Origin of the sequence: Reyranella sp., from assembly GCF_044224635.1 — a bacterium.
Classification (GTDB): Bacteria; Pseudomonadota; Alphaproteobacteria; order Reyranellales; family Reyranellaceae; genus Reyranella.
The window spans coordinates 1-51,715 of sequence record NZ_JBGAKA010000060.1; the positions used below are offsets into that span (position 1 = coordinate 1).

Here is a 51,715-nt window from a genome sequence, read left to right on the forward strand (position 1 = left end):
GGCATTTTGGCCGCAGAGCGGCCAAAAGCCCTTAGACGGCGACACCTCCTATGAAAATCGGGGCGGGCCCCGCCCCGATTTTCTCAGCATCGTGGTGCGCGCCGGCGTGCTGGGGGTCTCCCCAGCGAAGCTGGAGAGGAACATGAGATCAATCACGCCGACTGGCGCAGCGCGTCGGCCGCGGGGCTTCGCTCCTTGTCGATCAGGTCGGCCATCAATTGCCTGAACTGGGTCAGCGGGCCGTCGGCCGACGTCGCCAGCATGCGCAGTTGCGGCGTGAGATCGATGACGCGCTGTTGCGCCTCGATCATGGCGTTGTCCTCGTCGAAGGCGCGGCGGAACAGGTCGATCTGGGCGTCGGCCTGCTGATCGTTGGCGCGCGCCCGGTCGAGGCAGCTGGAGAAGTAGTAGATCGACTGCTTTTCCGCGACGGGCGTGATCGCCTGGCTGGTCAACGAGGTCCAGAACGGCGTGTGCGACTGGTCCGGTGCCTCGTTGTTGCAGGCGGCGGCCGTGCCCGGCCGATAGAACTGGCTGGTGAGCAGGAAGACCCCGGGCACCATGTAGTCGTAGGACTGCCAGCTGTCGGTGCGGGTGCCGGGCGGCTCGCCGATATAGGGCGCCACCGGATTGTCGACGACCCAGCGTGCGATCCTGAGGCCGCGCTCGAGACGCGTCGTGCCCGGCCGGCTGTTGCCCCACGACATGCTGCCGCGGCCCAGCGTCTTGGCATGCACGTAGCTGAGATGGGTGAGATCGAGGAGATTGTCGTTGATGAGCTCGTAGTTCGCGTCGTAGGCGAGTTCGCCGGTGCGCATGATCCAGGCGTCGTCGTGCCCCAGGGCAGACGGGATCAGTGCCGGATCGGCCAATGCCGGATCGCCCATCCACAGCCAGACCCAGCAATCGCGCTCCACCACCGGATAGGTGCGCACGCCGGCGCGGCCGGGGATGAAGGGCTGGCCCGGAATCTCGATGCACTTGCCGGACGGCGCGAACTTCAGGCCGTGGTACAGGCAGCGCAGATCATCGCCTTCCAGCCGGCCGCGCGACAGCGGCGCCAGCCGGTGGCAGCAGCGATCCTCGAGGGCGACGACCACGCCGTCCGCCTTCCGATAGAGCACGATCGGCTCGGCCAGCATGGTGCGGGCGACCAGCGCGTCCCTGGCAAATTGATGGCTCCAGCCGGCCACGTACCAGCAATTGCGCAGGAACATCGCGATCCTCCCTTCGGTCGTCTGCGCGACCGGTCGGGAAAATGCTGACGCCATCTGATTGACTTGTCAACGAATTCGCCACCCATGCATCTGCCGGAACAGCGACGGCGCCATGCCGAAGCGGCGCTCGAATGCCTGGCCGAAGCGGGCGGGCGACGACAGCCCCACCTTGCCGGCGATGGCCTTGAGCGGCAGGTCGCCGGCGAGCAGCGTGCGGGCGGCGTCGAGGCGCAGGCCCTCGACGAAGTGCGCCGGCGTCTTGCCGGTCGCCTCGGTGAACTTGCGATAGAAGCTTCGCTCCGACAGGCCGGCGCGCGCCGCCAGTTCCGGCACGTCGAGCCTGTGGTCGAGATGCGCCTGCATCCAGTCGATCAGGTCAGCGAACGGCGCTTCCGCTTCCGTCTGCGCCTGCAGGAGCGGACTGAACTGCGACTGATAGCCGGGTCGTCGGGCATAGAGAACGAAATGGCGCGCGATCAGGTTGGCGAGCGCGGGTCCGAGATCCGCCTCGACCAGCGCCAGCGCCATGTCGATGCCGGTCGTCACGCCGGCCGAGGTCCAGATCTTGCCGTCGACGACGTAGAGCGACTCCGCGTCGACTTCGAGGGCGGGAAACCCTCGCGCGAGCCGCTCGCAGCTCGCCCAGTGCGTCGCCACCCGCCGGCCGTCGAGCAGGCCCGCCGCCGCCAGCACGAAGGCGCCGGTGCACACCGAGCCGAATCGCTCGGCCTTCGGCGCCATCCGGCGCAGCCAGCGTCGCAGGTCGGGGCGTGTCATCGCCGTCTTCAGGCCGCGCGAGCCGCCGGCGACCAGCAGCGTATCGGGCTGACCGCCGATCTTCCGGCTGTCGAGCGCCACGCCGCAGTTCGATCTCACCAGCCCGCCATCGGCCGACACGATGCGCAAATCGTACGCCGGGCGGTCGGTGGCCTCGTTGGCGGCGCCGAACACGGCGGCCGGACCAGTAACGTCGAGCAGCTGGCAGCCCTCGTAGGCGAGGAGGTACAGGCGGTGCGGTCTGGTCATTGGCAGAAAATAGCCATTATTTGTCATTTCTGCCAGCAGGCGACGCCGCTACATCGTCCCCGACAGCGCCTTTTCATTCTCCTCCCCAGCTTCGCTGGGGAGGAGAATGAGAGAGCGCCCATATGCGAATGCCCCGCGCAACCACCGGAGACGACACAATGGCCACGCCAATCGACATCGGCATCCTGCTCTATCCCAACGTCACCCAGCTCGATGCGACCGGGCCCGCCCAGGTCCTGTCGCGGGTTCCGGGCGCCACCCTGCACATGATCTGGAAGACGCGCGATCCCGTGCCGACCGACGCCGGCTTCTCCATCGTCCCGACCACGACCTTTGCCGATTGCCCCGACCTCGACGTGATCTGCGTGCCGGGCGGCGGCGGCCAGGTCGAGCTGATGACCGATCCCGAGACGCTCGACTTCCTGCGCAAGCAGGCCGCCGGCGCGCGCTACGTCACCTCGGTGTGCACCGGTTCGCTGGTGCTGGGCGCGGCGGGCCTGCTCAAAGGCTACCGCTCGGCCTGTCACTGGGCGTGGCGCGACATGCTCAAGGATTTCGGCGCCATCCCGGTCGCCGAGCGTGTCGTGCGCGATCGCAACCGCATCTCGGGCGGCGGCGTCACGGCGGGCATCGATTTCGGTCTCACCGTCGCGGCCGAGCTGGCCGGCGAGGAGATCGCCAAGTCGATCCAGCTCGTGCTCGAGTACGACCCGCAGCCGCCCTTCGATTCGGGCAGCCCGGAGAAGGCCGGCGCTGAGCGCGTGGCGCGCCTGCGCGAACGCCTCGCGCCGCTGCTGGCGAGCCGCGGCAAAGCGAACAAGGAAGCCGCGGCGCGGATGCAATGATGCTGGAGCTGCGTCCCGGCTGCGAGCACTGCGCCAGGCCGCTGCCGCCTCAGGCGGTGGAGGCGCGGAGCTGCAGCTACGAGTGCACGTTCTGCGCCGAGTGCGTCGACACGGTGCTCGGCAACGTCTGCCCCAACTGCGGCGGCGGGTTTGTCCCGCGGCCGATCCTGCCGCAGGAGCGTTAGATCTCCTCCCCAGCTTCGCTGGGGAGGTGTCGCCGTCCTGCGGCGACGGAGGGGTCATGAGTCACGTGAGGGGGCCTATGACCCCTCCGTCCGCGAAGACGCGGACACCTCCCCCACGCAAGGCGTGGGGGAGGAACGTGAGTCTCACCCGGCGTTCGTCGTCGCGCTTTCGATCGTGATGGCCTTGCCGGCGGCGGTGTCGAACTTCAGCCGCTGCACATGGTCGAGGTCGCGCCCCGTCACGCGCACGAAGCGGCTGCCTTCGGGATAGTCGATGGCATGGATGGCGCCGACGTCGTAGACACCGGCACGGCCGGGCTCAAGGCGGTAGGCCTTGACCTGCTCGAGCCTGGCATCGCCGGCGCCGTTGCCGCCATCGACCCGCCGGAACTCGCTCATGTCGGTGTACTTGATGGCTTGGCCGTACACCGCCCACGAGCTGCCGTGGTCGTGCGGCGGGCTCTTGTGCGGCTTTGGATTGCAGTGCGCGAGCACCACGAAGCCGAGCTCCTTGTCCTCGTAGAGCTTGCGCGTGCCGGTCGGCGCCGCCGGCCCGACCGCGTCGTCGACGAAGGCCGGGTTGGCCAGGAGATTCTCCAGGAGGACGCGCACCTTCTCGCGTCCGGCTGGACCGCTGGTCTCGTGCAGCGCGGCCTGCGCATCCTTGATGAAGACGTCGAGCGTGTAAGTCATGCGATCCCTCGTCTGGTAACGCCGAACCTGGCCACGGAGAGATGATCCGCCCCGCTCCGCCTGCCTGTCAACGACCGCCCAGCACGCGCCGCGCGATCACCATGCGATGGACCTCGGAGGGGCCTTCGTAGACGCGCATGGTGCGCACCTTCTGCGCCAGCCAGCTGAGCGGCAGCTCCTGGGTGACGCCCATGGCGCCGAACGCCTGCTGGGCATGATCGATCACCTCGGTCGCCATCTCGGTGGCGAAGACCTTGATCATCGAGGCTTCCATGCGCACGTCGCGGCCGTCATCCTGCTTGACGGCGGCATCCATCACCATCAGGCGACAGGCGTGCAGCTTGGTCGCGGCGTCGGCGATCCACCACTGGATGGCCTGGCGGTCGGCGAGCTTCTGGCCGAACGTGACGCGCTGGTTGGCGTGCTCGACCAGCATGTCGAGCGCGCGCTGCGCCATGCCGACGCACCACGAGCCCATCTGCAGGCGGCGCACCGTGAGGCGGAGCTGCATGGGCGCGAAGCCGGCGCCGATGCGGCCCAGCACCTGCGTGTCGGGGACGCGGCAATCCTCGAACACCACCTCGTAGGTGCGCTGGCCGGCCAGCATGGGAATGGCCCGCGCCACGATCAGGCCCGGCGTGCCCTTGTCGACCAGGAAAGCCGTGATGCCGCCGCGCGATCCCTTCTCCGGATCGGTCACCGCCATGGCAATGGTGAAGTCGGCCTTGGCGATGCGGCTGATCCAGATCTTGCGACCGTTGATCACCCAGTCGTTGCCGTCCTTGACCGCGCGCGTCTTCATGCCGGCCGGGTCGCCCCCCGCGCCAGGTTCGGAGATGGCGATGGCCGAGGTCGTCTCCCCGGCGGCGTAGGGCTCCAGGTACTTTTTGCGCTGCTCGGGATTGGCTGTCGCCAGCAGCATGTGCAGGTTGGGCGAGTCGGGCGGGAAGGTGAACGGTACGGCCGTGTAGCCCAGCTCCTCGTTGACGCCGACCAGGGCGACCGCCGGCAGGTTGGCGCCGCCTGCCTCCTCGGGAACGTCGAGCGCCCATAGCCCGAGCTCCTTGCACTGCTTGAACAGCCGCGCATTCTCCTCGTCGGAGAGAGCCGCCGGCTGGCCTGACGCGAATCGATCGAGAATATTCTTCTCGAGCGGCATCAACTCGTTGCGCACGAACTTCTTGACGAGATCGCGCAGCATCTCATGTTCTTCGCTTACCTTGTGCATATCGCTCTCCTATGGCTTTCCGATTCCCTTGTTCACGAATTCCAGCGAGTAGGCGCGCGCGACGTCCAGCCCCCTGGGCAGCACATCGACCTCGGTCATCGACTCGTAGAAGCTCTTCCATCGCTCGGCGCTCATCGCCCCGATGCCGCCCTGCAGGGCATCGCCAGACAGCACGATGCCGCGCTCGTTCAGCACCCTGATGGCGTAGTCGATGCGGTCGTCCGTCTGCTCGGGATTGGCCTGCTTGATCAGGGCATTCGCCGCCGCGACTCCCGGACCACCCTTGAGATACTGCGCCCAGCCTTCGAGCGAGGCATCGACGAAGCGCTTAACCAGATCCTTCTTCTCGCTCGCCATGCGCCGGGAGACAGCGATGGTGGTCTGGTAGGCGCTGAAGCCGGCGTCGGCGATCAGCAGCACGACCGGCGGCCGGCCGAGCGCCTGGGCGATCGAGTAGGGCTCGGACGACAGGAAGCCTTGCTGCACCACGTTCCTGTCGGCCAGGAACGGCGCCATGTTGAAGTTGTAGGGCCTGACCTGGCTGTCGGAGAGACCGTACTTGTGTCGCAGGAAGGGCCAGTAGGTCACCCTGCCGCCGGCGCCGATGAGCAAGGGGCGCCCCTTGAGCTTGTCGAAGCCGTCGAGGCCGGTGTCGGGATGACCGATCAGCACCTGCGGATCCTTCTGGAAGATCGCGGCGATGGTGAAGAACGGCGCCTCCTCGCGGATGTAGGTGAACGCCTCGAAGCTGCTCGACATGATCATGTCGACGCGGCCGGCCAGCAGCAACTGGCTGGTATTGAGGCTCGGGCCGCCCTGGCGCAGGTCGCAGTCGATGCCGGCCTGCCGGTAGAGGCCGGCAGCAATCGCCTGGTAGTAGCCGCCATGCTCGGCCTGGGCGCGCCAGTCGGTCTGGAAGATCACCTTGTCCAGGGTTTGGGCGCGCGGCCGTCCTGCCATCGGCACAAGCAATTGACCGGCGCCAGCAAGGCCCGCGGCGCCGCGGAGTGCAGCGCGCCGCCCGAGGCGCCAGGACCGACCTGTCATGCCGTCATTCCCTTCCACGTCGATCGAACAGTAGCGCCATATACTCGCGCAAGGCGACCACCGACCAGCTGAGCGCGGCGACGTTGGGCGCCCAGTTCTCCCACCAGGGCCGCGCCTGTTCCGGCGCGTGGAAGTCGGTGGGAAAGGGCGCGGCGTCGAGGCCGACGCGTCGCGCCAGCGCCATCGAGCGGCGCATGTGGTAGGCCGACGTCACCAGCGCGACGCGGCGGCCCTTCACCATGTCGCGCACGTTCTCGATGTTCTGGATGGTATTGAGCGACCTGTCCTCCGGAACGATCGCGCTGTCGGGCACGCCGAGATCTTTCAGGAAGCGGCGCATGGCCTCGGCTTCGGTCGTTGCCGGCCCGCCATTGTTTGCGGCCATGAAGCCGCCGCCGCTGACGATGATGCGCGGCGCGACGCCCCGATGGAACAATTGCGCGGCGTACCAGATGCGATCGGCGCCATCGCCGAGATCGGGCTCCAGGGTATGGGGCGGCGCCGCCGGATTGATCCCGCCGCCCAAAGCCACGATCGCGTCGTAGCAGCAGCCCGGCGCGCTGGCATTGGCGCGCGCTTCGCGCTCAAGCGGCCGGATGAGGGCGTCCGAGACCGGCGGCCAGGCGAGCACGAGCGTCTTGAGAACGGCGACCGAAGCGGCCACCCAGGCCAGCCTGCGCCAGCGCAACAAGGCCAGAATACCCGCGATGACCAGACCGACCGCCATCGATGCCGGCGGCAACGCCCATTGGGCGAGAACCTTCAGGACGAGGAATGTTTCCATGCGCCCGACAAAAGAAGAGCGGGCCCGACTTGCGTCGCGACCCGCCCCGTTTTCTCACTTGGAAACGACTATTCGATCAGATCGCTTCCTTGAGATCCTTGGCGACCCGGAAGGCGACCTTCTTCGACGCCTTGATCTTGATCGCCTCGCCAGTCGCAGGATTGCGGCCCATGCGCGCCGGACGGTGACGGACCTGAAGGATGCCGAGGCCCGTGATGCGGACCTTCGCGCCCTTCTTGAGGTGCTTCACGACCAGACCGACGAAATCGTCGAGAGCGCCAGTGGCATCTTTCTTGGTCATGCCGGTCTTGTCAGCCAGTTCGGCCGCGACCTTGGAAAGAGGAATGGTCGGAACGGTGGTGGTCTTGGTTGCCATAGTGAGGGGTCCTTGCACTTTTTAGTTTCGCCAGTGTCTTCCTGACGCCCCAGGGCAGCGCTGGCGGAAAATAGGTTTATCCACGAATCCGCGGGCCGCAAGTCCCCAATGGACGAAAAATGTCGATTTTTGGGGCTTTTTGGGCCATTTGGATCAACCATCCACAGATTGCAGAGAGCGTTTGGCGTGTCGAGTCCCGGCCTGATCCCGACTTTCAGCACCGCCGTCAACACTTGGCAGTGCGACGAGAACGACCATTTGAATGTCCAATACTACACCGAATTCGGCCACGAGGCTTCGGCCCATCTGATGGCCGGCCTGGGGCTTGGGCCGCGCGCGCAGCGCCATGCCGGTCTGGTGGTCGGTGTTGCGGAGGATCACGTCCGCTACCTGCGCGAGTTCCGCATCATCGATACGGTCGAGGTCCGTTCGGCACCAGTCGAGATCGGCGAGCGCGATCTGCTTGCCTACCACGAGATCCGCAATCCGGCCGACCACAGGATCGCAGCGACGCTCAGTCGACGCATCGTCTGCAACAAGCCGTGGCCGGCCTCCTTCAGGGCGCGCAGCCAAGCGGCCTGCCTGCCCCTGCCCGACATTGCGCGCCCGCGCAGCGTCGGCAAGCGTGCCCTTCCCGACATCGCGCTCGCCGACGCACGGCGCGTCGGGCTGATCGAGATCGGCCGCGCTGCGATCGCGCCAGCTGAATGCGACGAGCGCGGCGAGCTGCTTCCGCATCACCAGTTCGGCCGCTACTCCGATGGCGCGGCATTCCTGTGGAACCATCTCGGTTTCGATCGCTCCGCCATGCAGGATCGCCAGGAAGGCACCGTCGTGGTCGAGATGCTGAATCGCTACCGGCATGCCCTGCGGGCCGGAGACCTGATCGTCGTGATGAGCGGGCTTGCCGCGTTCACCGACAAGGTGCTGACCTTCATGCACTTCCTGTTCGAGGTGGAGACCGGGACGCTCGCCGCATGCGCCGAAGCGGTCGGCATGAAGTTCGATCAGAAGGCTCGCAAGATCATGACATTCAATGAGGAGGACCAGGCGCGGCTCGGCAATCGCCAGCTGCGCCTCGCCGCCTAGGGTCTGTGATGAATCAAGCGCTTCAATCAACGAGTTGAAATTTTCGGCACTGGTGTCATCCCGAGCGCAGCGAGGGACCTTTGAGACAGCCGGAAAGGTCCCTCGCTGCGCTTGGGATGACAGGATCTTTGTTGCGCGCACTACGTGTCGGCATCGGAATCTGAAGTATTAATTTTGTCACAGGCCCTAAGGAGGAAGTTCGATGGACGAGAAGACCCGCCTTGCCGCCGGGATCGCCCGGCATCTGCAAGGTCTTGGCTACGACGAAAAACGGCTGGCCGAAATCGCCGCCGAGGTCGAGATTCTGAACAACGCGGTGCGCAAGGCCGCGGCCGGGCGCCTCACGTTCGACGACGAGCCCGCCGCCTTCGCCAGCCTGATGTCGCGGGAAGCCAAATGATCAACGAAGATCTCGCGCTCAGCGATCTCAGCGAGATCGGCGACGCCATCGGCGACCGCAAGGTCACATCCGTCCAGGCGACCGAAGCCTGTCTGCGCCGCATCGAGGCGTGGCAGCCGCGCACCAACGCCTTCCTCCGCCTTGAGGCTGACAAGGCGTTGGCGCAGGCGCACGCCATGGACAAGGAGCTCGCCGCGGGCAAGCGGCGCGGCCGCCTGCACGGCGTGCCGATGGCGCACAAGGACATGTACTACCGCGGGGGCGAGCTCTCGACCGGCGGCAGCGAGATCCGGCGCCACTGGACCGCACCGGTGACAGCGACCGTGCTCGAGCGGCTCGATGCCGCGGGCGTGGTCGAGCTGGGCTTTCTGAACATGGCGGAGTTCGCCGCCGGGCCGACCGGCCACAACGTCCATCACGGGCATTGCCGCAACCCCTGGGACGGCACGCGCGTCACCGGCGGCAGCTCGAGCGGCTCGGGCGCCTCGGTCGCCGCCCGCATGGTCTACGGCGCGCTCGGCTCCGATACCGGCGGATCGATCCGCCTGCCCGCCTCCGCCTGCGGTGTGGTCGGCATGAAGGCGACCTACGGCCGCGTCAGCCGCGCCGGCGCGGTGGCCCGCTCGTGGAGCCTCGACCATGTCGGCCCGCTCACCCGCACCGTGCGCGACAACGCGCGCATCCTCGGCGTCATCGCCGGCCACGATCCGAACGATTCGACGACCAGCGAGAAGCCGGTGCCGGATTACGAGGCCACACTCGAGGGCGGCGTCGCCGGGCTGAAGATCGGCCTGGCGCTCCCCGAGGCACTGACCCCGGTCGATCCCCAGATCGGCGCCGCGATGCAGGCCGCAGCCGACGCGCTGGGCCAGCTCGGGGCGGCAATCCTGCCGGCCCGGATGCCGGACTTCACCGACCTCTACCGCTCCGCCGAGGTGATGGTGAAATGCGAGGCCGCCGCCATGCATCGGCCGTGGATGGAAACCGACGCGCCCTACGCCAACCAGGTGCGGACCCGCATGGAAGCGGGCTTCTTCATTCCGGCCACCCAATATATCGATGCGCTGCGCCTGCGCGCCCATTTCGTGCGCGAGTTCCTCGACACGGCGATGGCGGGCGTCGACGCCGTCGTCCTGCCGGCGATCCCCTTCCCCGTCCCGACGCTCGAGGAGACCGACGTCGAGGCCTCGGGCGGGCCGGCGACGCTCGACATGGTGGCCCGATTCACCGGACTGACGCGGCCCTTCAACACCCTCGGCGTGCCGGCGCTGTCGTTGCCCTGCGGCTTCGATTCCAACGGCATGCCGATCGGCCTGCAGCTGGTCGGCCGGCCGTTCGAGGAAGCACTGCTGTATCGCATCGGGCATGCCTACCAGGGCGCGACCGATCACCATCGCCGGGTGCCGGCGTAGAAGAAACGGCGTACATCCCCATAGGCTTGCTATCGATCCACTCTTCGATCCGTCTATCGCAGACGAGAACAAGCCTTATCGTCGTCCTGAGCGAAGCGAAGGACCTCATCGCCGGTCGGTGCAATGTACTCTGCAGCTGGCGTCGATGAGATCCTTGCTCCGCTCAGGATGACAGGGGAGAAAAGGCACCGCTCCACTTGACCGGAAGTTCTTCCGCTGGGAGCGCGCCACTCCCGTGACGCTCTTCTCCTTGATCACACATCCCAGGAGCGCCACGGGAGTGGCGCGCTCCCAGCGGATGACTCTGCCGGCAAGGCCGGCGCCCATTATGAAGAGTGCCACGGGAGTGGCGCTCTTCATCGCAAACTACGTGCGCCGTACTTCCAGGTTCACGGTCACGCTCTTGCGCTGGGTGAAGCTGTCCAGCATGCCCTCGAGCGAGAACTCGCGGCCGATGCCGCTCTGCTTGAAGCCGCCGTAGGACATGCCCGGCACCTGGCCGAGGCCCTGGTTGACCTGCACCCAGCCCGATTCGATGGCGTGCGCGGTCTTGAGGCCGGCGCCGATGTCGTGCGTCCAGACGTAGGCGGCGAGACCGTAGTGACTGTCATTGGCCATGCGGATCGCCTCGGCCTCGTCGCTCCAGCGGATCGCCACCAGCACCGGACCGAAAATCTCCTCGCGCGCCAGACGCCAGTCGTTCGAGCGGTCGGCGAACACCGTCGGGATGGCGAAGTAGCCTTCGCTCAGCGGGCCGGTCTTGGGCGGCAGGCCGCCGAACACCAGCTTGGCGTCCGAACGCTTCAGGCCTTCGTCGACATACTTGCAGACCTTGGTGAACTGCTTGTTGTTGATGATCGTGCCGATGTCGGTCGCCTCGTCGAGCGGGTCGCCGAGCTTCAGCGCCGTCGTCTTCTTCTCGAGCTTGCTCAGGAAGGAATCGAAGATGTCCTCGTGCAGGAACAGGCGCGAGCCCGCCGTGCAGCTCTGGCTCTGCCGGGTGAATCGCATGGCGGCGATGATGCCATCGACTGCCCAGTCCTCGTCGGCGTCGGGATAGACGATCGACGGGCTCTTGCCGCCGAGCTCGAGCGAGACAGGCACGATACGCTCGGCCGCCGCCCGCATGATCACCTTGCCGACCTCGGTCGAGCCGGTGAAGGAGAGCTTGGCGACACCGGGATGGTTGGCGAGCGGTCCACCGCATTCCTCGCCGTAGCCGGTCAGCACGTTGAGCACGCCGGGCGGCAGGAACTCCTGGCAGATCTCGGCCATCAGCAGCACGCCGAGCGGCGCATCCTCGGCCGCCTTCATGACCATGACGTTGCCGGCGCACAGCGCGGGCGCGATCTTGAGCGCCGCCAGCATGACCGGCGCGTTCCACGGGATGATGGCGCCGACCACGCCCAGCGGCTCGCGCCGCGTGTACGACAGCACATGCTCGCCGAGCGGCAGGGTCTCGCCCTTGAGCTCGCTCGCCAGGCCGCCGAAATAGCGGAAAATGTCGGCCGTCATGTTGGCCTCGCCGCGCGCCTGGGTGCGCAGCGCGTTGCCGGTCTCGAGTGCGATGGTCCGCGCAATATCCTCGGTGCGGGCCTGCAGGGCCTCGGCGATCTTGAGCAGCGCCTTGCCGCGCTCGCGCGGCACCACCCTGCGCCATTGCGCATAGGCCTTGCTCGCGGCGGCCACGGCACGATCGACGTCGGCGGCGTTGGCGCGCGGCACCTCGCCGATCGGCTTGCGCTTGGCTGGATTCTCGACGGTGATGCGCCCCCCGGAGGCGCTGTCGACCCACTTGCCGTCGATCAGCATGCCCTTGGAAGGAAGCGACGCCGTGTTCGGCTTGGTCTCGGCTGCGGTCAACATGGGGCTTCTCCTCGGATTACGAGAAATCGGCGCGGAGTGTGGTCCCCATGTCGTGCAGCGACAAGGTCTACGCCGCCGCAGCCAGCGGCACGGCCAGCGCCTCTTCCGCACTGAGCGTGCGGGCAACGGCATGGACCGTCGCGGCGATGCGCACGGCCGCCTGGATCTGCTCGGCCGAGAGGCCATGGTCACGGCAGACCTTCTCGTGCGCCTCCAGGCACATGCCGCAGCCGTTGATGGCCGAGACCACCAGCGACCACAGCTCGAAATCGACCTTGTCGACCCCGGGCCTGGCCATCGCCGTCATGCGCAGCTTGGCCGGCAGGGTCTTGTAATCGGCCGCGTGCACGAGGTGCACGAAGCGATAGTAGATGTTGTTCATCGCCATCAGCGACGCCGCGATCTTTGCGGCGTTCAGCGCCTCGGGCGACAGCTCGGCGGCGAAGGCGTCGACCACCGCCTGCGTGGTCGGCGCATGATTGGCCGCGAGAGCGGCGGCGACGAAGCTGCCGGCCCTCTGCTGCGGGTTCAGCAGCTGCTCGGCGGCCAGGCTCGACAGGTTGAGCTTGAGGTCGCGCGCGTAGTCCGGCAGCCGGTCCTTCAGGGCGTCGATCGACATGGCTTGCTCCTTACGCGGCCTTGAGGACCTCGTCGCCCTTCTGCCAGTTGCAGGGGCACAGTTCGTCGGTCTGCAGGGCGTCGAGGACACGAAGCACTTCCTGCGGATTGCGGCCGACCGACAGATCGTTCACCGAGACGAACCGGATGATGCCTTCCGGATCGACGATGAAGGTGGCGCGCAGGCAGACGCCCTCGCCCTTGTCGAGGATGCCGAGCGACTGCGACAGCTCGCGCTTGAGGTCGGCCAGCATCGGGAACGGCAGGGCCTTGAGGTCGGCATGGTTCTGGCGCCACGCCAGGTGCACGAACTCCGAATCGGTCGAGATGCCGTAGAGCACGGCGTCGCGCTCGGCGAACTCCTTGTTGAGCTTGCCGAAGGCCGCGATCTCGGTCGGGCAGACGAAGGTGAAATCCTTGGGCCAGAAGAACACGACCTTCCACTTGCCGTCGTCGCTCTTGTCGGAGAGCTGCTTGAACGCACTCTTGGGGTCGGTGCTCACCACCGCCTTGAGATCGAAGGCCGGAAACTTGTCGCCGATAGTCAGCATGATACGCTCCGCTATTACATTAGAACGTTTCTAATATGCTGCACTTGCGCACAATTGCAAGTCATTCGCAGAATTAATTCAAGATTTAAAATTTACCCTGTATCTTCAGGCACTTGGGTCGAAGGCCGACAGAAATCCGTTCATTGATGGCCGAACGCAGGATCCGGAATGGTCGCGGAGTTTATCCCGAGGAACTCGAGGGGCGGCCTCCTCAGGATGAGGACTTTGTTGGGCTTTCGACCAAATATAAAGCCTATGGGATTGCGTCCCCTGTGGTTCGTGATCGGTCTTGTCGCAACGGCGTGCGGCATTGCCGGCGCCATTCTGCCGTTGGTGCCGACGACACCCTTTCTCCTGCTTGCCGCTTTCGCCTTCGCGCGCTCCTCGCCGCGCCTGCACGACTGGCTGGTGAGCCATCCGATGCTCGGCCCACCGATCGAGAATTGGCGCTCTCACGGAGCCATCGCCACCCGCGTCAAGGTCTTGGCCGTCATCGTCATGGCGGCGACGCTCGCGGCGAGCGTGATTGCCGGGCTCGCCGGCTGGATCATCCTGCTGCAGGCAGGCGTCATGGCGCTTGCGGCAATCTTCATCCTGACGCGCCCGAGCGGACCGGTGTGATGGCCGACCGGTACCCCACCGGGCGTTAGCTGCTCCTCCTCGCCCGCTTGCGTTTGCGCTTGGCCGTCAGCTCTCCGTATTTCATGCCCTCGAGCTTGATGCCGTCGGGATCGAGGAAAAACACCGCGTAGTAGTCTTCATAGTACTCGCCGGCCGGATCGACGATGCGCACGCCCTGTCCCTCGAGGAAGGCCTGCAAGGCATCGACGTCGCGGCGGTTGCGCAGCTGAAAGGCATAATGGTGCAGGCCGACATCGCCGATCCTGCAGGACTTGCGGCCCTCGGCCGGAGCGATCCAGTAGCGCGTCTTGCCGTTGGTCCAGCCGATGGTCTGCGGATACTCGTCGGAGATCTCGAAGCCCAGGAACTCGAAGAGCCTGCCGTAGAAGGCCTTCGATCTCTCGTAGTCGGACACTCGGATCGAGATGTGATCGATGCCGACGACACGGGACGGCCGACGCGTCCGCGGGGCTGACTTGGGACGAGCCATCGATGCCTCCTCACCAGCGATTCCTGTGGTCCAAACGACCGGGATATCGGATTGTTTCCCGGTCACAGGGGATCGACAAGCCGGGGGATGCTGCCATGGGTTCGATGTCGAGCATGCTCGGGGCGCTGGCGCTGGCCACCGGCTCCTGCTTCGCGATCGACGCGCTGTCGGGTGAAGCTTTCGCCGGGACGATCGAGGAGCTGCGCGCCAGCAAGACGCTGCGGCTCGCCTACGACGCCGACGCGCCGCCGTTCTCCTACATCGTTCCCGGGAGCCCGCCGAACGCCGAGCCGCAGGGTTATTCGATGGAGCTCTGCCGCGCCATCGCCGCGAAGCTGAAGGAGCAGCTCAATATTCCCGACCTCAAGGTCGCCTACGTGCCGGTCAACACGACCAACCGCTTCGAGGCGATCAAGGACAACAAGGCCGATCTCCTCTGTGAGGCCTCGACCGCGACCCTGTCGCGACGCAAGCTCGTCGACTTCTCCCTGCCCGTCTTCATCGACGGCGCGAGCTTCGTGATCCGACCCGACGGTCCGCGCGACCTCAAATTCCTGGCCGGCAAGAAGGTTGGCGTGCTGCCCGGCACCACGACCGAGGAGGCCTTGCGGCGCGGCCTCGCGGCTGCGCAGCTCAAGGCCGAGATCGTGCTGGTCAAGACCAACCACGACGGCCTGGAGGCGGTCGAGAAGGGCGAGGTCGCGGCCTACTTCGCCGACCGCGCCACGCTGCAGTTCCTGCTCCGAAAGGAGAAGTCGGCGGCCAACCTGCTGCTGGCCGAGACCTATCTCAGCGTCGAGCCGATCGCGCTGGCGCTGCGCCGCGGCGACAGCGACTTCCGCCTCGCCGTCGACACGGCGTTGAGCCACATCTATCGCTTCGGCGAGATCACCGGCATCTTCAAGTTCGCCTTCGGGCCGCTCACCACGCCGAGCCCGCTCCTGGTAAATCTGTACCAGACGACCGGCCTGCCGGACTGAGGGGCGGATTTCATCGCTGGCAGCGCGCCATTCACAGGCGCCAGCCTTGCCGGAAGAGAGCGTCATGCGCTGGGAGCGCGCCACTGCCGTGGCGCGCTCCCAGCGCATGACGTCCCTCCTCCAACAAAGTCGAGTCGGCAGCTGTGAGTCTCCTCGATCAGTCCATCGCCGTTGCCGGCCGTCCGCACGATCAGTCGATCCGCAACACCGTCGCCCTGGCCCGCCATTGCGAGGCCCTGGGCTACGAGCGGTTCTGGGTGTCGGAGCATCACAACCATCCGACCATCGTGGGCACCGCGCCGGAGATCGTGATCGCGGCCATCGCCGCCACGACCGAGCGTATCCGCATCGGCAGCGCCGGCATCATGCTGCCGCACTACGCACCGTTCAAAGTAGCCGAGGTGTTCCGCGTGCTCGACGCCCTCGCACCCGGACGAATCGATCTCGGGCTAGGCCGCGCCCCGGGTTCCGACGGGCGCACCGCCTTCGCGCTCAACCCGGCAGCCAACGAGCGGCCGGAGCATTTTCCCGCCGACGTGCGCGACCTGATCGCCTGGGTGCATGGCGAGCCGCTGGTCGAGCGCCATCCCTTCGCCGCCGTGAAGGCCTTCCCGCTGACCGCGACAGCGCCGGAGGTCTGGATCCTGGGCAGCTCCGACTACGGCGCTCAGGTCGCCGCCCTGTTCGGCCTGCCCTACTGCTACGCCTGGTTCTTCAGCGACGGCGCCGGCGGCGAGCGCGCCATCGAGATCTACAAGCGCACCTATCGGCCGAGCGCCCGCCATCCCGAGCCGCGGTCCGGCCTCTGCGTCTGGGCGCTGGCCGCCGAGACCATGGAGGAGGCGCAGTACCACTTCACGTCACGCGCGCTCTCCCGCATGAATCGCGACCGCGGCATCCTGGTGCCGCTCGACGCGCCCGACACCGCCGCCGAGGCCTTGAAAGCCTACGACCAGGGCCGTGTCGAGCGCTTTCGCCAAGAGTCCTTCGTCGGCACGGGCCCTGACGTCGCGGCCCGCATCGAAGAGCTGAAGAACCGGGTCGGCGTCGACGAAATGGCGGTCGTCACCTGGACGCACGACGAGGCGATACGGCGGGCGAGCTACACGCACCTCGCCCGCGCCATGGGGTTTGCGCCACGGTCGAGCTAACCCGCGTAGGCGGCCCTATGCCGCTGTACGTAGGGGATGTGCGGCCGCTTCAACGGGTCCTTGGGAAGGTGAATGAGCTTGAGCTGTCCCTCGAAGAGGGATCGGAGCTCGCTTGGCACCTTGTTGTGGGAAACCAGCAGGCCATAGTCGTCGGTCAGAGAAATGAGGTGACGATCGAAAAGCCAATGCACGGTGGCCGAAAGCGCAATCCCATTCTGGACAACATCGGGTCCGCCCTCACCGACGGGCCAAATATGCGCTGCCTGAACTTCAGCCTTGCCTCCACCGTTCACAAGCTTGAGACGCGTCACCGCGCATGTGTTCTCGTAAGCGTCAATGACGTTCTTTCGAAAGCTTGCTTCACGAATCTTGCGATTGACGAGCATCTCTACGACGCGCCTCTCCTGCTCGCCGTGGGGTGCCGTTATCAGCGTCATTGTATCCTGATCGACGTGGGAGCCATCCAGCTCCAACCGGATTGCGTTATTGGGATCGAGCGTACTTGTCAGCCCGGCCAGGACTATGTCGGCGAACTCCTCGTTCGAGATCAAACGAACGGATTTGCCTTGCAGTCTCGCTCCCAGCAGCGAGGGCTTCTCGACGAAGGACAACTGCCTTTCGTAGAATCCTGACTCGCGACGAAGCGGCACGACAACATCGAAGGGCAGAAAGCCAGTCACCCGCGCATACGAGAAGCCAGGCGCATCGGGCGCAGGCTCGATGCGATCTACCTTCGCTACGGCCACATAACCAGAGCGCCCACCGGAACGACGCGGCTCTCGGTAGATGATCCAATCCCCAACCGCTTCCTTCGCGATTGCAAGATAGCGATTGGGGAAATGGTACTGCCGAACGATGTCGTCGTCGTATCCCGACTCCGCCCTAGTGTCGAAGATAGCCTTCACCAGGAGTCTTCATATTGTCAGCGCGGCTCGGTCCAGCTCTCCGAGAAAGCGAGCGCCGAGGTGCTGAACGGCCGGCCTTCGCGCTGGCGGGCCCACGACTTGCCGCGCGCCTGCTGGCCATTCACCGAGAGCCGCGTGCCGAGCGCCGGCACCAGCACGGTGCAAACGCCGTAGGGTCGCGGGTTGGGCTGCTGGTTCGGCTCGGTGTGGATCAGCAGACCTTCGCCGATATCGTACCAGGTGAGCGAGATCTCGCCGTCGTGCGTCTCGACATGCTCGGTCCAGAAATAGCGCGGATCGCCCGACTTGGAGAACGCCGCGTCGTGCACCGGAATGGTGAGATCCTTGAGCTCGGCATTGAGCATTCCCTGCACGGTCTGCTGCAGCCAGCGCGCCATGGCGATGTTGTCGGAAAAGATCCGCCAGCCGCCGTGCGTGAGCTCGCTCTTGAGGTAGAGCACATGGCCCGGACCGGCCGGGCAGAACAGGATGCGCCAGAAGCTGGCGTCGGTCGAATTGGGATCGCCGTCCTTTTCACTGAGGCGAATGAACGGATTCTCGCCTGTCAGGATCAGGCGATGCGGGTCCAACACAGCCATCTTCACTCCTCCCCTGCCGGAACCGGCCATCCGGTGCGGCGTTCAAACGAGTTGCGAGCGAAGCCTAGCAGGAGCCGAAGAATGGGCGAACTCTTTCGTCGGGCCACCATCACCGTGATGTCGGGACTCGCCGGCGCCACCCTCGTCTGGTCGAGCGCCGCCCTGGCCCAGGGCGAGCCACCCGCCCGCGTCGGACGCCTCGCTTTCACCAGCGGCGCAGTGTCCTTCCACGACGATGCGGAGAGCACTTGGCGGCCGGCCGTCGTCAACACGCCGCTGACAACGGGCGATGCGATCTGGACCGAGCCCAACGCCCGCGGCGAGGTCTCGCTCGCCGGCACGCGCATCCGCCTGGAAGGCGCGAGCGAGCTCGACCTGCTGGCCCTCGACGATACGCAGACGCGCATGCGACTCTCGCAAGGCCGCATCGACATCAAGACCTTCTCGCTCGAGGCCAGCCAGCCCTATCAGATCGTGACGCCGCGCGGCACGATCTCGCTCCTGCAGCAGGGCGACTACTATGTCGAAGCGGGCTCGCTCGAGGATCCGACTCGGCTCGGCGTGCGCAGCGGCGCCGCGCAGATCGAGGATCTCAATGGCCAGGTGCTGGCCGTGCGCGCCGGCGAAGTCGGCGAGGTGCTGGGCGATGCATCCATGCCTCAGTTACGGACTGTCAGCGCGCCGCCACCGGCGCCGCCCGCCTTCTGGGCCACGCGCGATCGCCAGGTCGTCTACGACCAGCCGCCCCAGTACATGCCCGCCGGAGTCACGGGCTACGAGGATCTGAACGCCTACGGCAGCTGGGTCAACGACGGCAGCTACGGAATGGTCTGGGTGCCGCGCGCCGTGCCCGCCGGCTGGGCGCCCTATCGCACCGGCCACTGGGCCTATCAGCAGCCGTGGGGCTGGACGTGGATCGACGATCAGCCATGGGGTTTCGCCCCGTACCACTATGGCCGCTGGGCCAACCGCAACAATCGCTGGATGTGGGTGCCGCCGCAGCGCGAGGCGCGGCCGGTCTATGCGCCGGCGCTGGTGGCTTTCGTCGGCGGCGTGGAGTTGGCGACGACCCTGGCCGATCGCAGCAACGCACCGGTCGGCTGGTTCCCGCTCGGCCCGCGCGAGGTCTACGTGCCCGCCTATACGACGAACCGCGATTACTACCAGCGGATCAACCGCTCTGCCGCGGTGCAGGATCGCATGCTCGATGACCGGTGGCGGCGCACCGAGTGGCGCGAGGGCGGGATCACGGCGCAGAACCTGCGGCTGATGAACCAGCGCTTCGCGACCGTCGTCCCGGCCGCCGCCTTCGTCCGCTCGCAGCCGGTGTCGCGGGCGGCGCTCCGGGTTGCTCCGGACCGGGTGGCGACGGTTCCCGTGGTGCCAGTCGCGGCGCCGCCGGCCCCGACGGTCTCGATGACGCGGCCTGCCGCCGCTGCCCCTTCGGCGACACCAGCGCCCGGCGCCGCCGTCCCTCCGACCCTGTCGCCGTCTCCTGCCGATCCGCGGACACAGACGCAGGCGCGGGCGGCGGCCAACATCGCGACGACAAAGACAGCGGTCGCCGACATGCCGACCTTTGCCAGACCCGCGGCGATCGACAGGCGCGCCGCCCCTGGTCCGAAATTCTCGGCAGCGCCGCCGGCCGCCGCGCCGGGTGCTCCGGCAAGCGGAGCCGACAAGCCCGACGTACCGAAGCTGGCCCCGCGCCAAGGCGCCGAGCCGCCGGCGGTGCAAGGCGCCGTGACACCGCTGCCAAACCATGCCTCCAGGCCGGGCGAGCCGCCGGCATCCCGTCCTCCCGCTCCGGCACAGGTGCCTGGCGCCACGGAGCCGGCCAAGCCCGGCGAACCACCCCGGCAGCAAGCCGCGCCGTCGCAGCCCCAGCCGGCACCGCAACCACCCAAGCCGGGTGAACCGCCGAAGCCGCAGGTGACGCCATCGCCGCAGCAGCAGCCCGCGCCTCAGCCGCCCAGGCCTGGCGAACCGCAGCGTCAGCAGGCTGCCCCTGCGCCCGCGTCTCAACCGCCGCGGTCGACCGAACCACCGAAGCAACAGGCTGCACCACCATCGCAGCAGCATCCTGCACCGCAGCCGCCGCGTCCGGCCGAGCTGCCGAAGCAGCAAGCCGCGCCACCGTCGCAGCAGCATCCTGGGCTGCAGCCGCTAAGGTCCGCCGAACCGCAACGACCGCAGGCTGCACCCGCGCCGGCACCGCGGCCGCCGCAAGCGACACCTCAGATGCCGCCTCAACAGGCAGCGCCACCGCCGCAATCGCCGCGTCCACCACAGGAAGGTCGTGCGGCGCCGCCGCCTGCTCCCAGGCCTCAAGCCGCGCCGCCGGCACCGGCTCCCAACCAGGCGCAGTCACCGCCGCCCCAGGCTCATCCGCAGCAGCCCGTTCAACCACAACGGCCCGCGCAAGCGCAGCAGCAGCAGCAAAAGGGCGACGACAAGAAATAGCGACGCGTCGCGATAGCGAGGAGCGCCGCCAGCCCATGCGATTGAGGATCTTGAGGTCTGCGATGGCGAGCGACTTACTGGATGAAACTCCACGTTCATTGGCTGGCGAAAGTGAAGTGAGAAGGCTGATGCAGGGTGCCGACTGGTCGGCGACCTCCCTCGGCCCGCCAGAAACGTGGCCATCCAGTCTGCGTGCAGTCATCCGTGTGATGTTGACCTCGCGGTTCGCCATGTGGATGGCTTGGGGAACCGATCTCACTTTTTTGTGCAATGACGCCTATCTCCCTACGGTCGGAATTAAACGCGACTGGGTTATTGGCAGTCGCTCGGACAAGGTTTGGGCGGAGATCTGGTCCGATATCGGTCCACGCATAGAGCACGTGCTGGCGACCGGAGAAGCGACCTGGGATGAAGAGCTGAAGCTATACCTTGAACGTTCAGGCTTTTCTGAAGAAACTTTTCATACGTTTTCCTATTCGCCTCTTGCCGACGATATCGGGTCCACGACCGGCATGCTGTGCGTGGTGGCAGAAGTGACCGAGAAGGTGATTGGCGAGCGTCAACTCGCAACGCTGCGAGACCTCGGGGTCCGGCTCTCAGCCGCTTCCACCCGCGTTGAAGTCATGCAGTCTCTCGAAGCCTGTTTGCATGCCAATCCGCACGATCTTCCGTTTGCGCTTGCTTTTCTCACGCCTCGCGGAGCTGGCGAAGCAACGCTAAGCGCGGTGCACGGGCTCGACCTCGAAAAGGCGACACAGATGCAGCACCTTTTCCCGATGATCAAGGGGCGCCACCACGATGCCAGCCAGTCTTTGGCAGTCCACTTGCCGCCGGGCTGTCTTGGGGAATTTCCCCTGCTGCACTGGCAACAGCCGCCTTCCCGTGCCGTGATGACGTCTATGGCCAGCGCCGAGGATGATGGCGCCCCCGTTGGCCTTTTTGTCGCCGGCATCAACCCTCATCGTCAGTTGGATGATGGGTATCGTGGCTTTATCGAGCTGCTAACGGCTCAGCTCGCGGCAGCCGTGGCTCGCGCCGACGAGTATGAGCGAGCAGCCGCAAGGGCCGAGGCGCTGGCGGAAATCGATCGTGCCAAGACAACGTTTTTTTCCAACGTGAGCCACGAGTTCCGCACGCCGTTGACGCTCATGCTCGGGCCGCTTGAGGAGGCGATGATGCATGACCTGCCGCCTCAACAGCATGAGCGCATAGAAATCGCTCATCGCAATGCGATGCGACTCTTGAGGTTGGTGAACACGCTTCTGGACTTTGCGCGCATCGAGGCGAGACGGTTCAAGTCGAACTTCCAACCGACCGATCTGGCAGCGCTCACCGCGGACCTTGCGTCGTCTTTCCGCTCCGCAACCACTCGTGCAGGTTTGCGCCTGGTCGTCGATACGCCCAAGCTGTCTCAGCCGGTCCGCGTAGACCGCGACATGTGGGAGAAGATCGTTCTCAACTTACTGTCGAATGCGTTCAAATTCACATTCGATGGCGAGATTGTTGTTCGCTTGTCCGACATACCGGAGGGAGTACGACTAACCGTCCGTGATACCGGCACCGGAATTCCGGCATCCGAGCTGCCCAAGCTGTTTGATCGCTTCCATCGCGTTGAAGGGGCGTCCGGCCGCAGCTACGAAGGTTCCGGGATTGGCCTGGCCCTCGTGCAGGAGCTGGTGAAGCAGCACGGCGGTGCGATCGAGGTCGAGAGTGAGCTCGATCACGGCAGCACCTTCAGCGTCATACTTCCGCGAACAGGTGATTCAGCTGAAGGCGCAGACGGCACCGTCCCTGACCGGCCGACCGCGCATCAGGCCCAATCGTTTGTCGAGGAGGCGCTGCGCTGGCTATCTGGTGACGAAAGCACCGATGGCGCTTCCGTCACGGATCAAAGGGTGGAGGGCTCCGCTGCTAACCGTGGACGGATTCTCATTGCCGACGACAACCCCGACCTTCGGAGCTACATCGCTAAGCTCCTCCAGGGGCAGGGATACCAGGTGAAGGCCGTCGCCAATGGTGAAGAGGCGCTCGTCGCGCTCCGGCGAGACCGGCCGGACCTTGTTGTAACAGACGTCATGATGCCGAAGCTTGATGGGTTTGGCTTGCTGCACGCTGTTCGTCGAGACCCCGGTCTCAGCGACTTGCCCGTTCTCATGTTGTCGGCACGCGCCGGCGAAGAAGCAAAGGTCGAAGGTTTGGATGCCGGGGCAAACGACTATCTCACCAAGCCCTTCGCGGCCCGCGAACTGGTCGCGCGCGTTGCGGTAAACATCGCGCTGGCAAGCGCGCGTCGTGAGGCGGCTCGTTCAGAGGAGCAATTGAGGGGTGTCCTGGCAGGCATGGGAGAAGGCTTCGTCTTGCTCGACCGCAGCCTTCGGATAGTCGAGCTCAACGCTGCAGCTCTCGCCATGGAGACACGCTCCCGCGAGGAGCTTGTCGGGCGGCTGCACAACGATGTGGCACCGAATGCCGATCCCCAAATCGAGAAGCTCTACCGGCAGGCGTTCGATGAACAAGTCTCAGTAGCGCACGAGCATCATTACACCTGGCCCGATGAGCGGTCCGCATGGCTCGAGATGCGTGCTCATCCCGTCGGAGATCACCTCGCCGTCTTTTACCGCGACGTAACCCTGCGCCGCGCCGCGGACGACGCGTTGCGAGACCTGAACGCCACCCTTGAGCAGCGCGTGGCAGAACGGACACGTGAACTCATCCGCGTGGAGGAGTCGCTTCGTCAGGCGCAAAAGATGGAAGCGATGGGGCAGCTGACAGGGGGAGTGGCACATGACTTCAACAATCTCCTCACGCCAATCATCAGTGTGCTGGACTTGCTCCAGCGCAAGGGAGTAGGCGGCGAGCGCGAGCGAAGACTGATTGGCGGTGCAGCGCAATCGGCAGAACGGGCCAAGACGCTCGTCCAGCGGCTTCTGGCCTTCGCGCGCCGCCAGCCATTGCAGGTCGCGGGCATTGACGTGGCGAAGCTCGTTGCCGGTATGGCCCAGCTTGTAGCCAGTGTCACGGGTCCGCAGATAAAGGTGGTGGTCGATGTGCCGGACGGCCTGCCCTCAGCCAACGCTGATAGAAACCAGCTGGAAATGGCGGTCCTCAACCTCTCCGTCAATGCACGCGATGCCATGCCGGAAGGAGGTGTGTTGCGGATTTCGGCGTCAGCGCAAGCAGTGACGGAAGGCCACAAAGAAAACCTGAAGCCAGGCCAATACATCAAGCTTTCTGTCTCAGACACCGGCAGTGGCATGGACGAAGCAACGCTCGCGCGCGCGGTCGAGCCATTCTTTTCGACAAAGGGCGTCGGCAAAGGTACAGGCCTTGGGCTGTCGATGGTGCATGGTCTGGCGTCGCAGCTAGGCGGCGCGCTCGTTATCAACAGCAAGCTCGGGCTCGGAACCAATGTCGAGCTTTGGCTAGCAGAGAGCGCCGACCTGCCCGAAGAGATCGCACCCGTGCCGGCCAGTGTTCCCCTGGCGTCAATTCAAAAGGCACTTCTTGTCGAGGATGATGAGAATGTCCGTCTGAGTGCTGCCGATATGCTCGTTGACCTCGGATATGAGGTCATCGGGGTCGAAACGGCAGAACAAGCGCTGCGCGTCATTGACCAAGGGAGGAAACTCGATCTCATCGTCACCGATCACCTGATGCCGGGAATGTCAGGATTGGAATTGGCCCGACGTGTGCGGGCACTCGATGCGCGAATTCCAGTCCTCATCGTCTCCGGCTATGCGCAAGGGGAGGGCATCGAGCTGGAGTTCGCGCGTCTCACCAAGCCGTTCCGCAAGGACGACTTGGCAGCCAGCCTGGCGAGGCTCAAAGACTCGCGCAGCCGATCGCTTTCTCGATAGGAACAGACAATGATGAAAAGTGGTGTGGCCGCTCCCAGCGATCCCCTCTCTAGTGCCGCGAGCTAAAGAACCTGGTTGCGCAGCGCTGTCTCGCCGCGCCACAGGCGATCGAGGTTCTCCACCAGTATGTCGAGCACGTTGTCTTCATAGGCGCGCGTCTCACCCGCAGTGTGCGGCGTGACGAAGACATTCGGCAAGGTCCACAGAGGCGAGGGCTGCGGCAGCGGCTCGTCCGCGGTGACGTCGATGGCGGCGGCCCAGATGCGGTTGTTCTTCATGGTGTCGATCAGGGCCGCCTCGTCGGCCACCTTGCCGCGCGCCACGTTGACGAAGACCGCTGACGGCTTCATGGCCGCGAAGGCGGCCTTGCTCATCAATCCGGTGGTTTCCGGCGTGAGCGCACAGGTCAGCGCCACGATGTCGGCCTGCGGCACCAGCTTCACCAGGTCACCCATGCCGTAGATCGAATCAGCGCCGTTCTCGCCCTGCGAAGGATCGCGACGGATGCCGATCACCTTCATGCCGAACGCTTTGGCCAGCAGGGCAAGGTGGCTGCCGATGCGGCCCATGCCGACGACCAGGAGGGTCTTGCCGCCGAGCTCGTCCTCGCGCTGGGCGAGATCGCCGATCATGCCGCGCCACATCTTGTCGTGCTGATTGTCGCGCGCCTCGGGCAAGCGGCGGAACACCGCCAGGATCAAGGCAATGGCATGCTCGGCCACGGCACGCGCATTGACACCGGCGGCGCTGGCAAGCCGCACGCCCTTGGCGCCGAGCTGCTCGCGGGAATACTGGTCCATGCCCGAGCTGATCGACTGGATGAACTTCAGCTTGCCGGCGTGCGGGATCAGGTCGTTCTTCCACATGCCGGAGACGACCACGATATCGGCCTCGCCGACCCGCTTCACCAGATCATCGTAGGCCCATACCTGGAAATTCTTGATGCCGGTGTTGCGCGCCTCGAAGCGCGCCTGCATCTGGTACGCCGCATGGGCAAAGCAGATCGTCAGCTTGTCCTTCGCCGGAAACATTCGCCAAAACTCCCCTCAATTCTTGCGCTCGCCGATCGTGCTGTGGAAGCGCGACAGGAACGACGCCGTACGCGGGTTCTTGGGCCGCAGCAAGACCTCTTCCGCGGCCCCGTGCTCGACCACCTGGCCCGCATCCATGACCACGATGTGATCGGCAACAGCGTGCGCGAAGGCCATTTCGTGGGTCACCACGATCATGGTCGTGCCTTCGGTGGCGAGCTGCTTCATGACGTCCAGCACCTCGCCCACCAGCTCGGGATCGAGCGCCGATGTCACCTCGTCGAACAGCATGACCTCGGGCGTCATCGCCATGGCGCGCGCGATGGCGACACGCTGCTGCTGACCGCCCGACAGATTGCGCGGGAACCGGTCGGCGAAGTCGGCGAGGCCGACCTTGGCCAGAAGATCGCGGGCAATGACCTCCGCGTCGGGCCTGTCCATCTTCTTGACGATCATCGGGCCCGACATGACGTTCTGCAGCGCCGTCATGTGCGGAAAGAGATCGAACTGCTGGAACACCATGCCGATGCGGGCCCGGAAGCGCGCCAGGTCGCGACCGCGCGGCATGGAGCGCTTCACGCCGAAGTCGATGTGTCGATCGCCGACCTGCAGCGTGCCCGCCGACGGCTCCTCCAGGAGATTGATGCAGCGCAGGAAGGTCGACTTGCCGCAGCCCGACGGGCCGATCACCACGACGACCTCGCCGCGCCGCACCTCGAGCGACACGCCACGCACCGCCTCGACCGTCCCGTAGCTCTTGCGCAGGCCTTCGGCCTTGACCATCGGCGCGCCGCTACTGGTCAACGCGCGCCTCCAGGCGGGCCGCCCACAGGGTGAGCGGGTAGAGGATCACGAAGTAGGCGATGGCGACGCTGCTGTAGACCTCGAGCGGCCGGAAGGTGTCGGAGACGATGATCGAGCCGGTGTACATCAGGTCGGGGATTGCCACGACGTAGAGCAGCGAGGTGTTCTTGAGCTGGATGATCGACTGGTTGACGAACGGCGGCACCATGCGCTTGGTGGCCTGCGGCAGGATGATATGACGCATCAGCTCCGCCCCGGTCATGCCGAGCGCACGCGACGCCTGCCACTGGCCCTTGTCGATCGAGATGATGCCGGCACGGAAGATCTCGGTGGCAAAGGCGCCCATGTAGAGCGTCAGGCCGAGGCCGGCGGCAAACCAGTCGGGCAGCTCGACCTGCAGGACGATCGGCAACGCGTAATAGAACCAGACGATCTGCACCAGCAGCGGCGTGCAGCGGAAGATCTCGACATAGTAGTGGACCGGCAAGGTCACCCAGCGGCTGCGCACCAGCAACAGCAGGCCGCAGATCACGCCGATGACCATGCCGCCCAGCACCGTGCCCACCGAGTAGGCGAGCGTGACACCCAGGCCCTTGGCCCAGAGGTTCGTGTAGCTCAGGACGAGGCCGAAGTCCCACGAGTAGGCAACGGCGAGAACCATCTCAGAAACGGTCCGGGCGGAACGGCGCGAGGTCGACCGTGGTCGGCCTGCCGGTCGCGAGCTCGGCGATCAGCTTGCCGGTGATGCCCGCCATGGTGAGGCCGAGATGGTCGTGGCCGAAGGCGAAGAACACGTTCTTGTGGCGCGGCGAGCGGCCGATCACCGGCTTCGAATCGGGGTGCGACGGGCGCGGGCCCATCCATTTCGAGGCGGGCTCGCCTTTCAGGCCGGGCACGAGCTCCCTGGCGTGGCGTGCGATCATGTCGGCGATGCGCATGTCGGCCGGCGCGTCGGGGGCAGCGAACTCGGCAACGCCGGTGGCGCGGATGCCTTCGTGCATGTGGGCCAGAGACACGCTGCGGTCGGCCGAGACCAGGGCGCGGCGCAGGCCGAACTCCTGGTTGTCGAACATCACGTGGTAGCCGCGCTCGGCCTCGAGCGGCACCGCCGTGCCAAGCTGCTTCGCCAGCGGCCGCGACCAGACGCCGGCGGCAAGCACGACCGTTTCGACGTCGAGCGGTCCGCGATCGGTGACGATCTTCGTCGGGCCTTCGCCGCCGATCTCGAAGCCCTGCACCTCGGCGGTCACGATCTCGCCGCCGCGGCGGACGAAATCCTTGGCCAGGGCATCGCACAGGCGCCACGGGTCGATGGTGCGATTGACGTCGGGCAGCGACACCGCCTTGACGATCCTGGGCGACAGCGCCGGTTCCATCTGCCGCGCCTCGTTGCCGTCGAGAATGTCCATATGCACGCCGTTGCGGCGGCGCAGGTCGAGCGCATAGGCGGCGTTCTGGAACGTCTCCTCGCTCTCGAACAGCATCATCAGGCCGTCGTCCTTGACCCACTGCCGCGCGTCGGCGTCCTCGATCAGCGGCGCGTAGCCGGCATGGGTGTGGACCAGCAGCGAGTTGCGGGCGGCGGCGATCTCCTCGACGCGCGACGGCCGCGCCGCCGCGATGAAGCGCAGGAACCACGGCAGCGCGCTCGGCACGTGCCCCCAGCGCAGCTTCAGGGGCGACGTCGAGTCGAACAGCATCTTGGGCACCTTCTTCAGCACGCCCGGCATGGCGAAGGGCACGCACGAAGCGGTGCCGAAGCTGCCGGAGTTGCCGAAGGAGGCCTTCTTGCCCGGCTCGCCCTTCTCGACGAGCCGGACCTTGAAGCCTTCGCGCTGCAGATGAAGCGCGCAACAGACGCCGACGATGCCGGCGCCGATCACGGTGACGGACTTGGCCATCAGTTGGGCGAGAACGACACGGTCGGCGGGATCTCCAGGCCCTCGCGCGCCAGGGCCGCCTTCATGCGCGCCTCGTTATGGCCCAGCAGGATGTTCCATTCGGCCCAGCGGTTGAGGAATTTCTGCCAGCGCTGGTCCTCCTCCAGGCGCAGGCCGATATAGCCCGGCAGCGCCACGCGCGGCGTCGGATTGACGAAGTCGCCCAGGCCCGGATTCTTGGCCTTGGCGACCATCGAATTGAGCACCGTCGTGGTGAAGGCGTCGGCACGGCCCGACGACACGGCCAGCGCGATCTCGGCCGCCGACTTGAACTCCACACGCGTCGCCTTGGGCGCCATCTTGCGCAGCAGCAGCTCGTCGGAGGTGCCGGTCATCACGGCGACTTTCACGCCCTCCTTGTTGTAGTCGGCCCATACCTTGCCGTTGAACTTCGGGTTGTTCACCGTCACCCATTCGATCCAGTAGATCGGCCCGGCGAAGTCGATGGCGGTGGCGCGCAAGGGCGTCGCCTGGAGGGCAAAGTTCATGTCGACCTTGCCGGACTGCAGCGACAGCACGGCCTCGCCGAAGCCACCGACCTCGACCGGCACGAACTTGACCTTGAGCTCGTTGGCGATGTCCTTGCCCATGTCGACCATGGCGCCGACCCATTCGCCGCTCGACTTGTCGCGCATGAAGTAGGGCGAGTACTCGAAGATGCCCATGCGCACCTGGCCGGTGCGCTTGATCAGATCCCAGGTCGACTCGCCCTTGCCCTGGGCACGAGCCGGAACAGCCGCCAGCGCAACGCTCGCGGCAGCAGCAACGGCAGTCGCGGAAGCGACATCACGACGGCGAATCCCCATATCCCTTCTCCTCATGTTCTGCATCTCGCGGCGCCGATCTCTGCCGGCTCGTTACCCCAGGCGCTCGAGGAGGCGAAACGCACGGCGAATCTAGGTGCCCGTCTTCGCCCCCGTCAAGCAATGACGCAAAACACGCGCCAGTTCATGGCTGGGAACGCGCCACTCAAGGCGGAGTAACCTCCGCCGGCGTGGCACTCCTCTCATTCTCCTCCCCAGCTTCGCTGGGGAGGTGTCCGCGTCATCGCGGGCGGAGGGGTCGAAAGCCTCACTGAGGCTCATGACCCCTCCGTCGCGTCAGACGCGACACCTCCCCAGCGAAGCTGGGGAGGAAAAAGAGGAAGAGCGCCACGGACTGGCGCGTTCCCGGCCGTGCCCCCTACGTCAGCGTCTCCACCGCGTAGTGCCTTACACGATCCTCGTCGACGGCCACGCCGAGACCCGGCGTGCGCGGCACGACCACGCGGCCGTTCTCGATGGGGAACGGCTCCGCCAGCAGGTCGCGCTCGAGGAAGTACCTGGCCTGGTAGAATTCGCAGCCCAGCGAGATGTTGGGCGTCGCTGCGATGACATGCGTGCCGGCGAGATGGGCGATGCCGGTCTCGAACATGTCGCCGCCGTAACAGGCGATGCCGGCGGCCTCGCAGATCGCCGACACCTTGCGGCCGGCCAGCATGCCGCCATGCTTCATGATCTTGATGCTGACCAGGTCGGCCATGCGGCCGGCCGCCACCTGCAGCGCGTCGGTCGGGGTGAACACGCTCTCGTCGGCCAGCACCGGCGTGTCGAGGGCACGGGTGATCTCGGCCAGGGCGGCGCGGTGATGGCCCGGCACAGGCTGCTCGATGAAGGTCGGCCGGAACGCCTCGACGTCGCGCAGCTCGCGGATGGCGTCGTGCGTCCTCATGCCCTGATTGTAGTCGATGCGCAGCTCGGCATCGGCCGGCAGCTCCTTGCGGAAGCGCTCCATGCGCTTCAGGTCGGCGGCATGGCCGGCGAAGCCGGTCTTCATCTTGAACAGGCGCAGGCCCTCGCCGTAGAGCCGCTGCACCATCTCCATGTCGCGATCGAAATCGGGATCGGCGACCGAGAACGACAGGGGAATGTCGTCGCGGCAGCGGCCGCCCAGCAACTCGGCGACCGGCAGGCCCGAGGCCTGGCCCGCGATGTCGAACAGCGCCATCTCCATCGCCGCCTTGGCCTCGGGATGACCGACCACGGCGTGGTCGGCGTCGGCCATCAGCGCCTCGATGCGAAACGGGTCGGCGCCCAGCAGCAAGGGGCGCAGATAGACATGCAGGGCCGCGACATTGGCCTCGATCGTGCCGGTGAACACCGCCCACGGCGCGGCGTCGCCCCATCCCGTGATGCCGGCATCGGTCTGGAGCTTCAGGATGGCGTTCTTCACCGTGCCGGCGACGTCGCCCGAGCCGTGACGCCGCATCAGCCGAACCGGGATCTCGGTGACGTAGACCGTCGCCGCCGTGATTGCGATCTGCTTCAAGACTGCCCCTCCCCGCTTCCCCGAGCCTAGCCGATCAAGCAGTATGGACGCCAACGAACAAGCATCAACCAACCGGGGACCCTGTCATGCGCCGTAATCCGCTTCGTGAGCTCCTGAACGCCGGCAAGCCGACCGTCGGCACACACATCCTGTCGGCGTGGCCGACCCTGGTCGAGCTGATCGGCCATTCCAAGCAGTACGACTATGTCGAGTTCACCGCCGAGTACGCGCCCTTCACCATGCACGACCTCGACAATCTCGGCCGCAGCTTCGAGCTGATGAACATGGCCGGCATGATCAAGATCGAGCAGACCCAGTACACGCACCAGGCCATGCGGGCGATCGGTTCCGGCTTCCAGAGCGTGCTGTTCGCCGACATCCGCAGCGTCGAGGACGCCAAGCTCGCCGTCGACGCAGTGCGCGCCGAGACGACCATGGCGCGCGGCGTCCGCGGCCGTGGCCGGCTGGGCGTCGGCATGCGGCGCGATGTCGGCACGGTGCGCGAAGGCGGCACGCCGGCCTATGTCGATGCCCTGAACGAGGTGGTCATCGCCATCATGGTCGAGAAGAAATCGTGCGTCGACGATCTCGCGGCCATCCTGTCGGTGCCGGGCATCGACATGGTGCAGTTCGGCGCCTCGGACTTCTCGATGAGCATCGGCAAGACCGGCCAGTATGGCGACGCCGAGGTGCTGGCGGCCGAGACGAAGACGATCGAGACGGCGTTGAAGATGGGCCTGCATCCCCGTGTCGAGCTGCGCGACCCGTCGCAGGCGACGCGCTATCTCAAGATGGGCGTAAAGCACTTCTGCATCGGCTGGGACGTCCGCATCCTGGCCGACTGGTGGGACGCCAAGGGCGCGGAGATGCGCACGCTGCTGCAGGCCAAGCCGGGCAAGAAGGCGGCAGCGCGGCCTGCCAGGACCGCCGCGTCGGCACGGACACGCAAGGCCAACGGCAACGGCCGGGCGCGCGGCAACTACACCTGAGTTACCGCCGGATGACGCGGCGATGAGGCTATCGGAGCCAAAATGCGCTGGACAGGCGACCCGGCCGGCATGCCTCAATAGCGCCCCTACAATCAGGAGGAGCGTGCCATGAAGGCCAAGGCTGACAGCGTACTGAAGGAAGCCGTGAGCAAGGGCGACGTGCCGGGCGTCGTCGCCGCGGCGACCGATGCCAAGGGAACCACCTACGAAGCCGGCTTCGGCAAGCGGATCCTGGGCGAGGCCGCCGACATGACGCCCGACACGGTGGCGTGGATCGCCTCGATGACCAAGGCGGTCACCGGCGCCGCCGCCATGCAGCTGGTCGAGCGCGGCAAGCTCTCGCTCGACGGGCCGGCCAAGGCGGTGATCCCCGCCCTCGGCGACTGCGTGGTCCTCGAAAGCTTCGACCCCGCCGGCAAACCCAGGACGCGCAAGGCCCGGCGCGACATCACGCTGCGCCACCTGCTTACCCACACCGCAGGCTTCGCCTACGACATCTGGAAGCCCGAGATCGGCAAGTACATGGAGGCGATGGAGGTGCCGGGCATCATCAGCTGCCAGGACAAAGCGCTCACGCTTCCCCTGCTGTTCGAGCCCGGCGAGCGCTGGGAGTACGGCATCAACATCGACTGGGCCGGCAAGATGGTCGAGGCGGTGAGCGGCCAGCGGCTCGGCCAGTACATGCACGACAACATCCTGGGGCCGCTCGGCATGGACAGCACCGCCTTCCGCATCAGCGATGCGATGCGCGGGCGGCTGGCCAAGATCCATCACCGCGGCGGCGACGGCAGGCTGACCGCCGACCCGGCGCTCGAGCTGCCGCAGGAGCCCGAGTTCGAGATGGGCGGCGGCGGGCTCTACAGCACCGCCGGCGACTACCTGAAGTTCGTGCGCATGATGCTGAACCAGGGTCGCTCCGACAAAGGCCAAGCGGTGCTGAAGCCCGAAACCATCGAGCTGATGTCGAAGAACGCCATGGGCAACTCCAAGGTCACCCTGCTCAAGACGGCGGCGCCGCCCTTCTCCAACGACGCCGAGTTCTTCCCCGGCATGGACAAGAGCTGGGGCCTCTCCTTCATGATCAACAACGAAGACGCGCCGACCGGCCGCACCGCCGGCTCGCTCGCCTGGGCCGGCCTCGCCAACACCTACTACTGGATCGACCAGAAGAAGGGCGTGGGCGGCGTCTACGTCACCCAGATCCTGCCCTTCGCCGACGTCAAGTCGCTGCCGCTGTTCTACGCCTTCGAGAGCGCCGTCTACGGCAAGTGATCATTCACGCCGCGGCGAGCGCGTAGAGCTCGGTCGGCTGGCGCACGCCGCGCAACCGGTGGCGGCCGAGCGAGACGAGACGGCAGCGGCTCGACACGGCCGCTTCCGCGAAGTGCTGCGACATCAGCAAGGAACTCCCGAGCGGCTCGCACAGCCGCTCGATGCGCGAGGCCTCGTTGACCGCCGGTCCGATCACGGTGAAGTCGAGCCGGGTCGCCGTGCCGACATTGCCGTACTGCACCGTCCCGATATGCAGCGAGACATCGAGCGCGATCGCCGGCCGTCCCTCGACGCGCCGGCGCGCGTTCAGCCTCTCGATGCGCGCCAGCGCCTCGACCGCCGCGTCGAGCGCCGCGCCGCACGCCGCGTCGCGATTGCCGGCGACGACGGCAAAGGCCGCGAGCAGCCCGTCCCCTAAGAACTTCAGCACCTCGCCGCCGTGCTGCGCGACCGGCTCGACCATGCATTCGAAGCACTCGTCGAGCAGCGCGATCAGCTCCGGCCCCGGCGTCACGTCGGCCAACGCCGTGAAGCCGCGCAGGTCGGTGTAGAACAGCACTGCCTCGACGCTCTGCACGCCGCCGCGCACCACCGTGCCGGCATAGACCCGGCTCGCCGGATCGTCGCCGAGGTAGGCGGCCAGCAGGTCGTGCCCGACGGCGCCGATGGCGACCGCCTTGACCGCCAGCGCGAACAGCGGCAGCAGCCGATCCAGCACGGCCATGTCGTGCTCGCGATAGCCGCCGGGCCGGTCGGTCGTGAGCGAGCAGACGAAGAACAGCCGCTCGGCGTGCTCGGCCGAATCCGGCACGCCCAGGCCGGCCGCCGGCATCAGCGAGCCGAACGGGAAGATCCGCCCCAGCCACTCGGTCATGCCGGTCGCGTGCAGCTCGGCGAACAGCAGCGTCTCCTGCGCCGCCGCGGCATCGTCGACCCGCACCCGGCGCATCATCACGCCGTCCTGCAGCATCGGCAGGAACGGGCTGCGGCGCAGGATCGGCGCATCGAAGTCGATGTGGCCGAACTCGAAATGGGCGTTGGGGCCGCTCGAGCGGTCCCAGATCATGCTGCGCGCCCGCACCATCGGATGCAGCGTGTTCATGCCGGCGAAGGTCCGCGCCACCGGTAAGCCGAGATCGTCGAGCCGGCGCGAGAAGCCGTCGACCATCTCGTCGAACGGCAGGTTGCGCAGCCCCGCCTCGGCCAGCCACGCCGCGAGCACCGCCTCGCTCATCGCCTGACCCGCGCGGGCCGGCGACGGGTCACTGCCCATAGGGCGGCTGGGTCTCCACGGCGGCGACGACGCCGTCGCGCCCGATATTGGCCGGGACCTCGCTCAGGGTGCAGGCATTGGAGCCGGCCTGCGTCGACGCCTGCAGGAAGATCATGGTGCTGGGCCGCAGGTCGAGGCTGGTCGACCCGGCGAGCTCCCTGCCGACGACGCAGCCCACGTCGTAGCGCCCGGGCGCGACGTCGTCGCGGATCCAGGTCGACGGCGTCAGCCAACCCACCTGCCTGTCCCGTGCCGTGAGCGACAGGACCTGCGGCGGAATGGCATCGGGGCCGCGGTAGATATAGACCGCGGCCATGCCGGGCATCGGGTTCCAGAACCTCTTGCCGGCCGCATCGGATTGCCGGTTGGCCAACGGGACCACCGGGACCGGCTGCATGCCGCAGGCGGTCAACGCCACCGCCATTGCCACTAGGACTGCGCTTTTCATTTGGCCCTTTCGCGACTCGGGAGGCCTGACACTCGCCAACCGGGCGGGACTGGTCAAGAGGACGCAAGCCCGCGGCCGGCGTACGGGTCGCGCTCATGATCATCCGGACCGCGGGCATCCTGCCCGCTCACGCTCCTATGAGCGGGCAGGATGCCCGCAGTCCGGAAGAGAGAACGAGACTGCACGCCGGCATCACGTCACGCCATCTGCCGCGCCAGCCAGGCACGGACACCCTCCAGCGTCTCGAAATCATCGAGGCTGCGTGCGGGGATGTCGCGATGGGCGGCGGCGGCCATCTCGGCGAGGGCGCGGCCGGGCCCGAGCTCGAGGAACAGCGTGGCGCCCGCCTCGACCGCACTGTCGAGGCATGCCTCCCACTGGACAGTGTGCGAGACCTGCGCCGCAAGCTTGTCGAGGCCGGCCCGGACATCGAGCACGGCAGTGCCGTCGATGCCGCTCAGGAGACGGATCCCCGGAGGCGGCCGCGACGCCACGCCGAGCCGCTCGAGCTGCCGGCGAAACGCCGTCGAAGCCGACCCGAGACGCGCCGTGTGCGAGGCGACGGCGACGGCAATCCGGGTGACGTGCAGCGCGCCCGCCTGCGTCGCCGCCTCGGCGAGCGCGTCGAGCCTGTCGCCGCCCAGGACGTAGGCGTCGCCGGGATTGACGATGGCGATCGCTGCGCCGTGACGCGCACAGAGCGACTCGACGGCGGCGCGCGACAAGCCGCGCACGAACAGCAGGCCGTCGTGCGCGTGGCTCGCCGCATCCATCGCCTCGGCCCGCCCCGCGACCAGGTCGAGCACGGCGGCAGGCTCGATCAGCCCGGCGACGCTCCAGGCCGCGACCTCGCCGACACTGTAGCCGGCGACGATCCGCCGATCCGGCCCTGCCTCGCCGAGTGCAGCGGCCGCCGCCACGGCTTGCAGCACACACAGGATCTGGCCGGTGCGATTGCCATGCAGGGTGGCGGAATCCTTTGATTGCACGAGAGTTCGCGGATCGCCGCCGAGCAGGCCCGCGGCATGGGCAAACAGCGCGGCGGCACGACGCGCATCCGCCGTCAGCGCAAAGCTCTTCGGCCCTTGCAGCCCCTGGCCCGAGCACAGGATCGCCAGGGTCACGGGCCGCACGCCTCGACGAACAGGCTCATGGCGAGAAGATCGGCCGAACCTCCGGGGCTCAGCCGGCGCGCGACGAAGGCGCGATGCACCGCCCATGCCCGCGCGAGCCAATCCGGTTGTCCGACGCCACCCCGGTCGAGGAACGCACGGGCCGCGCCCTGGGCGAAGCGCAGACCGTCGACCCCGCCGCGGTGCAGCAGGTTCGTGTCCTCGACGTGGGCGATCAGCGCAAAGCACGCCTGCACCTGCGCCGCCTGACCTTTCCTCCTCAGGGCGTGTGATGAAGCGGCGGCTCCAGTTGCAAAGGCACTGCTGTCACCCGGGGATAGGCGCTCGCTCCGCAATCGCCTTTCTCCGGATGACACCGATTCTTGATCGACTGTTTCGTCACGAGCCCGCAGGGCCGCTCCACGGCGCAGCGCAGGCAGGCCAACGCCATAGACCGTCGGAAAGCCCTCGGCCGCTTCGCGGCGCGCACCGCCAGCCCCGAAGCGCCGTCGCGCCGCGCCGCCGTGACTGTGCAGCAGTTCCGGCCCCTGCAGGATGCCGTCACGCCACTGCGCAGCGACCACGGCGCCGAGCGGTCGTGCCGGATCGACGAGGCCGCCCGCGCGCATCCCCGCTGCCGCGCACAGAAGGCCGAGGCCGAAGATGGCGCCGCGATGCGTGTTGACGCCGCCGGTCACGCGCAGCATCGCCGCCTCGGCCTCGAGGCCGATGACGCGGAGCCGTCCCATGGCGCCGCCCTGCGCGCCGGCTTCCGCCAGAGCCGCAAAGGAAGGCTCGAGGGCAGCGGCGCTGCGCCGGAACGTGTCGATGTCCATGTCGGCGTGACTGCCGGAATCGACCGGGCTCACGAGGCCGGGCTTGGGCCACGTCTCGGCTTCGAGCGCGAGGCAGCGCACGGCGAGCGCCGCCAGGCGCTCCGCCTCCCGCCGATCGGGAGAGGCGCCGACAGGCCGCGCGCGCGCGGCTCTCACGGTTGGCCTCCGCCGAGAAAGCGCTGGGTCTCCTGCAGGCGTGCCTCGCGCGTCGTCTTGACCAGCACGTCGACAGCGCCCTCGTGCAGCTCGCGCCAGTTCACGCTGGCGCCGTCGTCGCGCACCAACTCGCCGTCGAGGTGCATCGGCGCCGACCGTTCGATCGCGGCCAGCTCCGCGATCAGCCGCGGCGCGTCGGCAGCAGGCGGCATCGCCAGCAGCATGTCGAGATCGGAGCGCGCCGTGAGGTAGTCGAGCGAGGTGAGGTATTGCCAGGCCAGGCTGCCGTAGACGCGCATGCCGGCGTCGAGCGCCAGCAGCCGCTCCAGCGTTGGAGCCCACGCCGGCGGCGCGACACGCATCGCCTCGCGCAGCAACGGAGGCGGCGTGCTCGACACCAAGGCGTCGTGCGCCAGCGCGAGCGCCAGCCGGCGCTTGCCGTGCGACGGCGGCAGCGGCAGCCCGAGCGGCAGGACCGCCCCTTCACCGGGTAGCATGCGCCGCGTGATCAGCGGCCAGCCGCGATCGACCCAACCGGCGATCAGCGTGTTGCCTGCGAGATCGCGGCGCTCCGCGACCAGTGCCCGCCACGCCGCCGGCGACACGAGGACGAGGTCGTGGCGCCGGAGCATCAGCGCCGCCTCCCAGCTCTTCCGCTGCGGAGCGAAGCCCCCTCCCTTTCGTCTCCCGGCATCGGGCAGGGCATTCGCATGCGGCGAAAAGCACCGTCATCCCGACCGAAGCCAAGCGCAGCGCGGCTCAGCGAGGTGCGGCGGAGGGACCTTTCTCGTTGCAGCATCGGCAAGACAGGCCCCTCGACTACGCCGCCCTTCAGGCGGCTCCGCTCGGGATGACGGAGTAAGACGCCATATGCGAATGCCCTGCCCGATGACGGGCGAGACCTCCAGCACGCCGGCGCGCACCACGATGCTGAGAAAATCGGGGCGGTACCCGCACCGATCTTCATAGGAGTTCCCCACCGGCCCGAGGGCCGACCCGCCGCCACTCGAAACTGACAGTCCAGTTTCTTGCTAGGGTTGGAGATGGAGATCCCGTGCCTCACGTCGACGGCCGGGCGAGGTCGTGGACGCGGGCAGCGATATCGGCCGCCTTGGGCCGGCCCTTGCGGTCCTTGCCCAGGCGGTCGCGCTGGTCGTCCAGAGTCGCCGGGGCGGCGAGCAGCGCCGCGAGCTGGTCGGCGAGCGAGCGCTTGTCGTCCCACGTCGCCAGCACGGCGCCGGTCTGGGCGAGGTTGGCGAGGCCGGGCGCGAACACCGGCGTCGATCTCGCCTTCTCCTGAAGCGCCTCGATCGAGAGCTTGGTGACCTTCGAAATCGACGGCAGATCCATCACCGCCGGCGTCGCACCGGGCAGCGCCACCAGGCTCTGCGTCGACATCGCCGTGGCGATGAAGGCGCCGGCGGCGCTGTGGCCGTAGAGCAGGCCGACCGTGTGATGGCCCTGCACGCTGGCCAGGATCAGGCACTTGCCGAGATGGGCCAGGAACTCGTTGAGCCCCAGCAGCTCGTCGCGCTTGCTCATGCGCTGGCTGTCGCTGTCGATCAGCACCAGGATGGGATCGCTGCCGCCCGCCTCGATCGCGGCGAGCACATGCCCGGCCAGGCGCAATGCATCGTCGACGCCGAGCGGGGTGCGATCGGCGACGCCGATCACGCTGATGCGGCCGCCGCTCTTCAACGGTCCCGAGCCGAGCAGGATGCCGCCCTGCTGCACGATTTCGTGTCCCGCCGGGAACAGCGAAGCCAGGATCTCAGCGAGCGTCATGGCGTCCCTCCCCGATGCGCTGGGCGAGCGCGATGAACTCGTCTGCCGGCATGCCCGGCACCCTGGCCGGATCGGCGACGCCCGCCTGCTTCCACACATCGAGCCCGTCGGCGCACTTGCCGAACCGCTTCAGGCGCTCGGCGAGGCGTGCCTGCTCGGCCTTCAGCATCGCGAGGTCGAACGCCGGCGCCCGCTCGATCAGCGCGATCGCCGCGGCGCGGAAGGCATCGATCGTGTCGTCGACGAACAGCTCGGCGCCGCCCAGCAGGCGGCGGTGCTTGCCACCCATGGTGCGCCACACCAGGCTGCGGTCCTTCGAATCGAACTCCTCGACGCCACGGTTGGTCTCGATGACCTCGGGGCCCGACACGGCGATGCGGCCATGCTCCGACACGGCGAGCGCGGAGCAGGTCCCGGCGATCAGCCCGCCGCCGCCGTAGCAGCCGGCCCGCCCGCCGACCAGGCCGATCACCTTGGCGCCGGCGCGGCGCGCCTCGATCAGCGCGCGCATCACCTCGCCGATCGCGAGTTCCCCGACGTTGGCCTCCTGCAGGCGGACACCGCCGGTGTCGAACAGGATCAGCACGGGCATTGTCTTGGTGTCGCGCGCGGCGCGCAGCAGGCCGACCAGCTTGGCACCGTGCACCTCGCCGAAGGCGCCGCCCATGAAGCGGCCCTCCTGGGCGGCGACGAGCACCGGCTTGCCGGCGAGCTTGCCGCTGCCGACGACGATGCCGTCGTCGAACTGGCGCGGCAGGTCGAAGATGCCGAGATGCGGGCTCATCTCGCGCGCCTCGGGCCCGAGGAACTCGGTGAAGGTCCCGGCATCGAGCAGAAGGCGCGCGCGGTCGCGCGCCGCCGATTCGTACCAGCTCGGCGACGGGCGCCGGACTTCAGCTGGCGGGCTCATCGGCCGTCCTCCTCGATCAGCCGCACCGCCTGGGCGAGCCGCAGTGACACGGTGTCGGCGCGCGCGCCGCCGTCGTTGATCGACAGCCGTAGCCCGCCCGGCGAGCGCCGCTCGACGAAGTCGGCGATCACCGCCTCCCACACCTCGGCGAAACCGGTGGCCGGCGTGCTGATCTCGACCTGGCAGTCGGTGTCGGGCAGCACCCGCTCGACCAGCACCTCGAGGTTGCCCGAGGCGACCACGCCGACGATGGCCATCGGCCTGGCGCCGCCGGCGCGACGCGCGGCTGTGTGACGATAGGTCAGGGTTTCCATTGCGGGGACTCCTCAGAAACTTTTCTCTCCCGCGACGACGCAGGGCATTCGCACAGGGGCGCGCCTTTCATTCTCCTCCCCAGCTTCGCTGGGGAGATGCCCCCGTAATCGGGGGCGGAGGGGTCATGAGCAGCGGGACTGAGGCTCATGACCCCTCCGTCCGCGATTGCGCGGACACCTCCCCAACAGAGGTGGGGAGGAATATGAAGGCGTGGCGACCACGGTCATCGCCCCCTCACCAGTTGCGGAAGCGGGCCGGGGCGGCGTAGAGGCCGCCGGACCAGCGCACGAGGTCCTCGATCGAGCGGGCGGCCAGCAGGCTGCGGTCGGCTTCGAGCGGATCGATGCCGAGATCCTCGGGCCAGCGCACGACGCCGCGCTCGCGCAGCTGCTGCACCATCTTCGCATCCCGGCCACGGCCGACATCGGTGTAGCCGGCGACGCCGCGAATGGCCTGCTCGCGCTCTTCCTTGCTGCGGCAGAGCAGCAGGTTGGCGATGCCGGCCTCGGTCACGACGTGGGTGACGTCGTCGGCATAGACCATGACCGGCGCCAGCTCGAGCTCGAGCTTCTCCGCCAGCTCGATCGCGTCGAGCTTCTCGACGAAGGTCGGCACGTTCTTGTCGCCGAACGTCTCGACGATCTGCACCACCAGCTTGCGGCCGCGCCGGAGCGCCGGCAAGCCGTCGGGATCGGCCTCCTTGCCGGCCAGCAGCCAGGGCGCGCTGGGATGGCGCCGGCCGTGCGAATCGCTGCCCATGTTGGGCGCCCCGCCGAAGCCCGCGATGCGCTGCGTCGTCACCGTCGAGGAGTTGCCCTGGAGGTCGACCTGCAGGGTCGAGCCGATGAACATGTCGCAGGCATAGAGGCCGGCCGTCTGGCAGATTGCGCGGTTGGACCGCAGCGAGCCGTCGACGCCGGTGAAATAGATGTCGGCGCGCGCACGGATGTAGTCCTCCATCCCGACCTCGCCGCCGAAGCTGTGGATCTGCTCGACCCAGCCCGATTCGATGGCCGGGATCAGAGTCGGATGCGGGTTGAGCGCCCAGTGCGTGGCGATCTTGCCCTTGAGCCCGAGCCGCTCGCCGTAGGTCGGCAGCAGGAGCTCGATGGCCGCCGTGTTGAAGCCGATGCCGTGGTTCAGCCGCTTGATGCCGTAGGGCGCGTAGATGCCCTTGATCGCCAGCATGGCGGTCAGGATCTGCGTCTCGGTGATCGCGCCGGGATCGCGGGTGAAGAGCGGCTCGACATAGAACGGCTTGTCGGACTTGATGACGAAGCTCACGCGGTCGCCCGGGATGTCGACCCGCGGCAGCTTGTCGACGATCTCGTTGACCTGGGCCACCACGACGCCGTCCTTGAAGGCGGTCGCCTCCACCACGGTCGGCGTGTCCTCCGTGTTCGGCCCGGTATAGAGGTTGCCGTCGCGATCGGCGGCGACGGCGACGATCAGCGCCACGTTGGGCGTGAGGTCGACGAAGTAGCGCGCGAACAGCTCGAGGTAGGTGTGCACGGCGCCGAGCTCGATCTTGCCGCCGAACAGCATGCGGGCGATGCGCGTCGATTGCGGGCCGGAGAAGGCATAATCGAGCCGCTTGGCGACGCCCGAGTCGAACAGGTCGAGATGCTCGGGCAGCACGATGCCGGACTGCACCATGTGGAGGTCATGGACCTTGGCGACGTCGACCCCGGCCAGCGCCCGCGCCAGCAGGTCGGCCTGCTTCTGATTGTCGCCTTCGAGGCAGACCCGGTCGCCCGGCCGGATCACGGCTTCCAGCAGGGCGGTGGCGTCGTGCGCCTGCACGATCTTGCCCTTGGCGAGCTTGCCGCCGGCCTGCAGGCGGGCATCCCGCGCCGCACGCGCCTTGTTCCAGGTCGTCATTTTCACACTCCCCCTGCACCCTTCTATACCGGCGCAGGCGTCATCGTCCCCTGCGGCAGGGCCGCACAGTGGTCGTAGATCGCCGACGGCCGCGTGAACCACACCTTGTCCTTCTGCGGATGGTTGGCGATGTGCTGCAGCGCCTCGCGCAGCAGGCGCAGGCGATAGGGCTGGCCGACGATCATGGTGTGCAGGGCGATGCCGCAGACCAGCGGCTGCTTCGCCGACTGGCGCAGCAGCTCCTCGAACTGGCCGATGATGAAGTCGCGGAACTGCTCGGGCGTGTGATGGCGCACCAGGATCTGCGGGCTGTCGTTGATCTCGATCGGATAGGGCACGCTCATCAGCGGGCCCGACCGCGTCTTCATCCACAGCGGCTGGTCGTCGGCCGGCCAGTCCATCAGGAAGTCGAAGCCGACCTCCTTCAGGAGATCGGGCGTGCGATGGCTCGAGCTCATCCACGGCGCCATCCAGCCGCGCGGCGGCCTGCCCGATGCCCTGGCGATGGCGTCGCGCACCTCCTCGAGGAAGCGCTTCTCGTCGGCCTCCCACATCTGGCCGTGGCGCTCCGCATTGGTGCGGCCGTGGCCGATGAGCTCGTCGCCGCGCGCCTTCAGCGCATCGACGATCTGCGGCGCGTAGTCGAACACCGTGGTGTTGATGAGGTGGGCCGCCGGCAGGTTGAGCTCGTCGAACAGCTCCAGGCAGCGCCACACGCCGACGCGGTTGCCGTAGTCGCGCCAGGCGAAGGTGCGCGGATCGGGCGGCGTGCCGGCCACCGTCAGCAGATGGCCATCGCCGGCGCCGAAGGCGAAATGCTCGATGTTGAGCCCGAGATAGACCGCCAGCCGCTTGCCCTCCGGCCAGGAATAATCCTGGCGCCCGACGATCGGCGAATAGGCGTAGCGGTCATGGTACGGCAGGCGAAGCATGGGGTGGTCCTTCGGTAGTGACGCTCTCATTCTCCTCGCCAGCTCTGCTGGGGAGGGAAATTTCATACCGTGACATCGCCCGACACGTCGGCGTTCATGCCGCGGAAGCGGGCGACGGCCGCGGCATGGAAGGCGCGTTCGTCGGGTCCCGCTTCCGCGATCGGCCGGCGCTCGTCGTCGAAATGGCCGTAGCTGTCCGTGCCGCGCACCAGCATGGCGGTGACGCGGCGCCGCGCCGTGCAGCTTGCATGGGTCGGGATGTAGCTGATGCCGAGGCCGATCCGCCGGTCGTGCGAGCGGTTGGGCCCGGAATTGTGCACCAGGTGCGTGTGGTGCAGCGAGAACTGCCCGGCCCGGACCGGCATGTGCACGGTGCGCCGGCGATCGACGTCGACGGCGAGAGTCTGGCCGCGCGACAGCAGGTTGTCGGGGTCCTGCATCTCGGCATGCTTGAGCTGGCCGAGCTTGTGCGAGCCCGGCACGACCTCCATGCAGCCGGCCTCGACCGGCGCATCGGTGAGCGCCACCCAGGCGGTGACGTGGCAGGCCGGCTCGAGCGCGAAATAGGTCGCGTCCTGGTGCCAGCTGACATGCGCGCCCGAGCCGGCATCCTTCGGCCACACGGTGAGATGGAACAGGCGGATGTCCGGTCCGATCAGGTCCTCGACCGCGTCCAGCACCGCGGGCGAATGGACGATCTCGTCGACCCACGGGAACAGGAGGTGCGGCTTGAAGTTGTGGCCGCGGGTCATCTTCTGGCCCTCGGCGCGCTCGAAGGCTTCGAGCCTGTCGCGCCAGGCGCGCGCCTGGGCGGGCGAGAAGGCATCGATCGGGCTGACATAGCCGTCGCGCGCGTAGCCCGCGACCTGCTCGGCGGAGAGCTTCCTCGTCATCAGTGCGCCGTCCAGCCGCCGTCGACGAACAGCAGCGTGCCGGTGACGAAGGACGAGTCGTCGCTCGCCAGGAACAGCGCGGCGCGCGCCACCTCCTCGGGCTGGCCGATGCGGCCCATCGGATGGCGCTGCTTCCAGAAGGCGCGCATGGCGTCGGGATCGGCGTAGCGCTTCAACGAGTTGGCCGGCATCGGCGTGTCGATCACGCCGGGCATCAGCGCGTTCACCCGGATGCCCTGCGAGGCGTGGTCGACCGCCATGGTCTTGGTCAGCGAGGCGATCGCGCCCTTGGAGGCGATGTAGGCGGCGTTCTTGCCCGGGCTGGATTGGGCGAGCTGCGAGCCGATGGTGACGATGGCGCCGGCGCGCGCCGCGATCATCGGCTGGATGGCGTAGTGAATCCAGAGCCAGGTGCCCTTGACGTTGACCGCGAAGGTGCGGTCCCACGCCGCCTCCTCGATCGCATCGACGGTGCCGCCGGTCGACAGGCCGGCGGCGGTCAGCAGCACGTCGATGCGGCCCCAGGTCTCCATCACCCGGGCCACGCCGGCGCGCGCCTCGGCATCGCGGCTGACGTCGGCGGCGATGGTGAGCGCGCTGCCGCCGGCCGCCTCGATGTCGGCGGCGACCTGGCCCAGCCCTTCCCTGTCCTGGTCGACCAGCGCAAGCCGCGCGCCCTCGGCGGCGAACAGCCGCGCCGTCGCGGCGCCGATTCCCGACGCCGCGCCGGTGACGATGGCAACTCGATTGGCAAGCTTCATGACGCGAGCTTAGCGCCCTTGCAGGTCCGGCGCAGCGCAGAACAGCGGTGCGCCTTCACTCATCGTCCTCCCTACCGTCATCGGTGGGGAGGTGTCGCCGTCTTGCGGCGACGGAGGGGTCATGGGCAGCGTGACTGTGACTCCTGACCCCTCCGCCCCGTATGACGGGGCACCTCCCCAGCTTCGCTGGGGAGGACGATGAAAAGAATCACCCTGCATTTTTGCGTTCGGTGCGTTCGGTGCGTTCGGACCCTTTGGAATCAAGGGGTTGGCCGACCGCAAGTGGCCGATCGCCGGCGCTCTTTGCGTTCGCGCCGCGTTCTTGCGGTCGGGCCCGCAAACCGGAGGCACCCGTGTGCAATTGATTGCACGGGCGGCTCCAGCGGCGCACTGACTCTCGCCTCGGTCTTTCTCCAGCAGCATGACACCTGCATAGAAGATCCGCGCGTATCGTCAATCGTGCAGCGCGCCACTGGCTGCAGGAGTGAGCCAGGGCGCGTGCACTTGATTGCACGGGCGGCGGCGCCGGGCCGCACGGCGATCGCCACTCTCCTGCGTTACCTCGCCCTGCGCCGGCGCCGCGCCAGCATGTTGAGGCCTTCGACCAGCGCGGAGAAGGCCATGGCCGCATAGATGTAGCCCTTGGGCACGTGCACGCCGAAGCCCTCGGCCAGCAGGGTGCCGCCGATCATCAGCAGGAAGCCCAGCGCCAGCATGACGATGGTGGGGTTGTCGCCGATGAAGCGCGCCAGCGGATCGGCCGCCAGCAGCATCAGGCCGACCGCGACCACCACCGCCGCCACCATGATCGGGATGTCGTTGGTCATGCCGACGGCGGTGATGATGCTGTCGAGGGAGAACACGAGGTCGAGCACCAGGATCTGGCCGATCGCGCTCGCCATCGTCATGCCCGCAACGCCGCTCGCCGCCACCTCCTCGGCGTGCTCCTCCGTGACGTTGTGATGGATCTCGTCCGTCGCCTTCCAGATCAGGAACAGGCCGCCGGCGATCAGGATCAGGTCGCGCCAGGAGAATTCGTGATTGAACAGGGTGAACAGCGGCTGAGTAAGCTGGGCGACCCAGGCGACGGTGCCGAGCAGGCCGAGCCGCAGGATGACGGCAAGGCCGATGCCGATCCGGCGCGTGCGCGAGCGCTGATGCTCCGGCAGCTTGTTGGTGAGGATGGAGATGAAGATCAGGTTGTCGATGCCGAGGACGACTTCCATGACCACCAGGGTCGCGAGGGCGGCCCAGGCGGCCGGATCGGCGAGGAGCGCACTGATCTCTTCCATCGTGACACGATAGGTCATCGCTGCGACCCCGACAGGTCTTTCTTTTGGGAGCGCGAGCCGCTAAGTCCGCGGCCAATGTCAGTACCCGCCGCCGGTTCGCGGCCCGAGTCCCCGCCTGCCTCCCCACCCGCTCCTGCGGTCGCGCCCTCCCCCACCCCCGCTTCTCCGACCCTCGCCATCGTCCTGCTCTCCGTGGCGGCCTTCGCCTCGGCCGCCAGCATGCGCGTCGTCGATCCCCTGCTCGTCCAGCTCGCCGGCGCCTTCGCCGTCACGGTCGGCGAGGCCTCGATCGCGGCCACGGCCTTCCTGTTCGCCAACGGCGTGTTCGTGCTGGTGCATGGCCCGTTCGGCGATCGCTACGGCAAGATGCCGGTGGTGGCGCTGGCCTGCATCGCCGCCGCGCTGTGCTGCGGGCTCGCCGCCTTCGCCACCTCGCTCGGCCTGCTCACGCTGGCGCGCTTCCTGACCGGCGTCACCAGCTCGGCGATCATCCCGCTCGCCATCGCCTGGGTGGGCGACAACGTGAGCTACGAGCGCCGCCAGGCGACCCTGGCGCGCTTCCTCACCGGCCAGACGCTCGGCCTGATGACCGGCGCGGCGCTGGGCGGCGCGATCGGCGACTGGCTGGGCTGGCGCGCCGTGTTCTGGGTGCTGGCGGCAATCTACATCGCCGCCGGCAGCGCGCTGCTCGCGGTCATGATCGCGCGCCCCGCCATCGCCCGGCGCGGGCCGCAGGCCGCCGGCTCGATGCTGAGCCAGATGCTGGCCGTGCTGCGCCGGCGCTGGGCCGTCACGGTGATCCTGATCGTGGCGCTGGAAGGCGGCATGTTCTGGGGCGCCTTCACCTTCGTCGGCGCCGACCTGCACCACCGCTTCGGCCTGGGCTTCGCCGCCGTGGGACTCGCCGTCGCGGCGTTCGGCGCCGGCGGCTTCCTCTACGTCATGGTGGCGCCGCAGCTCGTGCGCCTGCTCGGCGAGCGCGGCCTCTGCCAGTGGGGCGGCATCGGCCTCGGCGTCGCTTTCGCCGGCATGGCCCTGGCGCCGTCGGCCGAATTCGAGTTCGCCGCCATCGTCGTGTCGGGCGTGTCGTTCTACATGCTGCACAACACGCTGCAGGTGCACGGCACGCAGATGGCGCCGCAGGCGCGCGGTGCCGGCATGGCGCTGTTCGCCCTTTGCCTGTTCATCGGCCAGGCGATCGGCGTGCCGCTCGCCGCCCCCGTCGTCGACCGCTGGGGCGCAACGCCGGTGTTCTGGACCGCTGCGGTCGTGCTGCCGGCGCTCGCCCTGTGGTTCGCGCAGGCGATCCGGCGACGGCAGCTCGCTGCCGAGCGGCGTACGTGAGCGCCAATCTTCCCAAGGCGTCCTCGGCCACGCCGCGCCACCCCGACAACGCGCGGTGTCCCGGTGCCGAGAGGCTCGGCGTCCTCCTCGCTGACGGCGGGTGATGGGCGTTACCCGGCCGGCCTGACGCCCGCCAGGATTGCGCCTGCCTCCAGATCGCCGCGCGGCATACTCCTGGCCTCGCCGCCGGCTGCGCCTCGGGCTGCATCCGCATCCTCCGGACAAAGGACGATATCGCCTTGCGGGCGCGGACGCCAGCCACGCCAGGTTCTACGGCGCGCCGGCACGGTGCAACCTGCGGGGGTCACAAACGCCAAAGGAGCCCATTTGGTTGCAGATCATTTTTGCATATCTTATGCACCTCTCAGTTGTATTGAAAGCGGGCGCCGAGTGGAGTACCGGAACCCTCACTGCTTGCATGAACTCTTCCGGGCGCAATCCGATTCCGCCCGTATGAATGGACGTCTGGTGCGCGCGGGGCGGAGCGTCTTGCGGGCGCAGTCTCGGTTGGCACGCGCTTCAACCCGTTCGAATGGGGGTCGACATGATCAGGACGATGTTTGCGCTGTTCTTCGGGGTGTTGCTCACGATCGGCCCAGCACGCGCGGACAACTGCGGAGCCTTGCCGAACACCTTGACGAACGGCACGCTCGCCGACGCTACCCAGGTGATGGGGAACTTCAGTCACCTGCTGGCCTGCATCAACATCCTGGGCGCCACCTCGGCGGTTCGCCAGATCGTGACATCGGGGCCGGTGACGACGACCGGCCTGCCGAGCTTCCTGCCCGCAACGTCGGCCTCGCTCGCGGTGACCTCCGTCGGATTGAGCGCCACCACGCCGCTGACGGTAACGACCGCCAACGGCAACGATCCGACGACCGGACGGCAGAGGGACCTCGTCGGGTTCAGCACCAGCAACCTCACCTGGAGCGGGCTCACCGCGAACACCACGAACTATCTTTACGTGACCGTCGCCGCCAATGGCGCCCTGGCTGCCCTCTCGACCATTCGCGAGCCGATCTACCAGGCGGGCGGGACGCCCGCGATCCAGAATGGCCAGTTCACGTTCAACATCGGCGAGATGAAAGGCTATCTCGGCAACGGCTCGCTGGCCCCGCGTTCAGACGTCGTCTTCGTCGGCGAGGTGGTAACCGGCGCCAGCACAGTCACCAGCACCACGGCCTACGCCTACAATGGGCAGTACGAAGGCATCTTCACGGGGCCTTTGGTGGCCGGCGGAAACTGGGTGGGCACGGGGCACAGTATCGGTGTGAAACCAAACTTCTACGACTTCATCATCGTGAACATCACCCCGGAGCATACTTACGCCATCGGCGATACGCTGCATGCGGCCAGCCTGATCGGCAACTACGGCAGCTTCACCCTGCCGCTGGCGCTGACGGCCAACCGGACCGCGGTGACCTTCTTTGCCGCCTCCCCTACGCCCTATGTCACGTCGAACAAGGGCAGCGCTGCAAGCGTCACGCTGACCCCAGCCAACTGGCAATACAAATTCATCGCCCGCCGCGGCTGGTGAGCGGACTCCATTTCGGGAGGTGATGTCATGCCGAGGCCTAACCTGCGCAGAACCCTAGTGCTCGCCTTGCTGCTCGCGGCAGCCGCCGCCATCGGCGGGCTGGCGTCGACGGGGGCATTCGCCGTCAACGGCTCCGTCGTCTACACCTACGACGCGCTCGGCCGCATCGCCACGGCGAGCTACGACACCGGCGTTTGCATCGCCTACACCTACGATCCCAACGGCAACCGGACTTCGCAGAAGATTCTGGTGACCAGCGCCAGCAGCACCGGCGTGTGGGGCTGCTTCAACTGGAACAATGCACGGTGGGGTAACACATGAAGGCGGTCGAGGCGCTCCTCGCCCTGGGGCTGCTGTTCTTTCTTGGCACCGCCGAAGCAGCCGCCCAACCGGCCGACAGCCCGCGCCCACCGGCCGCCTCGCCGTCACCTGAGGCCAAGCCGAACTTGCCGCCCGGCATCCAGCGCCTCGAGATCAGGCCGGATACGCCGGACGAGCGGGCCGCCTTCCTGGCGCGGCGTCGGGCCGAGATGGAGCGGCAGAAGATCGAGACCGTGCCGCCGCTGCCGGCGCAGCGGGTCACGCCCCCTTCGGGTCCCGGAGCCGTTCCGCAGCAACGATAGGAGCACGCCCATGTTCGCCTGGTGGCGTCTGTCGATGTCCGTGCTTCGCATCGTGCTCGCGGCCTGCCTTGCCTCGCCACTCCTCGGCAGCGGCGCGTCGGCGGGCAGCCCGACCCTGGTCGCCCAGCCTGGGGTCACGGCGCCCGGCTCCATCCCCGAACTGGCGCGCGCCCTCAAGTACGACGTCAACCTGATCTTCGAATACGTCTACACCAACATCGACTACAGCCCGACCTGGGGCCTCAAGAAGGGGGCGCTCGGCACCCTGCTCAGCGGCAACGGCAACGATTTCGATCAATCGGCCCTTCTCGTCGCTCTGCTCCGGGAGTCGGGTTACACGGCGAGCTACGCCGTTGGTTCCATGAGCCTCACGGCAGCCGATGTCGTCAACTTCTACGGTGTCGTGGTGGACAACGCCTGCCCGCTGTACAAGTTGCTCACACGCGGCGGCTTCACCCTGCCCGAACCGCCGGACTGCGTTTCTCCCCTCGTGGGGATCAATGTCCCCCATGTCTGGGTGCTGGTGACCGGCGGCTCGCTGGGGTCGACGACATATGCGCTCGACCCGAGCTTCAAGAAATACGAACGGTCCGCCGGGCTGGCCAATCTGGCCTCGGTCATGGGCTACAACCCGGCGAGCTTCCTCACCTCCGCCAAGTCTGACGCGACCATCGTGCTCGGGCTTTCGATCCAGAATCTCAACAAGGCCAACACGGCGAGCGCGCTCCAGGGCTACGCGAACAGCCTCGTCGCCCACATTCGCGCCAACAATCCCACAGCGACGACGCGCGACATCATCGGCGGTACCTACATCAAGCCCTTGCAACAAGGCTATTCCCTGCGGACGAGCCTGCCCAATCAGGTCGGCACGCCGGACATCTCGCCGGAAATTCCCAACGAGCAGCGCACCACGCTGCGAATTCAGATCGGGACCATCGACAAGACCTACTTCGGCGACGAGATCTACGGCCACCGGCTGTCGGTCGTCTACGACGGCGGCAACCAGCCGACGCTCTATCTCGACGGCATCGCCCAGGGCACCGGCGGTGCCGGGGTGGCCACGATATCGTACGCCGTGGACTTCCCGTTCTGCTTCGAGACGACCGGCCCCACAGGCCCGGGCTGCCCGAGCGGCTATACCAGCATCACGACGTTCCAGAATGTCGTGAAGGCGGTGGCCGGATATACCTACGCGATTGTCGCCGGCTGGGACGTCAGCGGGCGCGGGATGGTCGAGTTCCATCGCCGCCAGCTCCAGGCCAACCGGGCAGCTGGCAACGCCGACGGTTCCGAGGCCGTGCTCGGCGAGGCCTTGAACATGATCGGCTATGCCTGGCTGGCACAGCTCTCGGCCAGCAACGCCGTCACCGACCTCCTCGTCCAGTCCAAGCTGGTGACGCACTGCGCCGTCGGCGTCGTGGCGCAGGTCGGCGGACCCTACATCGACATTCCCGGAGCCTACGTCGCGACATCCAGCCTGACCAACGACCAGAACCGTCGCGATACGGCGTTCTTCACGCATGCCGGCGCGGGCAGCGCGCTTGAATGGGGCACGCTCGAGCAGAACTTCGCCGGAAGCGGGGTCGGCGCCGTCTCGACGGTCAAGCTGCTCGACATCGCCAATTCCCAGGGCGACGTCGTCTACGACGCCACGCCGTCCAACTGGACGACGAGCGTCAAGCCGCAACTCATCGGCTATTCACCCGACGACATCGCCATGATCGAAAGCTACATCGTCGGCCGGAGCTTCCGCGTGATCCTGCCACGGCACGGCGATCTCACCGAGGGGATATGGACGGGCGCGGGCTACGTCGCAATTTCGCCGCTGGCCTCCGAAATCCAGTATCTCATCTCCTCCAACCTCAAGGGCGGCTTCACCACGGTCAACGTGCCCCTCGACACGACGGTTCAGGACGTGAGCGTCTACAGCCCGCCTATCGCTCCGATCCCCCAGGTGTACAGCTACGATCCGATTGACCTGTCGTCGGGCGCGTTCCTCTACGATCGCGAGGACCTGTCGCTGGGCTCGGCCGACTTCCCCATCGGGCTGACGTTCCGCCGGTCGTACAACTCGAACAACCTCTATACCAGGGGCCCGCTTGGGCCTGGCTGGTCGCACAATCTTTCGATTACCGCGCTGGCCGACAGTGACGGCTTCAAGGGGCTGGGCCAGGATTCGCCGATCGACGGCGCGGCGGCGATCGCGGCGCTCTACGTCGCCCAGGACCTGCTCAGCGACCCCGCCAAGCCGTTCGACAAGACGCTGATCGCCGCGCTGGTGCAGCGCTGGATGATGGACCGGCTGATCGGCAACACGGTCAACGTGACGATGGCGGCGCAGGGCGAGCAGTTCGTCAAGCTGGCCGACGGCAGCTACAACCCGCAGCCGGGCTCGTCCAGCCGGCTCGGCCTCGACGGCAATGCCTACATCCTGAAGTACAAGGATGCCACGACGCTCACCTTCGACGCCAACGGCACCCTCTCGACCTGGGTCGTGCCATCGGGCGTGACCGCGACCATCGCCTACGATGCCTCGACCCCGCCGCTTCCGGTCTCGGTCAGCAACGGCCTCGGCCGCACCCTGACACTCGCCTACAATGGCGCCAGGCAGCTCGCGTCGGTCAGCGACAACACCGGCCGCAGCGTTGCCTACGCCTACGACGCCAGCGGCAGCCTCGCCTCGGTGGTCGATGCGTTGGGCTTCACCACGACCCTCGCCTACACGCCACCCGGGGGGCCGGCGCCGGGCGGCCTGCTGAGCGAGATCTTCTATCCGACGCGACCCGGCAACGCCTTCGTCAGCAACCGCTACGACACGCTGGGCCGCGTCGCCGCCCAGACCAACGCCAACGGCGCGTCGTGGAGCTATTT

At 67.3% G+C, this 51,715-nt stretch carries 48 protein-coding genes and 1 pseudogene; 17 read left to right on the top strand and 32 right to left on the bottom strand.

What is annotated here, in order from left to right; translation table 11 throughout:
* Positions 1 to 152 precede the first annotated feature (152 nt).
* The gene (locus tag ACILR9_RS33245; RefSeq protein ID WP_395714285.1) at positions 153 to 1,217 is read right to left on the bottom strand and encodes a Rieske 2Fe-2S domain-containing protein; all 1,065 of its coding nucleotides are present in this window, start codon (positions 1,215 to 1,217) and stop codon (positions 153 to 155) included.
* Positions 1,218 to 1,283: 66 nt separating this feature from the next.
* On the bottom strand, positions 1,284 to 2,243 hold the full coding sequence (locus ACILR9_RS33250; RefSeq protein ID WP_395714286.1) for a GlxA family transcriptional regulator: 960 nt from the start codon (positions 2,241 to 2,243) through the stop codon (positions 1,284 to 1,286).
* A gap of 158 nt (positions 2,244 to 2,401) precedes the next feature.
* Between ACILR9_RS33250 and ACILR9_RS33255 the strand changes: the two genes are divergently transcribed.
* Together ACILR9_RS33255 and ACILR9_RS33260 are read left to right on the top strand one after the other, a co-directional pair.
* The gene (locus ACILR9_RS33255) at positions 2,402 to 3,088 is read left to right on the top strand and encodes a DJ-1/PfpI family protein (RefSeq protein WP_395714287.1); all 687 of its coding nucleotides are present in this window, start codon (positions 2,402 to 2,404) and stop codon (positions 3,086 to 3,088) included.
* Positions 3,088 to 3,261, top strand: a pseudogene (locus tag ACILR9_RS33260) (DUF1272 domain-containing protein); the annotation flags it as partial. The gene ACILR9_RS33255 and the pseudogene ACILR9_RS33260, both read left to right, overlap by 1 nt.
* Positions 3,262 to 3,417: 156 nt before the next feature.
* Here ACILR9_RS33260 and ACILR9_RS33265 read toward each other — a convergent pair.
* The 5 genes from ACILR9_RS33265 to ACILR9_RS33285 all read right to left on the bottom strand — a co-directional run bounded on the left by ACILR9_RS33265 (position 3,418) and on the right by ACILR9_RS33285 (position 7,401).
* Positions 3,418 to 3,966, bottom strand: coding sequence for a hypothetical protein (locus ACILR9_RS33265; protein ID WP_395714288.1), 549 nt, complete (start codon positions 3,964 to 3,966; stop codon positions 3,418 to 3,420).
* Between the two features lie 67 nt (positions 3,967 to 4,033).
* Positions 4,034 to 5,194 carry an acyl-CoA dehydrogenase family protein gene (locus ACILR9_RS33270; protein WP_395714289.1) on the bottom strand — a complete coding sequence of 387 codons (1,161 nt, stop codon included), beginning with the start codon at positions 5,192 to 5,194 and terminating at the stop codon, positions 4,034 to 4,036.
* Positions 5,195 to 5,203: 9 nt separating this feature from the next.
* Positions 5,204 to 6,154: an ABC transporter substrate-binding protein gene (locus ACILR9_RS33275; protein WP_395714290.1), complete on the bottom strand. Its 951-nt coding sequence runs from the start codon at positions 6,152 to 6,154 to the stop codon at positions 5,204 to 5,206.
* A gap of 91 nt (positions 6,155 to 6,245) precedes the next feature.
* On the bottom strand, positions 6,246 to 7,025 hold the full coding sequence (locus ACILR9_RS33280; RefSeq protein ID WP_395714291.1) for a YdcF family protein: 780 nt from the start codon (positions 7,023 to 7,025) through the stop codon (positions 6,246 to 6,248).
* A 76-nt stretch (positions 7,026 to 7,101) separates the two neighbouring features.
* The gene (locus ACILR9_RS33285; protein WP_395714292.1) at positions 7,102 to 7,401 is read right to left on the bottom strand and encodes an HU family DNA-binding protein; all 300 of its coding nucleotides are present in this window, start codon (positions 7,399 to 7,401) and stop codon (positions 7,102 to 7,104) included.
* A 186-nt stretch (positions 7,402 to 7,587) separates the two neighbouring features.
* On the opposite strand from ACILR9_RS33285, the gene ACILR9_RS33290 reads away from it, so the two are divergent.
* The 3 genes from ACILR9_RS33290 to ACILR9_RS33300 all read left to right on the top strand — a co-directional run bounded on the left by ACILR9_RS33290 (position 7,588) and on the right by ACILR9_RS33300 (position 10,302).
* Positions 7,588 to 8,490: a thioesterase family protein gene (locus ACILR9_RS33290; protein ID WP_395714293.1), complete on the top strand. Its 903-nt coding sequence runs from the start codon at positions 7,588 to 7,590 to the stop codon at positions 8,488 to 8,490.
* A 202-nt stretch (positions 8,491 to 8,692) separates the two neighbouring features.
* The gene (locus ACILR9_RS33295) at positions 8,693 to 8,890 is read left to right on the top strand and encodes a hypothetical protein (RefSeq protein WP_395714294.1); all 198 of its coding nucleotides are present in this window, start codon (positions 8,693 to 8,695) and stop codon (positions 8,888 to 8,890) included.
* Positions 8,887 to 10,302, top strand: a complete 1,416-nt coding sequence (locus ACILR9_RS33300; RefSeq protein ID WP_395714295.1) for an amidase — start codon at positions 8,887 to 8,889, stop codon at positions 10,300 to 10,302. Before ACILR9_RS33295 ends, ACILR9_RS33300 begins: the two co-directional genes overlap by 4 nt.
* A 366-nt stretch (positions 10,303 to 10,668) precedes the next feature.
* Here the strand turns inward: ACILR9_RS33300 and ACILR9_RS33305 are convergent, their stop codons facing one another.
* The 3 genes from ACILR9_RS33305 to ACILR9_RS33315 form a co-directional block, all read right to left on the bottom strand.
* Positions 10,669 to 12,168, bottom strand: coding sequence for an aldehyde dehydrogenase family protein (locus ACILR9_RS33305; protein ID WP_395714296.1), 1,500 nt, complete (start codon positions 12,166 to 12,168; stop codon positions 10,669 to 10,671).
* 67 nt (positions 12,169 to 12,235) lie between these two features.
* Positions 12,236 to 12,787, bottom strand: a complete 552-nt coding sequence (locus tag ACILR9_RS33310; RefSeq protein WP_395714297.1) for a carboxymuconolactone decarboxylase family protein — start codon at positions 12,785 to 12,787, stop codon at positions 12,236 to 12,238.
* Positions 12,788 to 12,797: 10 nt separating this feature from the next.
* Entirely contained in the window at positions 12,798 to 13,337 is a 540-nt protein-coding gene (locus ACILR9_RS33315; RefSeq protein ID WP_395714298.1) for a peroxiredoxin, read from the bottom strand.
* Between the two features lie 255 nt (positions 13,338 to 13,592).
* Between ACILR9_RS33315 and ACILR9_RS33320 the strand changes: the two genes are divergently transcribed.
* Positions 13,593 to 13,958, top strand: coding sequence for a YbaN family protein (locus ACILR9_RS33320; RefSeq protein WP_395714299.1), 366 nt, complete (start codon positions 13,593 to 13,595; stop codon positions 13,956 to 13,958).
* A 25-nt stretch (positions 13,959 to 13,983) separates the two neighbouring features.
* Here ACILR9_RS33320 and ACILR9_RS33325 read toward each other — a convergent pair whose 3' ends face one another.
* Positions 13,984 to 14,448, bottom strand: coding sequence for a VOC family protein (locus ACILR9_RS33325; protein WP_395714300.1), 465 nt, complete (start codon positions 14,446 to 14,448; stop codon positions 13,984 to 13,986).
* A 95-nt stretch (positions 14,449 to 14,543) separates the two neighbouring features.
* On the opposite strand from ACILR9_RS33325, the gene ACILR9_RS33330 reads away from it, so the two are divergent.
* Entirely contained in the window at positions 14,544 to 15,428 is an 885-nt protein-coding gene (locus tag ACILR9_RS33330; protein ID WP_395714301.1) for an amino acid ABC transporter substrate-binding protein, read from the top strand.
* Between the two features lie 143 nt (positions 15,429 to 15,571).
* Positions 15,572 to 16,579, top strand: a complete 1,008-nt coding sequence (locus tag ACILR9_RS33335) for an LLM class flavin-dependent oxidoreductase (RefSeq protein ID WP_395714302.1) — start codon at positions 15,572 to 15,574, stop codon at positions 16,577 to 16,579.
* On the opposite strand, the gene ACILR9_RS33340 is transcribed toward ACILR9_RS33335, so the two are convergent.
* Positions 16,576 to 17,484, bottom strand: coding sequence for an HNH endonuclease (locus ACILR9_RS33340; protein WP_395714303.1), 909 nt, complete (start codon positions 17,482 to 17,484; stop codon positions 16,576 to 16,578). The two genes, ACILR9_RS33335 and ACILR9_RS33340, sit on opposite strands and share 4 nt — an antisense overlap.
* Before the next feature lie 17 nt (positions 17,485 to 17,501).
* Complete coding sequence (locus ACILR9_RS33345; protein ID WP_395714304.1) at positions 17,502 to 18,083, bottom strand: hypothetical protein; 582 nt, start codon at positions 18,081 to 18,083, stop codon at positions 17,502 to 17,504.
* An 81-nt stretch (positions 18,084 to 18,164) separates the two neighbouring features.
* On the opposite strand from ACILR9_RS33345, the gene ACILR9_RS33350 reads away from it, so the two are divergent.
* Together ACILR9_RS33350 and ACILR9_RS33355 are read left to right on the top strand one after the other, a co-directional pair.
* Positions 18,165 to 20,546, top strand: a complete 2,382-nt coding sequence (locus ACILR9_RS33350; RefSeq protein WP_395714305.1) for a DUF6600 domain-containing protein — start codon at positions 18,165 to 18,167, stop codon at positions 20,544 to 20,546.
* A 62-nt stretch (positions 20,547 to 20,608) separates the two neighbouring features.
* Positions 20,609 to 24,403 carry a response regulator gene (locus ACILR9_RS33355; RefSeq protein WP_395714306.1) on the top strand — a complete coding sequence of 1,265 codons (3,795 nt, stop codon included), beginning with the start codon at positions 20,609 to 20,611 and terminating at the stop codon, positions 24,401 to 24,403.
* Between the two features lie 62 nt (positions 24,404 to 24,465).
* Here the strand turns inward: ACILR9_RS33355 and ACILR9_RS33360 are convergent, their stop codons facing one another.
* The 6 genes from ACILR9_RS33360 to ACILR9_RS33385 all read right to left on the bottom strand — a co-directional run bounded on the left by ACILR9_RS33360 (position 24,466) and on the right by ACILR9_RS33385 (position 30,485).
* On the bottom strand, positions 24,466 to 25,434 hold the full coding sequence (locus ACILR9_RS33360) for a D-2-hydroxyacid dehydrogenase (RefSeq protein WP_395714307.1): 969 nt from the start codon (positions 25,432 to 25,434) through the stop codon (positions 24,466 to 24,468).
* A gap of 15 nt (positions 25,435 to 25,449) precedes the next feature.
* Positions 25,450 to 26,238: an amino acid ABC transporter ATP-binding protein gene (locus ACILR9_RS33365; protein WP_395714308.1), complete on the bottom strand. Its 789-nt coding sequence runs from the start codon at positions 26,236 to 26,238 to the stop codon at positions 25,450 to 25,452.
* Positions 26,228 to 26,899, bottom strand: coding sequence for an amino acid ABC transporter permease (locus ACILR9_RS33370; RefSeq protein WP_395714309.1), 672 nt, complete (start codon positions 26,897 to 26,899; stop codon positions 26,228 to 26,230). The genes ACILR9_RS33365 and ACILR9_RS33370 overlap by 11 nt, the downstream gene beginning before the upstream one ends.
* A gap of 1 nt (position 26,900) precedes the next feature.
* Positions 26,901 to 28,139, bottom strand: a complete 1,239-nt coding sequence (locus ACILR9_RS33375) for an NAD(P)/FAD-dependent oxidoreductase (RefSeq protein ID WP_395714310.1) — start codon at positions 28,137 to 28,139, stop codon at positions 26,901 to 26,903.
* On the bottom strand, positions 28,139 to 28,984 hold the full coding sequence (locus ACILR9_RS33380) for a transporter substrate-binding domain-containing protein (RefSeq protein WP_395714311.1): 846 nt from the start codon (positions 28,982 to 28,984) through the stop codon (positions 28,139 to 28,141). Before ACILR9_RS33380 ends, ACILR9_RS33375 begins: the two co-directional genes overlap by 1 nt.
* Before the next feature lie 376 nt (positions 28,985 to 29,360).
* The gene (locus ACILR9_RS33385; protein WP_395714312.1) at positions 29,361 to 30,485 is read right to left on the bottom strand and encodes an enolase C-terminal domain-like protein; all 1,125 of its coding nucleotides are present in this window, start codon (positions 30,483 to 30,485) and stop codon (positions 29,361 to 29,363) included.
* A gap of 86 nt (positions 30,486 to 30,571) precedes the next feature.
* On the opposite strand from ACILR9_RS33385, the gene ACILR9_RS33390 reads away from it, so the two are divergent.
* Together ACILR9_RS33390 and ACILR9_RS33395 are read left to right on the top strand one after the other, a co-directional pair.
* Positions 30,572 to 31,474: an HpcH/HpaI aldolase/citrate lyase family protein gene (locus ACILR9_RS33390; protein ID WP_395714313.1), complete on the top strand. Its 903-nt coding sequence runs from the start codon at positions 30,572 to 30,574 to the stop codon at positions 31,472 to 31,474.
* Positions 31,475 to 31,582: 108 nt separating this feature from the next.
* A complete protein-coding gene (locus tag ACILR9_RS33395) occupies positions 31,583 to 32,746 on the top strand; it encodes a serine hydrolase domain-containing protein (protein ID WP_395714314.1) in 1,164 nt (387 codons plus the stop codon).
* Between the two features lie 4 nt (positions 32,747 to 32,750).
* Here ACILR9_RS33395 and ACILR9_RS33400 read toward each other — a convergent pair whose 3' ends face one another.
* The 13 genes from ACILR9_RS33400 to ACILR9_RS33460 form a co-directional block, all read right to left on the bottom strand.
* Positions 32,751 to 34,019: an adenylate/guanylate cyclase domain-containing protein gene (locus tag ACILR9_RS33400; protein ID WP_395714315.1), complete on the bottom strand. Its 1,269-nt coding sequence runs from the start codon at positions 34,017 to 34,019 to the stop codon at positions 32,751 to 32,753.
* Complete coding sequence (locus ACILR9_RS33405) at positions 34,009 to 34,467, bottom strand: hypothetical protein (RefSeq protein WP_395714316.1); 459 nt, start codon at positions 34,465 to 34,467, stop codon at positions 34,009 to 34,011. Before ACILR9_RS33405 ends, ACILR9_RS33400 begins: the two co-directional genes overlap by 11 nt.
* Before the next feature lie 197 nt (positions 34,468 to 34,664).
* Entirely contained in the window at positions 34,665 to 35,591 is a 927-nt protein-coding gene (locus ACILR9_RS33410) for an acyltransferase domain-containing protein (RefSeq protein ID WP_395714317.1), read from the bottom strand.
* Positions 35,588 to 36,571 (bottom strand): triphosphoribosyl-dephospho-CoA synthase MdcB, encoded by a 984-nt coding sequence (locus tag ACILR9_RS33415; RefSeq protein WP_395714318.1) that lies wholly within the window; start codon positions 36,569 to 36,571, stop codon positions 35,588 to 35,590. The genes ACILR9_RS33410 and ACILR9_RS33415 overlap by 4 nt, the downstream gene beginning before the upstream one ends.
* Positions 36,568 to 37,203, bottom strand: coding sequence for a malonate decarboxylase holo-[acyl-carrier-protein] synthase (mdcG, locus tag ACILR9_RS33420; protein WP_395714319.1), 636 nt, complete (start codon positions 37,201 to 37,203; stop codon positions 36,568 to 36,570). Before mdcG ends, ACILR9_RS33415 begins: the two co-directional genes overlap by 4 nt.
* A gap of 427 nt (positions 37,204 to 37,630) precedes the next feature.
* The gene (mdcE, locus tag ACILR9_RS33425; protein ID WP_395714320.1) at positions 37,631 to 38,356 is read right to left on the bottom strand and encodes a biotin-independent malonate decarboxylase subunit gamma; all 726 of its coding nucleotides are present in this window, start codon (positions 38,354 to 38,356) and stop codon (positions 37,631 to 37,633) included.
* The gene (locus ACILR9_RS33430) at positions 38,343 to 39,266 is read right to left on the bottom strand and encodes a biotin-independent malonate decarboxylase subunit beta (protein WP_395714321.1); all 924 of its coding nucleotides are present in this window, start codon (positions 39,264 to 39,266) and stop codon (positions 38,343 to 38,345) included. The genes mdcE and ACILR9_RS33430 overlap by 14 nt, the downstream gene beginning before the upstream one ends.
* The gene (mdcC, locus tag ACILR9_RS33435; RefSeq protein ID WP_395714322.1) at positions 39,263 to 39,580 is read right to left on the bottom strand and encodes a malonate decarboxylase acyl carrier protein; all 318 of its coding nucleotides are present in this window, start codon (positions 39,578 to 39,580) and stop codon (positions 39,263 to 39,265) included. The genes ACILR9_RS33430 and mdcC overlap by 4 nt, the downstream gene beginning before the upstream one ends.
* A 235-nt stretch (positions 39,581 to 39,815) precedes the next feature.
* Positions 39,816 to 41,462 carry a malonate decarboxylase subunit alpha gene (gene mdcA / locus ACILR9_RS33440; RefSeq protein ID WP_395714323.1) on the bottom strand — a complete coding sequence of 549 codons (1,647 nt, stop codon included), beginning with the start codon at positions 41,460 to 41,462 and terminating at the stop codon, positions 39,816 to 39,818.
* A 23-nt stretch (positions 41,463 to 41,485) separates the two neighbouring features.
* Complete coding sequence (locus ACILR9_RS33445; protein WP_395714324.1) at positions 41,486 to 42,394, bottom strand: polysaccharide deacetylase family protein; 909 nt, start codon at positions 42,392 to 42,394, stop codon at positions 41,486 to 41,488.
* 62 nt (positions 42,395 to 42,456) lie between these two features.
* Positions 42,457 to 43,287, bottom strand: a complete 831-nt coding sequence (locus tag ACILR9_RS33450; protein WP_395714325.1) for a phytanoyl-CoA dioxygenase family protein — start codon at positions 43,285 to 43,287, stop codon at positions 42,457 to 42,459.
* The gene (locus ACILR9_RS33455) at positions 43,287 to 44,048 is read right to left on the bottom strand and encodes an SDR family oxidoreductase (RefSeq protein WP_395714326.1); all 762 of its coding nucleotides are present in this window, start codon (positions 44,046 to 44,048) and stop codon (positions 43,287 to 43,289) included. The genes ACILR9_RS33450 and ACILR9_RS33455 overlap by 1 nt, the downstream gene beginning before the upstream one ends.
* A 557-nt stretch (positions 44,049 to 44,605) precedes the next feature.
* Positions 44,606 to 45,340, bottom strand: coding sequence for a TerC family protein (locus ACILR9_RS33460; RefSeq protein WP_395714332.1), 735 nt, complete (start codon positions 45,338 to 45,340; stop codon positions 44,606 to 44,608).
* A 192-nt stretch (positions 45,341 to 45,532) separates the two neighbouring features.
* Here ACILR9_RS33460 and ACILR9_RS33465 point away from each other — a divergent pair, with 192 nt between their 5' ends.
* The 5 genes from ACILR9_RS33465 to ACILR9_RS33485 all read left to right on the top strand — a co-directional run.
* Positions 45,533 to 46,684 (top strand): MFS transporter, encoded by a 1,152-nt coding sequence (locus ACILR9_RS33465; protein WP_395714327.1) that lies wholly within the window; start codon positions 45,533 to 45,535, stop codon positions 46,682 to 46,684.
* Positions 46,685 to 47,228: 544 nt separating this feature from the next.
* Positions 47,229 to 48,221, top strand: coding sequence for a hypothetical protein (locus ACILR9_RS33470; RefSeq protein WP_395714328.1), 993 nt, complete (start codon positions 47,229 to 47,231; stop codon positions 48,219 to 48,221).
* A gap of 27 nt (positions 48,222 to 48,248) precedes the next feature.
* Positions 48,249 to 48,542: a hypothetical protein gene (locus tag ACILR9_RS33475; protein WP_395714329.1), complete on the top strand. Its 294-nt coding sequence runs from the start codon at positions 48,249 to 48,251 to the stop codon at positions 48,540 to 48,542.
* Complete coding sequence (locus tag ACILR9_RS33480; RefSeq protein ID WP_395714330.1) at positions 48,539 to 48,844, top strand: hypothetical protein; 306 nt, start codon at positions 48,539 to 48,541, stop codon at positions 48,842 to 48,844. The genes ACILR9_RS33475 and ACILR9_RS33480 overlap by 4 nt, the downstream gene beginning before the upstream one ends.
* Before the next feature lie 10 nt (positions 48,845 to 48,854).
* On the top strand, positions 48,855 to 51,715 hold a 2,861-nt coding region (locus ACILR9_RS33485; RefSeq protein ID WP_395714331.1), incomplete at its 3' end, for a DUF6531 domain-containing protein.

What these genes read in the sequence shown, in the direction of transcription:
- ACILR9_RS33245 (WP_395714285.1), bottom strand. Translation starts at nt 1,217, where the DNA reads ATGTTCCTGCGCAATTGCTGGTACGTGGCCGGCTGGAGCCATCAATTT.
- ACILR9_RS33250 (WP_395714286.1), bottom strand. Translation starts at nt 2,243, where the DNA reads ATGACCAGACCGCACCGCCTGTACCTCCTCGCCTACGAGGGCTGCCAG.
- ACILR9_RS33255 (WP_395714287.1), top strand. Translation starts at nt 2,402, where the DNA reads ATGGCCACGCCAATCGACATCGGCATCCTGCTCTATCCCAACGTCACC.
- ACILR9_RS33265 (WP_395714288.1), bottom strand. Translation starts at nt 3,966, where the DNA reads ATGACTTACACGCTCGACGTCTTCATCAAGGATGCGCAGGCCGCGCTG.
- ACILR9_RS33270 (WP_395714289.1), bottom strand. Translation starts at nt 5,194, where the DNA reads ATGCACAAGGTAAGCGAAGAACATGAGATGCTGCGCGATCTCGTCAAG.
- ACILR9_RS33275 (WP_395714290.1), bottom strand. Translation starts at nt 6,154, where the DNA reads ATGGCAGGACGGCCGCGCGCCCAAACCCTGGACAAGGTGATCTTCCAG.
- ACILR9_RS33280 (WP_395714291.1), bottom strand. Translation starts at nt 7,025, where the DNA reads ATGGAAACATTCCTCGTCCTGAAGGTTCTCGCCCAATGGGCGTTGCCG.
- ACILR9_RS33285 (WP_395714292.1), bottom strand. Translation starts at nt 7,401, where the DNA reads ATGGCAACCAAGACCACCACCGTTCCGACCATTCCTCTTTCCAAGGTC.
- ACILR9_RS33295 (WP_395714294.1), top strand. Translation starts at nt 8,693, where the DNA reads ATGGACGAGAAGACCCGCCTTGCCGCCGGGATCGCCCGGCATCTGCAA.
- ACILR9_RS33300 (WP_395714295.1), top strand. Translation starts at nt 8,887, where the DNA reads ATGATCAACGAAGATCTCGCGCTCAGCGATCTCAGCGAGATCGGCGAC.
- ACILR9_RS33305 (WP_395714296.1), bottom strand. Translation starts at nt 12,168, where the DNA reads ATGTTGACCGCAGCCGAGACCAAGCCGAACACGGCGTCGCTTCCTTCC.
- ACILR9_RS33310 (WP_395714297.1), bottom strand. Translation starts at nt 12,787, where the DNA reads ATGTCGATCGACGCCCTGAAGGACCGGCTGCCGGACTACGCGCGCGAC.
- ACILR9_RS33315 (WP_395714298.1), bottom strand. Translation starts at nt 13,337, where the DNA reads ATGCTGACTATCGGCGACAAGTTTCCGGCCTTCGATCTCAAGGCGGTG.
- ACILR9_RS33320 (WP_395714299.1), top strand. Translation starts at nt 13,593, where the DNA reads ATGGGATTGCGTCCCCTGTGGTTCGTGATCGGTCTTGTCGCAACGGCG.
- ACILR9_RS33325 (WP_395714300.1), bottom strand. Translation starts at nt 14,448, where the DNA reads ATGGCTCGTCCCAAGTCAGCCCCGCGGACGCGTCGGCCGTCCCGTGTC.
- ACILR9_RS33330 (WP_395714301.1), top strand. Translation starts at nt 14,544, where the DNA reads ATGGGTTCGATGTCGAGCATGCTCGGGGCGCTGGCGCTGGCCACCGGC.
- ACILR9_RS33345 (WP_395714304.1), bottom strand. Translation starts at nt 18,083, where the DNA reads ATGGCTGTGTTGGACCCGCATCGCCTGATCCTGACAGGCGAGAATCCG.
- ACILR9_RS33350 (WP_395714305.1), top strand. Translation starts at nt 18,165, where the DNA reads ATGGGCGAACTCTTTCGTCGGGCCACCATCACCGTGATGTCGGGACTC.
- ACILR9_RS33355 (WP_395714306.1), top strand. Translation starts at nt 20,609, where the DNA reads ATGGCGAGCGACTTACTGGATGAAACTCCACGTTCATTGGCTGGCGAA.
- ACILR9_RS33360 (WP_395714307.1), bottom strand. Translation starts at nt 25,434, where the DNA reads ATGTTTCCGGCGAAGGACAAGCTGACGATCTGCTTTGCCCATGCGGCG.
- ACILR9_RS33370 (WP_395714309.1), bottom strand. Translation starts at nt 26,899, where the DNA reads ATGGTTCTCGCCGTTGCCTACTCGTGGGACTTCGGCCTCGTCCTGAGC.
- ACILR9_RS33375 (WP_395714310.1), bottom strand. Translation starts at nt 28,139, where the DNA reads ATGGCCAAGTCCGTCACCGTGATCGGCGCCGGCATCGTCGGCGTCTGT.
- ACILR9_RS33380 (WP_395714311.1), bottom strand. Translation starts at nt 28,984, where the DNA reads ATGGGGATTCGCCGTCGTGATGTCGCTTCCGCGACTGCCGTTGCTGCT.
- ACILR9_RS33390 (WP_395714313.1), top strand. Translation starts at nt 30,572, where the DNA reads ATGCGCCGTAATCCGCTTCGTGAGCTCCTGAACGCCGGCAAGCCGACC.
- ACILR9_RS33395 (WP_395714314.1), top strand. Translation starts at nt 31,583, where the DNA reads ATGAAGGCCAAGGCTGACAGCGTACTGAAGGAAGCCGTGAGCAAGGGC.
- ACILR9_RS33400 (WP_395714315.1), bottom strand. Translation starts at nt 34,019, where the DNA reads ATGGGCAGTGACCCGTCGCCGGCCCGCGCGGGTCAGGCGATGAGCGAG.
- ACILR9_RS33405 (WP_395714316.1), bottom strand. Translation starts at nt 34,467, where the DNA reads ATGAAAAGCGCAGTCCTAGTGGCAATGGCGGTGGCGTTGACCGCCTGC.
- mdcG (WP_395714319.1), bottom strand. Translation starts at nt 37,203, where the DNA reads ATGCTCCGGCGCCACGACCTCGTCCTCGTGTCGCCGGCGGCGTGGCGG.
- mdcE (WP_395714320.1), bottom strand. Translation starts at nt 38,356, where the DNA reads ATGACGCTCGCTGAGATCCTGGCTTCGCTGTTCCCGGCGGGACACGAA.
- ACILR9_RS33430 (WP_395714321.1), bottom strand. Translation starts at nt 39,266, where the DNA reads ATGAGCCCGCCAGCTGAAGTCCGGCGCCCGTCGCCGAGCTGGTACGAA.
- mdcC (WP_395714322.1), bottom strand. Translation starts at nt 39,580, where the DNA reads ATGGAAACCCTGACCTATCGTCACACAGCCGCGCGTCGCGCCGGCGGC.
- mdcA (WP_395714323.1), bottom strand. Translation starts at nt 41,462, where the DNA reads ATGACGACCTGGAACAAGGCGCGTGCGGCGCGGGATGCCCGCCTGCAG.
- ACILR9_RS33445 (WP_395714324.1), bottom strand. Translation starts at nt 42,394, where the DNA reads ATGCTTCGCCTGCCGTACCATGACCGCTACGCCTATTCGCCGATCGTC.
- ACILR9_RS33450 (WP_395714325.1), bottom strand. Translation starts at nt 43,287, where the DNA reads ATGACGAGGAAGCTCTCCGCCGAGCAGGTCGCGGGCTACGCGCGCGAC.
- ACILR9_RS33455 (WP_395714326.1), bottom strand. Translation starts at nt 44,048, where the DNA reads ATGAAGCTTGCCAATCGAGTTGCCATCGTCACCGGCGCGGCGTCGGGA.
- ACILR9_RS33460 (WP_395714332.1), bottom strand. Translation starts at nt 45,340, where the DNA reads ATGGAAGAGATCAGTGCGCTCCTCGCCGATCCGGCCGCCTGGGCCGCC.
- ACILR9_RS33470 (WP_395714328.1), top strand. Translation starts at nt 47,229, where the DNA reads ATGATCAGGACGATGTTTGCGCTGTTCTTCGGGGTGTTGCTCACGATC.
- ACILR9_RS33475 (WP_395714329.1), top strand. Translation starts at nt 48,249, where the DNA reads ATGCCGAGGCCTAACCTGCGCAGAACCCTAGTGCTCGCCTTGCTGCTC.
- ACILR9_RS33480 (WP_395714330.1), top strand. Translation starts at nt 48,539, where the DNA reads ATGAAGGCGGTCGAGGCGCTCCTCGCCCTGGGGCTGCTGTTCTTTCTT.